The organism is Neobacillus sp. K501 (genome assembly GCF_053749995.1).
In genome coordinates this window covers 172,419-230,089 of sequence record NZ_JBSLYA010000004.1, presented here as the reverse complement: position 1 = coordinate 230,089, position 57,671 = coordinate 172,419, and the positions used below count along the sequence as shown (strand labels likewise).

General features: G+C 41.3%; 40 protein-coding genes (2 of these 40 cut by a window edge). 35 read left to right on the top strand and 5 right to left on the bottom strand.

The features are described 5' to 3' along the window. The 7 genes from ACWM35_RS11760 to ACWM35_RS11730 all read left to right on the top strand — a co-directional run. Positions 1-466, top strand: partial view of a zinc-dependent alcohol dehydrogenase gene (locus tag ACWM35_RS11760; protein ID WP_454818566.1) — the 3' end only. Its footprint begins 590 nt before the window's first position; 466 of the gene's 1,056 nt are visible here — the last part of the coding sequence; its start codon lies beyond the left edge, outside the window; it ends in the stop codon at positions 464-466. 60 nt (positions 467-526) lie between these two features. After that, on the top strand, positions 527-1,321 hold the full coding sequence (locus ACWM35_RS11755) for a sugar phosphate isomerase/epimerase family protein (RefSeq protein ID WP_454818564.1): 795 nt from the start codon (positions 527-529) through the stop codon (positions 1,319-1,321). Positions 1,322-1,337: 16 nt separating this feature from the next. Further along, a complete protein-coding gene (locus ACWM35_RS11750; protein WP_454818562.1) occupies positions 1,338-2,372 on the top strand; it encodes a Gfo/Idh/MocA family protein in 1,035 nt (344 codons plus the stop codon). Next, the gene (locus ACWM35_RS11745) at positions 2,369-4,591 is read left to right on the top strand and encodes a glycoside hydrolase family 65 protein (RefSeq protein WP_454818560.1); all 2,223 of its coding nucleotides are present in this window, start codon (positions 2,369-2,371) and stop codon (positions 4,589-4,591) included. The genes ACWM35_RS11750 and ACWM35_RS11745 overlap by 4 nt, the downstream gene beginning before the upstream one ends. A 14-nt stretch (positions 4,592-4,605) precedes the next feature. Next, a complete protein-coding gene (gene pgmB, locus ACWM35_RS11740; RefSeq protein ID WP_454818558.1) occupies positions 4,606-5,268 on the top strand; it encodes a beta-phosphoglucomutase in 663 nt (220 codons plus the stop codon). A 66-nt stretch (positions 5,269-5,334) separates the two neighbouring features. Beyond that, on the top strand, positions 5,335-7,014 hold the full coding sequence (locus ACWM35_RS11735; RefSeq protein ID WP_454818556.1) for an alpha-amylase family glycosyl hydrolase: 1,680 nt from the start codon (positions 5,335-5,337) through the stop codon (positions 7,012-7,014). Positions 7,015-7,019: 5 nt separating this feature from the next. Further along, entirely contained in the window at positions 7,020-8,153 is a 1,134-nt protein-coding gene (locus ACWM35_RS11730; RefSeq protein ID WP_454818554.1) for a glycerate kinase family protein, read from the top strand. A gap of 145 nt (positions 8,154-8,298) precedes the next feature. Here ACWM35_RS11730 and ACWM35_RS11725 read toward each other — a convergent pair whose 3' ends face one another. Both ACWM35_RS11725 and ACWM35_RS11720 read right to left on the bottom strand, forming a co-directional pair. Then, the gene (locus tag ACWM35_RS11725; RefSeq protein WP_454818552.1) at positions 8,299-9,132 is read right to left on the bottom strand and encodes an alpha/beta fold hydrolase; all 834 of its coding nucleotides are present in this window, start codon (positions 9,130-9,132) and stop codon (positions 8,299-8,301) included. Between the two features lie 301 nt (positions 9,133-9,433). Beyond that, the gene (locus ACWM35_RS11720; RefSeq protein ID WP_454818551.1) at positions 9,434-13,531 is read right to left on the bottom strand and encodes a phosphodiester glycosidase family protein; all 4,098 of its coding nucleotides are present in this window, start codon (positions 13,529-13,531) and stop codon (positions 9,434-9,436) included. A gap of 420 nt (positions 13,532-13,951) precedes the next feature. Between ACWM35_RS11720 and ACWM35_RS11715 the strand changes: the two genes are divergently transcribed. From ACWM35_RS11715 to ACWM35_RS11705, 3 genes are all read left to right on the top strand, one after another. Further along, a complete protein-coding gene (locus tag ACWM35_RS11715; protein ID WP_454818549.1) occupies positions 13,952-15,385 on the top strand; it encodes an alkaline phosphatase PhoX in 1,434 nt (477 codons plus the stop codon). 116 nt (positions 15,386-15,501) lie between these two features. After that, positions 15,502-16,380: an endonuclease/exonuclease/phosphatase family protein gene (locus ACWM35_RS11710; RefSeq protein ID WP_454818547.1), complete on the top strand. Its 879-nt coding sequence runs from the start codon at positions 15,502-15,504 to the stop codon at positions 16,378-16,380. Between the two features lie 109 nt (positions 16,381-16,489). Next, positions 16,490-16,816: a hypothetical protein gene (locus ACWM35_RS11705; RefSeq protein ID WP_454818545.1), complete on the top strand. Its 327-nt coding sequence runs from the start codon at positions 16,490-16,492 to the stop codon at positions 16,814-16,816. Between the two features lie 57 nt (positions 16,817-16,873). Here the strand turns inward: ACWM35_RS11705 and ACWM35_RS11700 are convergent, their stop codons facing one another. Both ACWM35_RS11700 and ACWM35_RS11695 read right to left on the bottom strand, forming a co-directional pair. Further along, complete coding sequence (locus ACWM35_RS11700; protein WP_454818543.1) at positions 16,874-17,092, bottom strand: spore germination protein; 219 nt, start codon at positions 17,090-17,092, stop codon at positions 16,874-16,876. Between the two features lie 115 nt (positions 17,093-17,207). Further along, positions 17,208-18,920: a bifunctional diguanylate cyclase/phosphodiesterase gene (locus tag ACWM35_RS11695; protein ID WP_454818541.1), complete on the bottom strand. Its 1,713-nt coding sequence runs from the start codon at positions 18,918-18,920 to the stop codon at positions 17,208-17,210. 453 nt (positions 18,921-19,373) lie between these two features. On the opposite strand from ACWM35_RS11695, the gene ACWM35_RS11690 reads away from it, so the two are divergent. Continuing rightward, positions 19,374-25,847, top strand: coding sequence for a cadherin domain-containing protein (locus ACWM35_RS11690; protein ID WP_454818539.1), 6,474 nt, complete (start codon positions 19,374-19,376; stop codon positions 25,845-25,847). A gap of 116 nt (positions 25,848-25,963) precedes the next feature. Here the strand turns inward: ACWM35_RS11690 and ACWM35_RS11685 are convergent, their stop codons facing one another. Continuing rightward, entirely contained in the window at positions 25,964-27,094 is a 1,131-nt protein-coding gene (locus ACWM35_RS11685; RefSeq protein WP_454818537.1) for a GntR family transcriptional regulator, read from the bottom strand. Positions 27,095-27,487: 393 nt separating this feature from the next. Here ACWM35_RS11685 and ACWM35_RS11680 point away from each other — a divergent pair, with 393 nt between their 5' ends. From ACWM35_RS11680 to ACWM35_RS11565, 24 genes are all read left to right on the top strand, one after another. Continuing rightward, a complete protein-coding gene (locus tag ACWM35_RS11680; protein ID WP_454818535.1) occupies positions 27,488-28,876 on the top strand; it encodes an extracellular solute-binding protein in 1,389 nt (462 codons plus the stop codon). Between the two features lie 90 nt (positions 28,877-28,966). Then, positions 28,967-29,902 (top strand): carbohydrate ABC transporter permease, encoded by a 936-nt coding sequence (locus ACWM35_RS11675; protein ID WP_454818533.1) that lies wholly within the window; start codon positions 28,967-28,969, stop codon positions 29,900-29,902. A 32-nt stretch (positions 29,903-29,934) separates the two neighbouring features. Further along, a complete protein-coding gene (locus ACWM35_RS11670) occupies positions 29,935-30,759 on the top strand; it encodes a carbohydrate ABC transporter permease (RefSeq protein WP_454818941.1) in 825 nt (274 codons plus the stop codon). A 31-nt stretch (positions 30,760-30,790) separates the two neighbouring features. Then, positions 30,791-33,919, top strand: a complete 3,129-nt coding sequence (locus tag ACWM35_RS11665; protein ID WP_454818531.1) for an alpha-mannosidase — start codon at positions 30,791-30,793, stop codon at positions 33,917-33,919. A gap of 53 nt (positions 33,920-33,972) precedes the next feature. Next, positions 33,973-34,698 (top strand): glucosamine-6-phosphate deaminase, encoded by a 726-nt coding sequence (locus ACWM35_RS11660; RefSeq protein ID WP_454818529.1) that lies wholly within the window; start codon positions 33,973-33,975, stop codon positions 34,696-34,698. 286 nt (positions 34,699-34,984) lie between these two features. Next, the gene (locus ACWM35_RS11655) at positions 34,985-36,007 is read left to right on the top strand and encodes a LacI family DNA-binding transcriptional regulator (protein ID WP_454818527.1); all 1,023 of its coding nucleotides are present in this window, start codon (positions 34,985-34,987) and stop codon (positions 36,005-36,007) included. 94 nt (positions 36,008-36,101) lie between these two features. Further along, positions 36,102-37,520 (top strand): extracellular solute-binding protein, encoded by a 1,419-nt coding sequence (locus tag ACWM35_RS11650; RefSeq protein ID WP_454818525.1) that lies wholly within the window; start codon positions 36,102-36,104, stop codon positions 37,518-37,520. 79 nt (positions 37,521-37,599) lie between these two features. Continuing rightward, positions 37,600-38,475 (top strand): ABC transporter permease subunit, encoded by an 876-nt coding sequence (locus ACWM35_RS11645; protein WP_454818523.1) that lies wholly within the window; start codon positions 37,600-37,602, stop codon positions 38,473-38,475. Between the two features lie 3 nt (positions 38,476-38,478). Then, entirely contained in the window at positions 38,479-39,336 is an 858-nt protein-coding gene (locus ACWM35_RS11640) for a carbohydrate ABC transporter permease (protein WP_454818521.1), read from the top strand. 21 nt (positions 39,337-39,357) lie between these two features. Further along, a complete protein-coding gene (locus ACWM35_RS11635) occupies positions 39,358-40,644 on the top strand; it encodes a CehA/McbA family metallohydrolase (protein WP_454818519.1) in 1,287 nt (428 codons plus the stop codon). 26 nt (positions 40,645-40,670) lie between these two features. Further along, positions 40,671-41,642, top strand: a complete 972-nt coding sequence (locus ACWM35_RS11630) for an aldo/keto reductase (protein ID WP_454818518.1) — start codon at positions 40,671-40,673, stop codon at positions 41,640-41,642. Beyond that, positions 41,643-42,407: a sugar phosphate isomerase/epimerase family protein gene (locus ACWM35_RS11625; protein ID WP_454818516.1), complete on the top strand. Its 765-nt coding sequence runs from the start codon at positions 41,643-41,645 to the stop codon at positions 42,405-42,407. Between the two features lie 28 nt (positions 42,408-42,435). Beyond that, positions 42,436-44,544 (top strand): DUF5054 domain-containing protein, encoded by a 2,109-nt coding sequence (locus tag ACWM35_RS11620; protein ID WP_454818514.1) that lies wholly within the window; start codon positions 42,436-42,438, stop codon positions 44,542-44,544. Positions 44,545-44,577: 33 nt separating this feature from the next. Then, a complete protein-coding gene (locus ACWM35_RS11615) occupies positions 44,578-45,459 on the top strand; it encodes an ROK family protein (RefSeq protein WP_454818512.1) in 882 nt (293 codons plus the stop codon). Between the two features lie 69 nt (positions 45,460-45,528). Continuing rightward, the gene (iolG, locus tag ACWM35_RS11610) at positions 45,529-46,548 is read left to right on the top strand and encodes an inositol 2-dehydrogenase (protein WP_454818510.1); all 1,020 of its coding nucleotides are present in this window, start codon (positions 45,529-45,531) and stop codon (positions 46,546-46,548) included. A gap of 33 nt (positions 46,549-46,581) precedes the next feature. Beyond that, complete coding sequence (gene iolC / locus ACWM35_RS11605) at positions 46,582-47,583, top strand: 5-dehydro-2-deoxygluconokinase (protein WP_454818508.1); 1,002 nt, start codon at positions 46,582-46,584, stop codon at positions 47,581-47,583. A gap of 31 nt (positions 47,584-47,614) precedes the next feature. Beyond that, a complete protein-coding gene (locus ACWM35_RS11600; RefSeq protein WP_454818506.1) occupies positions 47,615-49,078 on the top strand; it encodes a CoA-acylating methylmalonate-semialdehyde dehydrogenase in 1,464 nt (487 codons plus the stop codon). A gap of 392 nt (positions 49,079-49,470) precedes the next feature. After that, the gene (gene iolD / locus ACWM35_RS11595; RefSeq protein WP_454818504.1) at positions 49,471-51,390 is read left to right on the top strand and encodes a 3D-(3,5/4)-trihydroxycyclohexane-1,2-dione acylhydrolase (decyclizing); all 1,920 of its coding nucleotides are present in this window, start codon (positions 49,471-49,473) and stop codon (positions 51,388-51,390) included. A gap of 12 nt (positions 51,391-51,402) precedes the next feature. Further along, positions 51,403-52,299 carry a myo-inosose-2 dehydratase gene (gene iolE, locus ACWM35_RS11590; RefSeq protein WP_454818502.1) on the top strand — a complete coding sequence of 299 codons (897 nt, stop codon included), beginning with the start codon at positions 51,403-51,405 and terminating at the stop codon, positions 52,297-52,299. 16 nt (positions 52,300-52,315) lie between these two features. Further along, positions 52,316-53,137: a 5-deoxy-glucuronate isomerase gene (locus ACWM35_RS11585; protein ID WP_454818500.1), complete on the top strand. Its 822-nt coding sequence runs from the start codon at positions 52,316-52,318 to the stop codon at positions 53,135-53,137. Between the two features lie 99 nt (positions 53,138-53,236). Beyond that, complete coding sequence (gene manA, locus ACWM35_RS11580; RefSeq protein WP_454818498.1) at positions 53,237-54,199, top strand: mannose-6-phosphate isomerase, class I; 963 nt, start codon at positions 53,237-53,239, stop codon at positions 54,197-54,199. A gap of 157 nt (positions 54,200-54,356) precedes the next feature. Next, a complete protein-coding gene (locus ACWM35_RS11575; RefSeq protein WP_454818496.1) occupies positions 54,357-56,048 on the top strand; it encodes a methyl-accepting chemotaxis protein in 1,692 nt (563 codons plus the stop codon). A 169-nt stretch (positions 56,049-56,217) separates the two neighbouring features. Beyond that, complete coding sequence (locus ACWM35_RS11570) at positions 56,218-57,117, top strand: EAL domain-containing protein (RefSeq protein WP_454818494.1); 900 nt, start codon at positions 56,218-56,220, stop codon at positions 57,115-57,117. A gap of 18 nt (positions 57,118-57,135) precedes the next feature. Then, positions 57,136-57,671, top strand: partial view of a GGDEF domain-containing protein gene (locus ACWM35_RS11565; protein WP_454818492.1) — the 5' portion only. 403 nt of this gene lie beyond the right edge of the window; the window shows 536 of its 939 coding nt (coding positions 1-536); it begins with the start codon at positions 57,136-57,138; its stop codon lies beyond the right edge, outside the window.

Genomic DNA, 57,671 nt, shown 5'->3' with positions numbered 1-57,671 from the left:
TGCTCTTGGAAATGGAGCTGATTTCTGTTTGGATCCAATCTCTACGGATGTAGGTTTTGAAGTGAAAAAGCTTACGAACAAGCTAGGTGCAGATTCGATTATTGAAACAAGCGGTAATGTCGCTGCCCTTCAATCCGCCTTAAAAGGAATCGCTTATGGTGGAATCATTTCTTATGTGGCGTTCACAAAGCCATTCCCAGAAGGTTTGAATTTAGGTCGTGAAGCCCATTTTAATAATGCAAAAATCGTCTTTTCACGTGCTGCGAGCGAGCCGAACCCTGATTACCCTCGCTGGAACCGTAAGCGGATTGAAGATACTTGCTGGGAATTACTAATGAACGGATATTTGAATTGTGTTGACCTTATTGATCCGGTTGTTCGTTTTGAGGATAGTGCGGAAGCCTATATGGAATATGTGGATAAGCACCCTGAGCTTAGCATTAAGATAGGGATCGAATATAAATAATCATCCATTCTCGCCGTCCTGTTTGGGCGGCTTCTTAATAAAATTAAGGAGGAATCGGTCATGAAAATTGGTACACAGAACCAGGCATTTTTTCCAGAGGATATTAAGGGGAAATTCCGTTACCTCAAGGAAATGGGCTTTGACGGCTTTGAAATTGATGGAAAACTGTTGGTTGACCATTTAGATGAGGTGAAGGAAGCGATTGCTGAAACAGGCATTCCCGTTACAACAGCTTGCGGTGGATATAACGGCTGGATTGGAGATTTTATTGAAGAGCGCCGAGAAAACGGCTTAGCGGAAATCAAACAAATCCTTGAAGCACTGCAGCAAGTAGGCGGTAAGGGAATTGTTGTACCGGCAGCCTGGGGGATGTTTACGTATCGCCTTCCTCCGATGCAATCTCCACGAAGTCAAGCGGGTGACCGCAAAACTGTAACCGAATCACTTCTGTATTTGGATAAGGTCGCCGAGGAAACAGGGACAACCATTTTCCTTGAGCCGTTGAACCGTTATCAGGATCATATGATTAATACTTTGGCTGACGCCCGCCTTTATATTGAAGAAAATCAATTGAAAAACGTAAAAATCATCGCTGATTTTTATCATATGAACATTGAAGAAGATGGAATCTCGGAAGCGTTACATGAAAATCGTGACTTTGTTGGCCATATCCATTTAGCCGATAACCAACGTTATCAGCCAGGCAGCGGTTCGATTGACTTTAAGAAACATTTTGACCAGTTACAACAAGATGGGTATGACGGATTCCTGACGATTGAATGCCGAATCCGCGGAAATGATCCTGAAGCCGAGTACAAGCAAGCTTTAGCACATCTAAGGGAATCGTTACGTTAAAGGGAGGCCGACGTTAGTGAAAAAGAAAGTTGCCATTATAGGAGCTGGGCAAGTAGCAGAAAAAGTTCATGTTTCCTATTATCAATCACGAGAAGAACTGGAAGTGGTTGCGGTGGTCAGTCCTAATCCTGGGCGGGTAAAAAGCTTTGCAGAGCGCAACGGGATCCCTCATTACTTTACAAGTGCGGAAGAAATGTATACCGCCATTAGGCCGGATATCGTCAGTGTCTGTACCCCAAACCGTTTCCATTGTGAGAATGTTCTCCTTGCACTTGCCTATGGCTGTGATGTGCTATGTGAAAAACCACCAGCCATTTCTGCAGAGGAAGCGAAGGAAATGAGAGATGCAGCCGAGGCGAATGGCTGTCTGCTTGCCTATAATTTTCACCATCGGTTTGCCGATGATGTCATAATTCTTCGTGAAAAAGTGAAGCAAGGCGAGCTTGGAGAAGTTTATGTAACGAAGGTTAAGGCGTTGCGCCGCTGCGGCATTCCCGGCTGGGGCAGTTTTACCGACAAGGAAGTACAGGGCGGCGGGCCACTAATTGATCTCGGATCACATATGTTGGATGCTGCCCTTTATGTATTGGGATTCCCGAAAATTGAGCGAGTAACAGCAAAAATGTATCAAAAGATTGGTACGAAAAAATCAAAAGGCTCACTTGGAGAATGGGACCCGAAAAGGTATGAGGTTGAGGATAGTTTATTTGGTTTTATTGAGCTTGAAGGCGGAGGTTTGCTGCAGCTTGAAACCTCGTTTGCTTTAAATATAAAAGATACATCGATTATGAATGTGGAATTCTGCGGCGACGAAGCTGGGGCAACTCTTTTTCCAGCTCAGGTCTATAAGGATGAAGGCGGCGAGTTGGTCTATCAATTGGAGAGGGAAACGGCTGATCCTGACCGCCAGCACAAAAGTATGCAAGCATTTATCGATCGATGCTTAGGAGAAGACGTTATGGTGGCGGACGCTAAGCAAGGTTACGTCATTCAACAACTGATCGAAGCATTGTATCAATCTGCTGAAAAAGGTGAAAGTGTAACCCTATGAAGAAAAAACTAGGAATATATGAACATGGTTTCGATTTACATTATTTGAATAAGTATGCGAGCTTGTTAGCTTTAGGGAATGGCTATTTAGGAATGCGCGGCACCCAGGAGGAAGACTACACGGGGCAAACGCGCGGAATGTATGTCGCTGGTGTCTACAATAAAGCAACAGCGAATGAACCATCCGAGATCGTCAATTTACCGGACATTAGCGGAATGCAGATTGAAATTAACGGCAATCCGTTTTCTTTGCTCGATGGTGAGATAGTTTCGTATGAACGAGCATTGCTGTTTGAAACCAGTGAATTGAGACGGGAGCTGGTCTGGAGGAATAAAGAGGGCGCCCGCTATCAGTTTCTCTTTCAACGCTTTGTAAGTAAGGATAATTTGCATATGGCAGCTTCCAAGGTCACGGTCACGAGTCTGGACCATCCTGCCAAGATCAAAATCGTTACCGGGATCGATGCACAACAGACCAACTTCGGGAGACAGCATTTAATCGAAGAAAGTGTCCGGGTATATAACGAAGAAACAATTCAAGGTGTTTATACCACAACAGAATCTGGGGTGACCGTGGCGATTGCTGCAGGTTTTCATGTACCAAGAAAAAGTATGAGGACGTTTTCGGCGAAAAACCGCCAGTTAATGGCCGCTGTTTCCTGTGAGATGGCTCCGAATGAACCGTTTGAGCTTGAAAAAATTACAATGGTTTATACCTCTCATGAGTGTGATGAACCGGAATCTGCCAGTTTGAAGGTTGTTCAAACTCAGACAGCGATTGGGTATGATGCTTTATTGGAACAATCGAATGTGAAATGGCAGGAGTTTTGGCAGCAGAAGCGCGTGACGATTACATCTAGTGACGAGTTCGATCAAACCGCGATGGATTTCGCGCTCTACCACATCGAAATTATGACGCCGGCACATGATGATCGTTTTAGTATTGGTGCCAAAGGTCTAACAGGTGAGGGCTATAAAGGGCATGTATTTTGGGATACGGAAATCTTCCTAGCACCTTTCCATCTTTACACGAATCCGGATACGGCGAAAAAGTTATTGATGTACCGTTATCAGCATTTACAGGAAGCAAAGGAAAAGGCGGCTCAGAATGGTTTTGAGGGAGCCTTGTTTCCGTGGGAAAGTGCTTTTACCGGAAAAGAAGAGACACCGGAGTTCGCGGCCATCAATATTCGGACTGGAACACGTCAAAAGGTTGCTTCTGCCTTAGCGGAGCACCATATCGTAGCAGACATCGCTTTTGCGGTTGTTCAATATTACGAAAACACCAAAGATGAAGATTTTATGAAAAATGAAGGTCTTGCTCTGCTTAAAGAAACAGCACGTTTTTGGATCAGCCGAGCCGTGGAAGAGGGCGGCAAGCTTTCGATTCAGGATGTAATTGGACCGGACGAGTATACGGAGCACATTGATAATAATGCATATACGAATTACATGGCCTTTTACAATGTAGAACAAGCTCTTTATTTTATGGAACAGTATAGGGATGAGGATCCGGCCTTGGTTGAGAAGGGGTGCGAATTCCTCCAGCGTTTACATTTGCCAATGCCGAATGATGAACTGATTATTCCGCAGGATGATACGTTTTTAACGAAGCCGGAAATCGATTTGACCCCTTATAAACAAAAGCAGGGAAGCCAGGCAATTTTACTCGATTATTCACGCCAGGAAGTCAATGAGATGCAGATCCTCAAACAAGCAGATGTTGTAATGCTGCTATACCTCATCCCGGATTTGTTTTCTAGTGAGGTAGTAAGTAAAAACTTATTCTATTACGAAGATCATACGATTCATGATTCATCATTAAGTAAGGCGATTCACTCGATTGTAGCTGCTCGTTGTAATGAAAAAGATGCAGCATACCGTTTCTTTCAGGAAGCTTGCTTGATTGATTTGGGGCCGAATCCACACTCTTCGGACGAAGGGATCCATGCTGCTTCTTTAGGAGCGATTTGGCTGGCTGCAATCTTTGGTTTTGCCAATATGACGATTGGTGAAGACAGGCTGGCGGTCAATCCAAAGCTGCCGGCTAACTGGTCAGAGCTGAAATTCCCATTAAGTTATCAAGGCAGGAAACTAGAAATTCGGCTGACACATGAACGATGTGAGATTCATAAACTCACAGGTTTAGATATAGAGATTGAAATAAATGGACATGTATTCGAATTAAGGGATCATCTAGAAGTTCAGCTTGCAAAATAAATGGGGTGAATATGATGGAGAATAACCGAATTGAGGCAGTTGTGTTTGATTTAGATGGTGTAATCACAGATACAGCGCATTTTCATTTCCTAGCCTGGAAACAACTGGCGGGAGAGCTGGATATCGTGATTGATGAAGTATTTAATGAACGGTTAAAAGGGGTCAGCCGCATGGATTCCCTTGAATTAATTTTACAAGAAGGAAATCGGCAAAACGATTTTACTTTGGCAGAAAAAGAAGAAATGGCGGCAAAGAAGAACGCTCATTACTGCGAATTTTTAAAGGAATTATCACCGGAGGATGTCTTACCAGGAATTCCAGCGTTAATCACGGCGATAAAAGAGGAAGGGATTCCAATTGGTCTTGCTTCTGTTTCAAAAAATGCAGGAACGGTTTTAAAAGCATTGCAGCTAGAAGATGCATTTGATTATTGTGCCGATGCAGCGAAAATCAGCAAATCAAAGCCTGATCCTGAAATCTTTTTGACGGCATGCCTGGGGCTTGGGGCAAATCCAGCGCGTTCGATCGGAGTTGAAGATGCTCAAGCTGGGGTAGAGGCGATTAAAGCTAGCGGAATGTTCGCATTAGGTGTTGGTGAATCGCTAAGAAATACCGATTATAAGGTAGCTTCAACGGACGTCCTAACGTGGGAAAAAATAAAAGCTTTATATTACTAGATTCAAAGGTTGTAGACAAATCTCACTATCATGAAATGTCTACAGCTTTTTTTAGGAGATGATAGAATGTCAATTTTAGTAAAAATAGAAGCAAAGCTAAAGCGTATTTATAAAGCAGACTATCAGGAAAGCTTTTTAGAGCAATTCCGAACATTGATTGAACAATGGGAGAAGCAACAATGGGTTGGAATAAATGCCCCCTCTGAAAAGAATATTTATTTAATTACGTATGGAGACAGTATCTATGAACAAGGAATACCGACGTTAGAAACTTTACATCAATTTCTAAAAGAGGAAGTACAGGATACGATTACCGATGTGCATTTGCTGCCGATGTTCCCATACACCTCAGATGATGGTTTTTCTGTAGTCGATTATAATGAAATTAATCCTGAATTAGGGAAATGGGAACACATCACGAAGATGTCCGAGGATTACAGATTGATGTATGATTTTGTTGCGAATCATATCTCGAAGTCAAGTGAGTGGTTTCAGGGGTATCTTAACGGTGTGGAAAAATATCAGGGATATTTCATTCCTAAGGATTCATCGTTTAACACGGAGAATGTGGTTCGCCCACGAACATCGCCGCTTTTCCATGAGTATGAGGGAAAAGATGGGGTGAAAACGGCTTGGACAACATTCAGTGAAGACCAGGTGGATTTGAACTTTGGCCATTTTCCTGTTCTACTAGAGACAACGGAGATTCTGCTTACTTATGCGCAGAAAGGTGCTTCAAGCATTCGTTTGGATGCAATCGGTTTTATCTGGAAGGAGTCAGGTACTTCGTCCATTCATTTGCCGGAAGCGCATACGATCATTCAGCTGTGGCGTGATGTGTTAAATTATTTTAAACCGAATACGCAGATTATTACCGAAACCAATGTACCTCATCAGGAAAACATCAGCTATTTTGGGGATGGTACCAATGAAGCGCACATGGTGTATCAGTTTTCCCTGCCGCCGTTAGTCCTTCATACGATGACAACCCATGATGCTTCGAAATTGACTTCATGGGCGAAGACGATAGGTAAGGTTTCAGATGAGGCAACCTATTTTAATTTCTTGGCCAGCCATGATGGAATTGGCATGCGACCAACAGAAGGAATTTTAACAGAGGAAGAGAAACAAAGACTGGTAGATAAAGTAGTTGAAAACGGCGGGCGGATTTCGTATAAAACCAATACTGACGGCAGCCAGTCTGTCTATGAGATGAATATTAATTACTCTGATGCGTTGATCAATAAAGGCGAGGATGATACCGAGGAGTTAGCTGTGAAAAAAATGCTGGCTGCTCATTCGATTCTTTTGTCCGTTATCGGAGTACCGGCAATTTACTATCACAGCTTGCTGGGGTCTGGAAATGATTATCAAGGGCTTGAGGAATCTGGAATCAATCGCCGTATCAACCGGGAAAAGCTTGAGATTGGAAAGATTACGAAAGAGCTGGAAGAAAATTCACGCCGCAAAGGGATTTTCCAAGGCTTGCGGAAAATGATTAAGATTCGTCAGGAGCAAAGCGCCTTTTCGCCGTATGCACCGCAATCGGTGGTAGAATTAGGATCGAGCGTATTTGCGTTGAAGCGTCTGAATGAAACGACTGGCGATGAAGTGTTCTTTATCGTCAATGTGGATGCTAAACCGGTGACGGCGGATATCAGTATCAAGGGTCACGACCTGTTAACAGGCAAAGAGGTTGATTCCGTGGTAACGCTTGAGCCGTACCAATTCTTATGGGTAAGGTGAGGAACATGAATTTTTTAATTGCATCGGATTCCTTTAAGGGGTCGCTTTCCTCGATTGAGGTTGGGGAGTGTGTCAAAAAAGGGATATTACGATCGATTCCGGATGCAGGGGTCGTCATCTCCCCAATGGCTGATGGCGGTGAGGGTACGATTGATGCCCTCCTCCACGGCGGTGATGGTCGGGAAATTGAGGTTGAAGTTCATGGTCCGCTTATGGATAGGGTCTTAGCCAGCTATGCTGTTTTTAAGGATGATGTTGTTTTTATCGAATGTGCTAGAAGCAGCGGTTTGCCCTTAGTGCCAGTGGAATTACGAAATCCAATGGTTACCAATACGTATGGATTTGGTGAGCAGATTAAGGATGCGATTGGGAAAGGGTACCGTCATTTCATCCTTTCACTGGGAGGAAGTGCAACCAATGATGGAGGCATCGGAATGTTGCAGGCATTAGGCTGGGAGTTTTTTGATGAAAATGGAGCTCTAATTGGTTGTGAAGGGAATCCGTTATTAAGGGTTGCATCTATTTCGGATGATCATGTAATACCGGAATTAGCTGTATGTACCTTTGTCGCAGCCAGTGATGTCACCAATCCATTTTATGGACCTAACGGGGCAGCTCATATTTTTGCCAAACAAAAAGGGGCAAGTAAGAGTCAGATTCTTGAACTGGATGCCGCGTTGAAGCGGTTTGCAACTATGATTGAGGAAGTCTATGGCGTCGATGTTCAAGAAATGGCAGGAGCGGGAGCAGCGGGAGGATTAGGTGGTGCGATTGTAGGGCCACTAAAAGGATCTATTCGTTCGGGAGTAGAGCTGGTCATGGAGTTAACAGGCATCGATGAAAAAGTAAAGACTGCCGATGTTGTGATAACCGGAGAGGGAAGCTTGGATAATCAGTCTGCCATGGGAAAAGTACCTTTTGGAATCGCCAAGTTAGCCAAACAATATGGCAAACCTGTAATTGGCATTGCCGGCAGAATTGATACAGACCTTGAAGAAGTAAATAAATACTTTAATGGTGTCTTTTCGATACAAACAGAATGTCGTACCTTGGAAGAAGCGATGAAACCAGAGGTATCTGCATTGCAGGTAGAGGTTAATGCAGAGCAAATTGCTCGAGTGATTGCATTTCGGAGATAAAGTGGCGGCCAAGTAATTTGAAAAATGCCAATCGACTAATGGAAGTGGTCACGAGAATGCCCTTGTGACCACAATGAAAGTTTATAGAAAATGGTGCGCTTGAAATAAAAATTTAAGCGTTTTGTTTTGTTTAGTTTGGAAATTTTTAATTGGAACTATCTTCGTTAACAGAATTGCTCCTAATTAACCAGTCATTGATCAATCCTTGTACTATTTTACGTTTTTCTATATGAAGCATATGACCTGCTTGGTCTAGAATCGCAAACGTAGCATTAGGAAATTTATCAAGAAGAAAATAGTGATCTTTATATCCACAGATTGAATCCTGTTTCCCTAAGATGATAAGTGCAGTTTGCGTAAGTGTTTCAACATCCTTAAAAGGTTCCTCGGAAAGGAAATACCCTTTTTCTCTCCAATTTGACAGTAGAAAATGTCTATTGGCTGATAAGCGCCCTGGTTGAATTTCGTTTAAAAAGTATGCAAATTTCTCTTTATCTTGATAAATCATCAATGTTTCAAATGCCATTCTAATATCAGCATCCAGTTCCTTTAATAAATCTTCATCTTTTGTAAAAACAATTTTATTAGGAAGATTTCTTTCTTTTAAATGAAGGGCAGTAGCCAGCAAACAAATACTTCTTACGTTTTTTCGTTTATGGTGTAAGACACCTTGTGCCATATACCCCCCAAACGAAAAACCAATCAGAGAAAATTCTTGGTCGGGAATGGTTTTATCAATAAAATCTAAAATATTTATAAGTATGTCATCGGAAGAATTGAAATCTTCATCAATCCCACTTTGGCCATGTGCTGGTAAATCTATATATATTCTCTGGAAACCATGATTTTTACTAAAAATCGGTTCTATCCATGCTTTCATCGATCTATGGTCAGTACCCATTGAATGCATGATTATGATTGGAAAACCGCTTCCTACGGTTTCATAATAAATACTACCTTTCGCAACTAAGCATTCCATTCAAATCTTTCTCCTTATTCATGTTTCTTTTATTCAGCCACTTCCAATCTTTATAATTCTCTATTAAGTTGTAAATACCTTTTCTGCATGCTTCATAACCTTGTTCTTACGATTTCGCATTGTCTATCTTATATATCTGCTCGTTTCTAGGTGGCTGTCACCACCCAAAGTTTGTTGGTTAAGCAACTTTCGATAATTTTGACCTCGATGCAATACTTTGGAAGATATGATACAAATAAAAGAATGCCAAGCACAGACCAGCTAGCGTCGTGGTGCTCAGCATTCTTTTTATTCTTTGCCCCTATTCGTATTCGTCGAAGTAGTCTTGGTTTATGACGGTAAATTGATCGATGGTTTCACCTTCAGATGTGATGGTCGTAAAAGTAATTTGGTCTTTGTCAACTTTTGCATGCATGGAAACGGCGATGTTGTCCATGTTGACGAAGTCGAATTTTTCATCTGCTACTGCGTCATAGTGTTTTTTACCGGTTGTACCTGCGACGACATAAACGGTTCCATTCGGATCTTCTTTGCCGTCTTTTAGTTTCTTTGTTCTGCCATAGGAATGATCATGGCCTGAGAAGACGATGTCAATTCCTAATTCATCCACGACTGGCGGCAGTTTTTCCTTCATGATTTCATTACCGCCAAACGGATTTGTATAATATGGAGGCTTGTGTGTCACAAGAATTTTCCAAGGCTTGTCGGAATTTTTCACGTCCTCTTTCAGCCACTCGAGCTGCTGGTTCAGAACCTCGGCATCGCTTGTAAAGCCTAATACACTAATATGAATATTATTGTAATCCACTGAATACGTCCCGCCTTTGTCCACATCAGGCCCATTTTCAGGTGAGTTAAAAATGGACTTAGCTAATTGGCCGTTGGCATCTCCCATATATTCATGGTTTCCTAGAGTTGCGACCAGGTCAGTCGAACGAATCTTGCTGTAATGACTCATGATTCCTAAAACGTCATCCCATTGCTTAAATTTCGCTGATTCATCAATCAGGTCACCGACATGAATCATAAAGTCTAAATCTTTTTGATTTAAATCACTAAGGATTTGATCAAAGAGACTTAAATCCGCAGGGGATTGGGTGTCACCTAAAACCGCAAATTCGAAGCTTTGCTTTCTTTGTAATGTGCTGAATTCTTGCAGTTCTGACCAGTTTTCACCATCGCCGACACGATAGACATAGGTTGTACCCTGTTGTAATTTTGTTAAGGTAACCTCGTTTACGCGAACCATTCCGTTTTTCTTAATATCCTGTTCACCGGAAAATACTTGGTCACTAAAGGTCCCCCGGGCGGTTTCAAATGAACGGTACTTATCGTAATCCTTCTTTCTTGCAAATTGAATGACAGTTTTGTCGTGTGCGAGCGGGCTCGACATCCAAGTGAATCCTTTTTCTTGATAAGGGTCACCGGTTGGCGTGCTAATCACATTTTTGATTTCTGTCTCAGCTGCAAGGGCTGGATAGGTTTGCGTGTTCAGGTTAAACGAATATTTGCCATCCTTAATGGCATATAAGGCGATTTTCTTGACTTCATTCGTAATCGAATCAACACGGAGCGTTCCAGTTTCATCGGTTTTTCCTAGTAAAACCGGCTCCTTGCTGCCATCAATCATCGCGAAAACTTCTGCACCACTAACATTTTCATTATTTTTCACGGTGATCAAAGCGGGCTTCCCAATTAATATCGGTTCTGCCGCGATATCAAAAGCACCTTTGACTTCAACGCTCGCTGGTTCCATTGAAAAAGTAGAAACAAAATTCGCTTCTTTTGGTGCGGCATAGTTTAAGCTTGCCTCTGCAATTTCGTAAGTCACTTTGCTGCCTTCCTTCGTTGAAGCAGGAATACGGACGTGAATCGTTGTTGCGTCGACTGCCGCTGCCGCTTCACCGCTATTGACAAGATTCAAAGTAAGCAGCCCTGTTTTAACATCATAGCTGGAAGTACTGGTGTTAAATCCATTTGAAAAAATAACATCTTCCACCGGATAGTTTTTATCGAGCTGGACCTTAATTGATGTTCCAGTGATTTCAGCTGGATTTGCCACTTTAACAACAAGGTTGAACACATCACCAAGCAAGGCTTGTTCTTGGGCTTTTGTGATTTCTACCTTGGCTGAGCCGGTGTTGACAGTAAAATACGCTGTCTTTATCGCTTGGTTTCCAAATTTATCAGGAATCAAAAGTGTGACTTGATGTGTCCCATCGGCAAATTTCAGATCGCTTAATGATACAGAACCATCCATATCATAGGAATAATGGCCTTCCGCTTTGGAAAAATCCTTTCCGTCTATGAAAATTCTAATTTTTTCCCAATCAATTCCTGTTTTAAAAGGATCGTCTTCATATTCATTTACGTTTGCTCTTATATTCACCGCATTTGTTGTGAATGCTTGACCTTCTACGTTAAGCGACTGAATCACAGGAGGATGTAAATCATCGACTTTTTCCCCGTAAACGGCTCGGATATTATCGATATATATGGACCCTTTGGTCATTGGTCCGGTGATTCCTGATTTTGTTGACATTAATCGGACAGCTTGAGTTCCGTGAATTTTGAACGGACCGGTAAACGAGCTAGGAATCTCTGCTTCGATATATTTCCAGCCAGTCCAATCAATCCCCGGATTTTCCCCTGTAAGATTGATGGTTTGATTTTTTCCGTTACCATCGACAATCATCATTCGCAGCCAGTAGCCTTGAGCTTCCGGCGTCCCATAGACCCACATTCCGATGCTTGACGGGTTATCGTCAATGGCTTTGTTTATACCAGGACCTGCATAAACACCAAGAGTTGTTCCAGTTTGGGCATTGGTAAAATCAAAATCCAGTTTTAAAGATTGATTGTCAAATCGAACGGGTGCTGGATATTCACTAAGGCTTAGCGTTCCTTTTTCTCCGCGGCCTGCCGTTGATGTTCTCCAGGTTCCGAGGTCTTTTTCAAAATCGAACAAGACTTCAGGCAGTTTTCCAACCGAAACTTTTATTTGTGCTGAGAGTGCGGAGTCTTTCAAGCGCGCGGTGATTGTTCCGGAAACGGTTTTATCTCCTGTGTTCAGGACGCCGTTTTCATCAATGGTTCCCATACCATCAGGGATTTCAAACTCGATATCTTGTAAATTCCAATCTACCACTCTCTTTTGGAATTTTGTCACTAAGCCGAGGTTGATCTCACTATTCTTCGCACCGGTTAATTCCGATGAAGTGAAACTCATCTCATCCGGCTTGGCGATTTCCATGATACTTTTGCCAATCTCTGTACCTTGATATTTTAGTAAAATATGAAATTGACCCGTTTTTCCATTAGAAGTAAACTTGCCAGTTTCGTCGATGGTGCCGAAGGATGGGTCTGCTAATTCCCACGTTAGACCAGAGTCTGGCATAGGTGCTGATGCCATTGACTTGTCTCTTCCTTTGGCAGTAAATTGAATCGTAGAGCCAGGGGTAAAGGATAGATCATACGGTTCAATATGGGCAGAATGGAAAATATGATCGGATGGCTCTTTTGTCACAACCTGCCAGGAGTTCGCGACACTTCGTTCGGAACGGTCAGAAGGTTGGTTGTCGACCTCAAGCGTGTCGCCGCCTAGTTGACGAGTTGTGAATGTTGAAGAACCGCCGCCATCAAGGTTTAACGCATCGACGGCCCCTAAATCGATCATTAATTGGGCCAAATCAGGCATTGAGATTCCAGTTGAATACGGTTCTTGTCTTCCGTCAATCACCACAAAAAATACGTCGCCGTCCGCTTTGATCCCAACGGCGGTTCGTGGCTCCCTATCTGCACCTGTTTGCGGAGTTTGATAGATTTGACCATTTTTTACAAGAATGGCATTTCCGCCTAAAGCTTCCTGCAATTGATCCTTCATCGCATCATATTCAGCGGCGGAACCAATCACGGCTTGTCCTGACTTTGTCATCGCAAAGAATTTCCAATTGCCATTCTCGGCCTTAATAGCTTGCCCGTCCTTGTAAACAATCCCATGCGGTTCACCTGTCGCCATATTATAAAAATCCGCGTTAACTGCAGCGACAATTGTATGGTTATCTCCATTTGCGGCTTCGGCCTGTTTTCGAACCGGCTGGAGACTATAGGCTTCGCCGTCATTCGGTGTACCTGCTTCAATCGAAACACTAGGATTATGTACATCCACGTCGACTACAAAACTCTCAATCTTTTTTCCGTCTTTTCCTTCAAAACTGTAATGCTTTTCTCTTACACCAGGTGCAAGCTCAGCTTGATACTGGTTGATCGCTGTTTGAACAAGGGGCGAGGTTAATTCGAAGTTCCCTAATGCCGAAGTAAGACTTGGTGAAACCACACTACTTGCCAATGTGAAAGTTAAGGTAATCGGTAAAATCCTCTTTTTCCAAAAATTCCTCATAATGCGCCTCCCTTTACTTAGGTTTGATTTAATATTTTATATAACCTATTAAAATATTAAACTTTTATTTCGATTAGGATAAAAAAATTTACAAAATCTATATTGGGAAAAAAACTCCCTTTGATTTACGTCACCACCTAACATCGCCAATGATTGAGAAATTCTACTAAAAAACGACGTTAAATTCATAATATCGGAAAATTGTTAATTTAATATTTAATTAATGTTAAGAATGGTGCCTGTCACGTCTCGAGTTTTGTCGAACTTTTTTATTTATTTTTTGGCACTCGATCTTTCTATCATTTACATTTCCTCAATAAATGTTTACTGATAATTTACAAGATTTAAACTACTCCTTAATACTCCCCATTTACTATAGAACTAGTTTTAAAACTTGATTGATGGGGAGAGAAGGACATTATGAAGAATGATAATTCTAAAAACGGCTTGAACAGAAGAGATTTTTTAAAAGCGGGAGGAATGAGTACGCTTGCTCTTACACTTGGATCCACTGGAGTATTTGCTCTTGGTTCAAAAGCATTTGCGGATACTACCAATAATCCAACTAGCGGATTTGGCGGGTATGGCCCTTTAGTTCCGGACCCAAATGGTATTCTTGATCTTCCAGAAGGTTTCCATTACAAAATTATTTCCGTAGAAGGCAATCTGATGACTGATGGGCGAAAAATCCCTGGTGCTTTTGATGGAATGGCAGCTTTTGAAGGTCCAAACAATATGACCATTCTTGTTCGAAATCATGAATTGGGGACGGGCGCAGCATTTGGAAGCAATCCTTATGATGCGGCTGCTCAAGGTGGTACAACAGCTCTAGTTGTAGGTCCAAATCGAGAAGTTATCAAAGAATATGTAACCTCATCAGGTACAATTCGAAATTGTGCTGGTGGAGCGACACCATGGGGTACATGGCTAACTTGTGAGGAAACACGTTCTGCGACACACGGATATGTATTCGAAGTAGATCCACAGCAGCCGGAAAACGAATTGTCCAAAACTCCAATCAAGGAAATGGGGCGTTTTTCACACGAGGCTTGTGCAATCGACCCAGCTACAGGATATGTATACTTAACTGAGGATGCAAGCCCAAGCTTTCTTTACCGCTTTATCCCAAATGACACTAGCCAACAGCCAGGTGCCCTGCAAAAAGGCGGTAAGCTTTATGCAGCTGCGATTGAAGCAGTAACAGATCCGTCAGCAAGTACCTTTAAAACAGGACAAAAATTCCAAATCGTTTGGAAAGAACTTGATCCACACCTTTGCGTCGAGGACGCTAAGGCAAAAAAGTGCATTCAATTCAGTAGATTAGAGGGAGCGTTCTTCCAATCAGGTGTCTTCTGGTTTGATGACACATCTGCCGGAGACAAAAAACTTGGACGTATTTACCGTTATATCCCAGCAACCAATACATTGGAGCTTTTCTATGAGGGAACCGATGTACGCGAAATGGAATATCCAGATAATATCTGCATGACTCCATGGGGCGACCTTTGGTATGCAGAAGACGGTTCAGGTGACGATCGACTTATGGGGATTACTCCAGAAGGCAAAATCTATCCATTTGCCCACAACCGTCAAAGTGGGTCTGAATTGGCGGGTCCAACGTTCTCGCCGGATGGAAACACGCTTTTTGTTAATATTCAAAGCCCGGGCCAAACCTTTGCAATCTGGGGACCGTTCCAACGCAGAAATTCTGCGCGTGCAAGGGAAATGTCTTATGCTACTCCTTCGAAACAGTTTGCACCAAAGGTTTCTGACGAGCTGGTTAAGTTTGCCGAAAGCCAGGGTATGTCCGTTCTTGAAGCGGCAGCATTTGAGCGTCACGGATTAAAAATCTGAGATTAATAGAATTTTTACCTAAAAAAGATGTAAGCCCACTTGTGGGGCTTACGTCTTTTATAAGATGATAGCTTCTATTTCAATGTAAAAATCAATATTTAGGGAGGAATGAGTAAGTGATTATCAGCAGAATGAAAAATATGAAATTGGTACTGTGCCTGATGTCTATTGCACTTTTTATGGTGTCGCTATTTGGGTTGCAGACAAAGGCGGGGGCGAAAGAAATGGAGTTTGGACGAGGACTGCCGGTTAATGTGAAGGTCATGTCTTATAACATTCATCACGCAGAAGGCGTTGACGGTGTATTAGATATAGAACGAATTGCAAGGATTATTGAGGAGGAAGAGGCAGATATCATTGGGCTGCAGGAAGTGGACAACCACTGGTCGGAGCGCAGTGATTTTCAAGATCAGGCAAAGTGGCTGGCTGAGAGGCTGGGAATGTTTTATGTTTATGCAGCCAACTTAGACAGAGATCCATTAAATGAAGGTGAGCCGCGCCGTCAGTATGGGACTGCAATCTTAAGTAAATACCCAATTTTGCATTCTGAAAATCATCCCCTCACAAAAATCGGAAATACGGAACAGCGAGGCCTGCTTGAAGCGGCCATCAATGTAAAAGGAAATCATCTTCATTTTTATAATACTCACCTCGCTTTAACCACTGCAGAGAGAGAAATACAGATGAAGGAAATCATTGCGATTACGGGTGAATCAAAAGGACCAAAAGTGATTATGGGAGATTTAAACGCAGTCCCAGAAAGCATTGAAATGCAGCCGATGTATGCTCAATATCTTGATGTGTTTGCGGATCAGCCTGAAGCGTACACCTATCCTGCTGTAAATCCTACAAAACGTATCGATTATATTTTTACATCAGCAGATGTTAAAACAGTGGAAACCGAGGTTCTCCAAACATTAGCGTCCGACCACCTGCCATTAACCGCAGAACTTGTATTAGAGAGAATGGATCCATTTAATAATGGTGGAAAGTAAGATAGAAGTTCCCGGTAGAGGTAACAAAATGCCCGCTGAGCTGTAATTGCTTGGCGGGTTTTTGTGGTGCCAGTCACCACCAGGATTTTGTCATTCGGATTTTACCGGGGTGCCACAGGTATGGGAGCTTGAGCGCGGTCCATGGGATTTTGAAGATTTGACCATGAATAAGGACAAAAACAAATTAGTGTTCGCGATGAATGAAGGGGGAAACTCCAAAGGGTTTCTAGTAAATTTGGAGCGAAGTACCCTTTTTACGTGGGACACACCTATGGGGGTTATCACCAATCTCAGATTTTCTCCCGATCATCAAAAGCTGGCCTATGTGTTAAATTGCCCCACCAACCCTTCTGATATTTGGGAGCTTGACCTTAAAACGCGTGTAGCTAGTCACAAGACCTCTCCTGTAATTACATCAACTAGTACAAAACCATAACAAGGGTGCCCCCAAAATATAGGTGGCACCCTCATTTTTTACAACACCTAAAATGGCTTAGTTATCTCTCAAAATCGGCTGGTCAATCACGTCGGTATCGAGTTGATTGACGGAGCTGACCCCGGTGAAGGTCACATTTTGTAATCCAGTATTGGAAGAGCCTGAACCATGCAAATTTTTGGAGGCGCTTTTAGGGGAGATGAATAACGAATCGCCAAATTGGACCACTCCGCCACTAATGGTTTCAATTTTTACTGGCACTGGGAAGTTTGACATTTCGGAACATCCTTTACCATTTAATATTCTAATTTATGCGGCTTTTCTAGTTTATGTTCAAGAACCACTCTAAAAAAACATGCAACCCCAAAATAAGGGATTGCATGTTACTAGGCTAAGAATATAAAGAGTCTTTTATAAATAACTTTATAAAATCCTCCGGGGGAACGGGCCTGCTGAAAAAGTAACCTTGAATTTGATCGCAGCCGTTCTGACGGAGGAAGACAAATTCTTTATCCGTTTCTACCCCTTCCGCGACAACATTCATTTTTAATTCGTGTGCTAAATTCAACGTATATTTAATAATAGGCGCATCATTTTCTAAAAAATTCCGAATCAAACTTTGATCGATTTTTATGGTATCAAGCTTAAACTTTTTGAGATAAAGAACAGAAGAATAGCCTGTTCCAAAATCATCAAGAGAGATTTTTATTCCTAACTTTTTAAAGGTTGAAATCGCTGATAGAAATGTTTCTTCATTCTGAATAAGGGTGCTTTCTGTAATTTCCAACTCTAACAAACTAGGATTTACCCCTGATTCATTCAATATCTTTAAGAATGTCTCTACCCAATCACATTTGAAAAAACAATTAGGTGAAATATTTATCGAAATGGGTACAATGGGTACATTCTGTTCTTCCCAGCTTCGTATTTGCTCACAAACTCTACGGACGGTCCAATTGGTCAGCTTAATGATTAAGCCATTCTCTTCTGCCAAAGGGATAAATTGCCCTGGAGAAATCATGCCATCTTTGCCGTGCTGCCAGCGGATTAAGGCCTCTGCACCTGTAATCTTCCCTGTCTTCGCGTCGACTTTTGGCTGATAATGCAGCAAAAATTCATTTTTAGTGAAAGCCTTTCTTAAATCTTTATCGAGCGTATAAAATTTAAAAAGCTCTCGGTCCATGGAAGGAGAATAGATTTGGTAACTGTTCTTTCCTGTTTCCTTTACACGATGTAAGGCGATGTCTGCGTGACTAATTAATGTCTGTGGATCGTTGTTTTCGTCATTGGAAATGCCGATGCCGATGCTGGTTGAAATATACAATTCATATTCCTGAATAAAAAACGGTTCTTCTAACGAAGCAAGCATTTTTTTTGCAACAGAGATGGGATATTCTAGGTTTTCGATATCACGAATGAATATCGAGAACTCATCTCCATCCATTCTAGCAATTAGATCGTCAACATTTACACATTGCTTCAATCTATAGGTGATTTCTAGTAATAATTTATCCCCAACTTCATGTCCAAAGGTATCATTAATACGTTTAAACCCATCCAGATCTAAATACATTACAGCAAACTTATTATGGGTCTTGAATGTTTTAGAAGTATTAATGAATTTGTCCAGCTCTTTTTCAAACATTCGTCGGTTCGGGAGTTCGGTTAAGAGGTCGTGGTAGGCTAAATAGGTCATCTTTTCTTCAGAGTTTTTGAGGGTGGTAATGTCGATTCCAACTCCCTCGAGCCGAATAAGATTCCCTTTATCATCAAGAATCGGGTTGGTCTCATCTTGAATCCAACGAATTTCACCATTCTTGTGCAAAATCCGATAGATGATTTTTGATTTTTCACCTTTTATAAGTTTAGGATATTTTCCTCTAAAAACCTCTCGATCCTCTTCTGCAATTAAATCTTCCCAGCTGATTTCATTTTCTACAAATTGATAAGAAGAGTAACCAGTGATGGATTCTACACCTTTTGAACAAAATAGCACTTCATATGAGTTCCAATCCGCTGACCATAAATAGATATCAAGATTGTTTGAAAGATCATTAGCTGATTCTATGATTTCTGCGATATTCTTTCTCTTTTTATTTTCCATTTTTAAAGCCCCTATTCGCATGGCGATACCCGCCATGGCTGAATAATCCATGATTCAATAGGAACATATTTCCTCCTATCCCAATAAACCGAAAGTTCTAGTGTTGTTTTAGTAAATATAGCATATTTTTCGTTGGAAAGGGGTGGATTGTTGGAGGAATAATTTTCAAACCCTATTGGATGTTTTTATATGCACTTTCATATTTATCAAAATATATTCGAGGGGATTTCTAGAGAATTTTGTGAAAACTTGTATAGAATTCAGAAAATTCTTGTCAAAAAATGATAGTTAGTAAATAATTAAAAATGTATTTGTCAATGAACTTTATCACTAATTTTACAATTTTATTGATATTTCGATCGGTTTATAAAAATGTAATTTTTATGGTATTTGCTGGATTGAATACAAGTATGTTTTATCACTATTGGTTCAATGAAGGGATTGGATGGACTTTTGAAAGTTAAAAAATTGAAAATACTTGTTGCTTTTGTCCTAGTTTTACAGTTAGTCATATTTTCACCTATGAATGCTCCCAAGATTACTTATGCAGAGAGCAATACATTGAGAGAAGCCTTGATCCATGAATATACCCAGAATACGTGGGCGTATAGTTCTCTAGCTAAAAGTCCGAATGGTGATCTCTACCTTTCGCATATGAAAAATTATAATGAGATTAGTGTTAAGAAGTTAGGAAATGGTAGTTGGAATGAAATCACAAAGGTAACCACGAGTGCAACTGGGGATACAGGGTTTTACGGAGGAGCGGATATTGCTGTTAGTGGTGATAATCTTGTTCATATTGCATTTGCGTATACAAAAGGTGATGGTCTTACTAGCGTAAGAGGAGTAAAATACGGTGTTTATCAAAATAGCAGCTGGTCTTTTCAAACGATAGAGGGACTTACTGATCCATACGGTTGGAAAAACACCAGGAATCAAAAAATTGCCATCGATACCAATGGTAAGGCACATATCGTCTATGAATATAGTGATGCTAATGATCCAAGGAAGTATGAAATTCGTTATGCGACAAATCAATCAGGCACTTGGAGTATTAAGACTCTGGCTAGTGGGGCAAGTGCTATTGATGAAGTGCATGAGCCGCAAATTGAAGTCGATCAAAATAATAGAATTCATATCACCTTTGTGAAAGAAGATAACCAAAATGATTATTATGGAAATCTATACTATATCCATAAAAAAACTAGTGATACTGAGTTTTCTCCTGCTGAAAAAATAGTTGATGCGATCGCAGATCAGAAAGACTATTACTATACTCCATTTATTGTAGATTCATTAGGGAAAGTACATTTTTCCTTTTATGAAGGCAACATTTGGGCAGAAGATTATATGAATGAAACCTTTATCACCTATTATCAAACCAATCAAATGGGAGATTGGAATCGAGAAGTAGTATACAGTGATAAGGGGAAATTCTCATATCCTGTAAAGGTTCAAATAGCTAACTCTAAACCTGTTATCTCAATGTATTCAGAATCGAAGGATTGGCCTCCGTCTGAATTAGGCTTTTTTGCATTAATGAAGGATAAAGGAGTATGGATGAAAGGGACTAAGGTAGTTTCGCCGAGCTTAATTGATCGTACTCCGAGTGAACTTACATATGCGATTGATTCAGTTGGTAATCATGTCTTAGTCATGTTGGATAACGGCTTAAGAAAAATCTCTTATTTAACGGGTTCAAATGAAGACTTTGGTTTAATCACGATGCCGCCGATTTCAAGTAATGCAGATTTGAATGATTTGGTAGTTAGTGCTGGTGGAAGCATGAATCCAGGATTTTCGTCTGGGGTTACTAACTATACTACAAATGTAGGAAATGCAGTCCAATCGATTCAAGTAATGCCATCGGTTGCAGACTCGAATTCAACCTTAAAGATCAATGGTGTAGATGCAAACAGCGGAGTAATGAGCCACCCGATTAGCTTACATGTTGGCGAGAATGTGATTCAGGTAGTAGTGACCGCCCAAGATGGCACACCTAAAACCTATACGTTAACGGTATATAGGGCTCCTTCCAATAATGCTAATTTAGCAAATTTAACGGTAAATGCTGGGTCATTGACTCCCGTTTTTAACCCGTCGGTTAAGAATTATAACGTCCGTGTTCCATTGGGTACGGAACAAATTCAATTTACTCCGACGGTTGCAGATATGAATGCAACAGTGGTCGTGAGTGGTAATTCTCTAGCAAGTGGACAGCAATCGTCTCCAGTTCGACTTAATCCAGGAGTAAACCAAATTCCTGTCATAGTCACTGCTCAGGACGGAACCAGTGCAACGTATACCGTCGCTGTGACGAGAAATCAACCACCAGCTACGACAGACATAACATATACAGTAGATGAAAATGTACAAACTGGTACTTCGGTAGGGTTAGTGCAAGTGAATGATCCCGATCGTGATGCCCTTAACTATACAATTCTTTCAGGAAATACAAACGGTGCCTTCGCTGTGAATCCTACAACTGGTGAAATTAAAGTAGAAAATGGAAGTCTTTTAGACTATGAATCTACCAAATCGTTTTCACTAGCAGTCCAAGTAACGGATGGAATCGATCAGGCAACAGCGAATGTAACAATAAATGTTCGTGATATCAATGATAATCATCCTATTGCACATGGATTTACAAATGCGATTAATGAAAATTCGGCCAATGGAACATTAGTTGGGCAGGTAACTGCGACCGATGTTGATGCCGGTAGCCAGTTTACTTACAATATTACAGCAGGAAATTCAGAAGGTGCGTTTGCGATCGACACTACCAGTGGTGAAATCACAGTAGCCAATTCTAGCAAACTCGACTATGAAATGATAAAACGTTTTCCATTAACGGTACAAGTCAATGATGGTTTGAACACGGCAGATACCTCTGTCATTATCGACCTAAGGAATGAGAATGATAATATCCCAATCTTGAACGATGCGGTTTTTCGAGTGGATGAAAATGCTGCAATTGGAACTGTGGTGGGTGTCATAAGTGGAATGGATGCCGATGGAGACCTACTTCAATATCAAATTATTGGTGGAAACGAAGCAGGTGCTTTCACGATTCATCCAGTAACGGGAGAGATTGTGGTAACGAACAGTAGTTTATTAGATTTTGAGACAATAACAACTTATTCTTTATTGGTGCAGGCTAGTGATGAAATCGGACCAGTTACTCTATCGCCATATGCATTAATCACTTCGTTGTTTGCTAATAGTCCCATAGATTCGGATATTGCAACAATCACAATTAACCTAAATGACCTCAACGATAACCGACCGGTTTCACAAGGATTCTCAGCAACGATGGATGAGAATTCAGCGAACGGTACGACTGTTGGCACTGTTACAGCAACAGATGCTGATGCGGGAAGCCAATTTACCTATAGCATTACAGCAGGTAATTCAGAAGGGGCTTTTGCCATTGATGCTACAAGTGGTGAAGTAACTGTAACAGACTCAAGTAAACTAGATTATGAAACAATTAAAAACTTTACGTTAACGGTACAGGTCAGTGATGGTTCAAATACCGAAGATACAACCGTGTCTGTCGAATTATCGAATCTGAATGACAACCCACCATTAATGGATGATGATGTGTTCAATATCGAGGAAAATGCGACGAATGGAACATTAGTAGGTTCTGTAACTGGAAGCGATGCTGATGGAGATTCTTTATCGTACGGTATTATTTCAGGTAATGAACAGGGTGCTTTCAAGCTGGATTCTACTAGTGGGGAAATCAGTGTAGCCGATGGCAGCAAGCTTGATTTTGAGAAGAAGTCATCCTATGAGTTGAAGGTGCAAGTGAGTGATCGTACAGAAACAGATATTGCAACGATTACGATTCACCTCATTGATCAAAATGACAATCACCCGGTTCCACAAGGATTCACAGCGAATGTTGACGAAAATCTAGTAAACGGAACCGTGATTGGAACCGTAACAGCTACGGATGCGGATGCAGGAAGTCATTTTACTTATAGCCTAACCGCTGGTAACGAACAAGGTGCTTTTGCCATTGATGCAGCAAGTGGAGAAGTAACTGTAGCAGATTCAAGTAAACTAGATTATGAAACGATTAAAAGTTTTACGTTAACGGTGCAAGTGAGTGATGGAACCCATACAGCCACGACAACCGTGAAGATTCATCTCAACAATGTAAATGACAACCTACCAGTTGCAGAATCTGCGACATTGGCCTTAGAAGAGAATTCAGTTAACGGAACGAAGGTGGGGACGGTTATAGCAAGTGATGCCGATGGCGAACCATTAAGCTACCATATCGTTTCAGGAAATGAAGCAGGTGCGTTTGCGATGGATATGGCTACTGGCAAAATTATGGTAGCAGACTCCAGTAAGTTAGATTATGAAAACAATCAAACTTATACATTAACCGTACGGGTAGGCGATGGAAAAAATACGGCAGATGCCAACATCATGGTGAACATAAAAAACGTGAATGACAATACACCAATTGCAGAATCTGCAACCTTTAACATTCAAGAAAATGCGGCAAATGATACGGTTGTCGGCAAGGTAGTGGCAAACGATGCAGACGGAGATCCTTTACGTTATCAGATTTTATCGGGAAATGAAACAGGTGCGTTTACCATCGATGAAGCAACTGGAAAAATTGCGGTAGCCGATGGCAGCAAATTAGATTATGAAGAGATGAAGAGCTTTACACTAACGGTGCAAGTCAGCGATGGTGTGAAAATGACAGATACTTCCGTAATCATTCAAGTAAGCAACGTGAATGACAACACACCAGTTGCAGAATCTGCCAAGTTTACCATTAATGAAAATCTCGAAACGGGAACTGAAGTAGGCTCTGTTTCCGCGAGCGATGCTGATGGAAATCCGTTAGGCTTCAGTATTGTTTCCGGAAATGAAACAGGTGCGTTTACGATTGATGCTACAACTGGAAAAATTACGGTAGCAGACGGTAGTCAATTAGATTATGAAAAGATTAAGAGCTTTCCTCTTACGATTCATGTGAGTGATCAAGCAAACACAACCGATACACAAGTGACGATCGATTTAAATAATCTAAATGACAATACACCGACAGCCGAGACTGGAACGTTTACCATTGATGAAAATAGTGAAAATGGAATGGCAGTTGGAAAAATTAAGGCAAGTGATGCCGATGGAGATTCCCTAAGTTATCGAATCCTTTCCGGCAAAGAAACGGGAGCCTTTAAAATCGATGCAGCTACAGGTAAGCTGACCGTTGCGGAAAAAGGAAAACTAGATTATGAAGCGATTCAAAGCTTTACTTTAACCGTTCAAGTAAGTGATGGAAGTAAAACGACAGATTCCATCGTGACGATTAACGTAAATAACCTGAATGATAACAAACCGGTGGTAAAGGATGCGGTATTTACCATTGATGAAAATACTTCTACTGGAACGGAAGTAGGGACAGTGATTGCAACTGATACCGATGGTGATGCACTTAGTTATCAGGTCGTATCAGGAAATGAAACAGGTGCATTTACGATTGATACGACTACCGGGAAAATTACAGTAGCGGACGGCAGTCAATTGGATTTTGAAAAGGTCAAGAACTTTAAGCTTACGGTCCAAGCAAGTGACCCAGCACATTCCGTGCATTCACAGGTGAAGATTGACTTAAAGAATGTAAATGATAATACACCAGTAGCTGAGGACGCTACATTTAGTGTCGATGAAAAAGCTGCAAATGGAACAGTGATCGGAACGGTAACCGCAAGTGATGCTGATGAAGATGAGATTCAATATTCAATCACAAGTGGAAATGAAAGTGGAGTTTTTGCCGTCAATAAAAAGACGGGAGAAATTACACTAGCAACTGCAGCGCTATTAGATGCAGCAACAAAAGCGTTGCATAACCTTTCGATTGAAGCAAGCGATGGAGAAAAAACGGCTGCATTAACCGTTAATGTCCAAGTCTTGTCCAGTGACGTAACCCTTAGTCAATTATCGAATAGCAAAGGAAAATTAAATCCTGAATTTAAACCAGGAACTACTCAATATAGGATCAATGTGGGGGAAAGTACGGAGTCAATCAAATTCACCCCGAACGTAACCAATTCGAACGCAACTTTGAAAATAAACGGGAAGCATCTGAAGAGTGGAAATGAAAGTGAAGCCGTTTCATTGGATGTTGGGGAAAATATCATTGCGATTGAAGTCACTGCTCAAAATGGACAAAAAGCAACGTATACGATTTTAGTAATGCGTCAAAAAATGTCTGTTACCACGGCCCCTGTCAAGTCTGGGACAACCGTAACAATTACAGACCAACAAGTGAACTTGCTTGATCAGGCAGGAACACTTGTGGTGGAACTAAAGAAAAATCTTGAAGATGTAGAATCCATTCAATTTTCTGCGCAGCAGCTAAAAACTTTAATAGAGCGACAAGCAAAGGTTAAGGTGAAAAAGGATGATGTTGAATTGCTCATCCCAGCAGCTAATTTTACAGCTGGGGAAGACTTGGTGATAAGTCTAGAGCAAGTCGATAGAAATCCGGTGAAGCTTCCGTCAACAGATTTAGCAGCAGGTGCCATCTATGATTTCACGATAAAACTGGGCGGCAAAATCATCAGTCAATTTGACTATGACATTGAATTAGCGTTTCCAGTTGATCATCTAAATGTAGCTCATCCTGAGGAACTGAAGGTTTTCTATTGGAATCCAGACAAAAAGGAATGGGAATTAGTAGGCGGAACGTACGAAAACGGTAAGATTAAAGCGATGACCAACCACTTTAGTACGTATGGTGTCTTCCATCCGAATCAATTGGCGGACTCTCAAGCTAATTTACCGGAAACCGCAACTAATACGTACAACTGGATTTTTACAGGCATCCTAGTTTTACTATTCGGTGGAGCGATGATCCTAGGGCAACGATTACGATTTTTAGATAAAAACTAAAGATTGCTTTCTAGAAGGAAGAAGCTAATAAGTTACTTGAGATGGTTTAACAACAAAAAATTAACAAAATATGTAAAAACCCTTGTCTACTATTGTAGGCAGGGGTTTTGTATGTTTCATTTCGATTTTATTTTATAAGCAGCCGTTGACTGACGAACGATTAACTCTGTTGGGATGAAGATCTTCTTTCGTTTCTGCCCTTTTTTTTCGATAGATGAAACAAGTAAGTTTGCGGCTTCTTCACCTATTGTATATCCTTGCTGCTTTACGCATGTTGGAGGTGTCTTGAAAAAATGAGATAAGGAACTATCGTCAAACATTGTCAGCGATAAATCCTCAGGAATTTGAAGGCCGAGTTCCATGATGGCTTCTAACACTTCGATCCCAGATGTGATCGCGAAAATGGCCGACATGTCAGGATTGTTTCGAATAAAGGCTTGAATCTTCTTTTTCGTGTTTTCTCTTATTTCTTTGTTTCCACCGGATTTTTGTAGATTTAGTAAATAAAGATGATGATCAATCGGAACTTCCTTATCTGTTAAAGCTTTTTCATAACCAATGATTCGATCTTCGATACTTGTCGTTCCTTGATAGGAGGTAGAAATCATCCCGATACGAGAGTGGCCGAGTCCAATAAGATGGCAAATCGCTTCATAGGATCCCTGATGATTATCAGATGAAACACTATTTACTTCTATCCCTCTAAAGTACCGGTCGATAAGTACGACTGGAAAGTCCTTTAGTGTTAATCTTAAAACTTCTTCATTGTACGTTTCACCTTCAACGGGATAAATAATGATGCCTGCAACACCTAATTGACGAACTTCTTTGATGATTTGTTCCTCTGCTTTTTGAGAATCGTGGGTTTGGCAAATAATCATTTTATAACCGTGTTTCGCTAGTGTTGTTTCAATTCCAGCATAAGTGTCTGATGCGAGTTCACTGCTTAAGTGAGGGGTTACAACGGCAATTAATTTTTGGTCCAGATTCGTTTTTGAAGCAGGGATATTATATAAGGTGGGTTCGCCATTAGAATTGGCGGCAATAAAGGAGCCTTTACCTTGAATGCGATAAATGAGTCCTTCTTCCACAAGATCGTCTAACGCTTTTTTTATCGTGATTCTACTAACATTAAATTGTTCTGCCAATTCATTCTCGGATGGTATTTTACTATCCGGTTTCCAGATACCTTGTTGGATATGATCTACTATATAAGTTTGGATTTGTTTATAAAGTGGAATGCGCATACAGGAATGGCCCCTTGTCGATAAGATGTATATTACAAATATACAACTTTAGCTTATTTTTGTAAATGATAGAAAATTTAAATAATTTGTGTTTACAACCTCTTAACAGTCATGATAATATTCAAAATATAAAAACAAACATACAACATATACAACTTAATAAAACTTGTTTGCTTGTATGTTTGTTTCCTCCTAATACCTTTCATCAAGATCTTCATTCTCTTTTTTTTTGCACCTCTAGGAAAGCGATTACAAACTCGGAATCTCATTAAAAAAAAACGGATTGGCATAAAACTAGTAAATGAAATGCCAAAAAGGGGGAGTTGTAAAGTTAACCTCGATTTTGCCTGACTAGTAACTTTCAACGTAAATTCGTGAAAAGGGGAGAGTAGTATGTTGAAACAATCATTGGTTAAAAGGATGTTTACAGGGGTTATGACATCGATGCTTGTCTTCACGGCTGCAGCTTGTAGCAACGATACAGCCTCGAATGAGAAAAAATCAAATGATAAAAATACGATAGAAGTGGCGTACAGAGACTTTGGATCCGCAAATGTCGGACTCAAAGAATGGTTAGATGGAGTGAAGGCAGAGCTAGAGGAACAAAATCCTGATGCAAAGGTTAAATTTCTTCCGATTCAAGCTTCCGAGGGCGATTTTTTCGCAAAACTGGCTTTAATGGTGAAATCAGGTGAAACCGCTCCAGATGTTGTCACAGAGGATACATTTATGATAAATTCCGATGCCTTAGCTAAAAATATCGAACCACTCGATTCCTACATTGATGGCTGGGATGATTGGAACAACTTTAATGAGACGGTTAAACAAGGGGTAAAAGCTGCTGATGGCAAGATCTATGGTGTTCCATACAGCACAGATACACGCGGGCTTTGGTACAATACCAATCTATTTGAAAAAGCAGGTCTGCCAGTCCCTTGGGAACCTAAAAGCTGGGAAGATGTTTTAGATGCAGCCAAAACTTTAAAAGAAAAAGTGCCGGATGTCGTACCGTTCTGGGCTAACTCTGGTAAAGCAACGGGTGAAGCTACATCGATGCAAACTTTTGAAATGCTTCTCTATGGAACGGAAGATGAGTTATATGATTTTGATAGTGAAAAATGGATTGTCAAAAGCAAAGGTTTCTTAGACTCATTGAAATTCATCGATGAAATTTATTCGAATAAACTTGGACCGGAATTGTCTCAAGTATTAACAGGAAAAGCAGGAGATATCGTTCAAACAGAATTAATGCCGAAAGAAAAAGTAGGGATTGTTTTAAATGGGAACTGGGTTCCTGGAGTATGGCGAGAGGATGGTCCGACGCCTTGGGCAGAAGGAACAGAAATTTATCAACTGACAGCAATGCCGACTCAAAAAGGACAGGATCCAGGCTATACTTCGATGTCAGGTGGCTGGGCACTTTCGATTCCGGCTAAATCTGATAATAAAGATCTCGCCTTTGAATTTATTAAGCTAGCAACAAACGAGAAACATAACAAAACGTATGTTTTAAAACAAGGTGATTTAACACCGCGTATCGATGTTGCCAAGGATGAAGAAGTCAACAATGCACCTGGCAGTGTATCAGAAAAGGCAGCGCAATTCATTGATTATACACACTTTAGACCAGGTGTTGATAAGTATCCTGCGGTTTCTACAAAAATTCAAGCAATGGTAGAGGCGGTTGTCACTGGAAGCTTAACACCTGAAAAGGCGATGGAACAATACGCAAATGAAGTTACCCGTATTGTTGGTAAAGATAATGTCGTTGAAAAGGAATAATATTCCCTTGAGATGGATTAGTAAATGATGCGTGATTGCCTCTTCTCAAGGAGGCAATCACATTTACTATTAGAGGAGAAGGAGTATGCTATGAATGTTGAAGCGCCAAAATCAGATCAGGAGTTTGGAAAGTTGAGCTTTTGGGGATTAGGGAAAAAGCGAAACAATACCTCTTTAAGGTCTTTTCTGTTCCTGCTTCCTACTTTGCTATTGCTATCTATTTTCGTTGTGGGACCCATTTTGTTAACCTTCTATTTTGCCTTTACAAATATGTCACTAACAGGGGCTGCTGCTCAAAATATTGAGTTTGTTGGCTTTCAAAACTTCGTTTTCATGTTTGAGGATCCTAATTTCCGCTTAAGTGTTTTAAAAACAATTGTATTCTTAATTTTCTCTGCTGTGGTTGGACAGCAAGTGCTTGGATTTATCATTGCCCTCTTAATGAGAGAGCGGAACCGTACGTTTAGGCGTGTCATCGGAATTATCGTTCTTGCGGGCTGGGTAACACCAGAAATCGTTGTAGCTTTTGCGTTTTTTGCCTTTTTAAATGATCAAGGTACTTTAAATGCTCTAATTGGATTTATCGGATTGGAACCCATTACATGGTTGTATACCTTCCCGATGGTCAGTGTGATTATCGCAAATGTTTGGCACGGTACCGCCTTTTCGATGCTGGTGTTTCAATCAGCCCTTGATAATGTTCCGAAATCAGTGGAGGAGGCAGCAGTTATTGACGGTGCTTCAGGATGGCAGCGTTTATGGAGAATAACCCTTCCGATGATTAAAGGTCAAATTGTGACCAATATGATTCTTGTAACTTTGCAAACTTTAGGAGTGTTTACCTTAATTTATGCCCTCACAGGCGGCGGTCCTGGGATGGATACTCAAACACTGCCTATTTATATGTATAATCAAGCCTTTATTAACTACCAGCTAGGTTATGGAACAGCCATTTCACTTGTAATGCTTTTGATTGGTGTTGTTGCCAGCATGCTGTATATACGCGCCTTGAAAGTAAAAATTTAGAGGAGGGAAAAAGGATGCAGCAGAAATGGAAAATGAGTCGATATCGATCAGAGAAAATCGTCCCTTATGTTGTTCTTAGTATCATCGGTATTCTATTTTTATTGCCTTTGCTTTGGGTTGTTTTAGCCTCCTTTGACCCTCATGCCAAGGTCTCATTGCAAATACCGGAAAAGGCCACATTTGAAAATTTTTCGGCCATTTTATCGGATCAGGCCAACCAGCGTGCCTTTTTAATCGGTTTGTTATTGTCCCTTGGTCAGGCAACACTTGCTGTCGTAGTAGCTTCCTTGGCAGCTTATCCATTATCTAGGTATCAATTAAAATATAAAAAACCATTTTTATATACGATTTTATTTATGACGGCCTTACCGATTACGGCGGTGATGGTTCCTGTTTATCAGCTATTTATTATCTTCAATCTCCAGGATTCATTATTTGGGACGATGTTGTTTTTATCCGCTTCTGCTCTGCCATATGCGATCTGGATGATGAAAAATTATATGGATGCTGTACCTTTGGAATTAGAAGAATCAGCGTGGGTTGATGGGGCCTCGGTCTTTAAAGGGGTGCGGGCTATTGTCGCACCACTGATGCTTCCGGGTCTTTGCACAGTTGGTATTTTCACGTTTACTGGCAGCTGGGGAAATTTCTTTGTTCCTTATATTTTAATTCAAACACCTGAAAAGCTCCCTGCCTCTGTTACGATTTATCAGTTTTTTGGGTCTTATGGAATGGTAGAGTATGGAAAGCTTGCTGCTTTTTCACTGATTTATACGATTCCGCCGGTTATTCTTTATATCCTCAGTCAAAGGTTTATGTCAGAAGGTTTTAGTCTTGGTGGGGCATCGAAAGGTTGATACCCATCATTCATAACAGGGAGGGTTTTTTATGTTTTGGACAGAAGAGAAGCTTGAGGCTCGAATCAAGGAGTTAGATCAATACCGTTATCGTGAGGCAATACAAATTTCTTCCTTCCGCTTTTTAATTGATGAACCGGGTGAGATTGGAACGCGGCCTCCAAAGGCGGCAGAGTGGAATACGATTCAAACGGGGGATTATTGGAAGGGACGCGATGTTTATGCTTGGCTGCAAACAGAGGTCCATGTACCGGAAGAGTGGAATAATCAAGAAATTGTCGGTCGGTTTGATTTTGGGAAAACCGGCGATGGCAACAATTCTGGATTTGAATCATTGCTTTATGTTGGTGACACACCGTACCAAGGAGTGGATTCCAATCATATTGAGGTGTTTTTTCCAAAAGAAACAGCTGGAACTAAGCTCTCATTAACCTTCCGACTATGGTCTGGACTTGAAGGCGGAGGAATTCCGACACCCCAGGAACATAAAATTAAATTAGCTGAACTCACGGTGTTGGATAAAATGGCGGATGATTTGTTTTTTACCGGAAAGGCCATTCTAGGTACCGTGGAGATTTTTGAACAGAATCGCCCTGAACGGCAAATGCTATTAAGTAGCTTGGATCGTGCCTTTCGTCTAGTAGACTGGTCCAAGCCAGGTTCTGACCCATTCTATCAATCAATCTCTCAAGCGCAAGATTTTTTACAAACGGAATTAAAACAGATGGAGAAACATCATCCGGTGACCGTTCGCTGTATTGGACATACGCATATCGATGTTGCCTGGCTATGGCGCTTGAAGCATACACGTGAAAAAGCGGCACGTTCCTTTTCTACTGTACTGCGGTTAATGGAAAAGTATCCAGACTACATATTCCTGCAAACCCAACCTCAATTATATGACTATATTAAAACGGATTATCCGGAAATTTATGAACAAATTAAAAAGCGTGTGGCGGAAGGCCGCTGGGAAGCAGATGGAGGGATGTGGCTCGAGGCCGATTGTAACGTGACCTCTGGTGAGTCGCTTGTTCGCCAGCTATTGCTGGGAACGAAATTCCTCCGTGAAGAGTTTGGAGTGGAGTGTAAATATTTATGGCTTCCGGATGTATTTGGCTATAGCTGGGCCCTGCCGCAAATTCTTAAAAAGTCAGGTATTGATACGTTTATGACAACGAAAATCAGCTGGAACCAATTTAATCGTATGCCACATGATACGTTTAAATGGAGAGGTGTGGATGGAACAGAAGTGCTGACCCATTTTATTACTACTCCTGAGCCTAATCGAGATTGGTGGTTCTATACCTACAACGGACAAATCCGGCCTGATACGGTTCAGGGGATTTGGGATAACTACCAAGATAAGGCTATTAATCAGGAGCTGCTCCTTTCGTATGGCTATGGAGATGGCGGTGGCGGTGTGAATCGTGAAATGCTGGAGATGCGCCGTCGGTTAAATGATTTACCGGGACTACCGAAAGTGGAAACCGGTAGAGCGGATGAATTTTTCAAAAGGCTTCATCAGCGGGTAATTGAGACGGATCAATATGTACACACATGGGATGGGGAATTGTATCTTGAGTACCATCGAGGGACATATACAAGCCAAGCTTATAACAAGCGGATGAATCGCCGTCTGGAGCTTTTGTATCGTGAAACCGAATGGCTCAATGTGATGGCTAGTGTGCTTGAAAGGCAATGGAATCAATATCCACAGAATGAATTGAATCAAGGCTGGAAAATTATTTTGCGCAATCAATTTCATGATATTATCCCAGGTTCGTCTATTCGAGAAGTCTATGAAGATAGTAGGCTGGAATATCAGGAGGCAGAGAAACTGGGGCAAGATTCTTGGAGTCTCGCGGCTAAGACCATCGTACAGGAGTACTCAGAGAACACCTTTACTGTGTTCAATTCTGCCCCTTGGAAACGAACAGACCTAATCGAGATTCCCGTTAAAGAAGGGCAAGGGATTTGGGAGAATGCAAAGGGAGAAGAACTACAAGCAGTTAAGCTGGGACAAAACTGGTTAATAGAAGTTAAAGATATCCCAGCAATGGGCTTTAGTACAATTCTGTTTAAAGCCACTTCATCTACTCAAGCTAAGATAGCTAACTTTGATCTGCAGCCATCAGGAATCACCACACCATTTTATAAGCTTCAATGGAATGAAGCAGGTCAGCTTGTATCCATTTACGATCGGAAGGCAAAGCGGGAGGTTTTGGCTGAGGGACAAAAGGGGAATGTTTTACAAGTTTTTGAGGATAAACCAATGCGTTTCGATGCTTGGGATATTGATCTATACTATCAACAAAAAATGCGTGAGATTACCGATATACAATCAGTAAATGTGGTAGAGGTTACATCTTTACGGGCGATTATCCGTTTCGAATGGAAGTACATGGATTCTTCAATCCAACAGGAACTGATTGTCTATTCGGATAGTCGAAGAATTGATTTTAATACATCAGCGGATTGGCATGAACAGAACCAATTGTTAAAAGCAGCCTTTCCGGTAGCGGTGCGGTCAACGGAAGCAACCTATGATATCCAGTATGGAAACGTAAAGAGACCAACGCATTGGAATACGAGCTGGGATTACGCGCGATTTGAGACGGTTGCGCATCAATGGGCAGACTTGTCTGAAAGAGGATATGGTGTCAGCCTGTTGAACAACTGTAAATATGGTTACGATATTAAAGATCATGTGATCAGGTTATCGTTAATTAAATGTTCCGTTTATCCAGATTACCTGCAGGACCAAGGACACCATGAGTTTACTTATTCTTTACTTCCGCATGAAGATGATTGGGTAAAGGGCAATACGGTTCAAGAGGGATGGAAGCTAAATAATCCTCTTACCTTTGCTAATGGAGCTGCTCATCAATCGGAGTTTTCCCTTTTCAACACAAATGTTGATCATGTCTTGATTGATGCGGTAAAAAAGGCAGAAGATGATTATAATATCGTTTTACGTGTCCATGAATTCACAGGAAGCCGTGGGAATATTGAGATCAATAGCGGGCTCAAAGTTACTTCATGGCAGGAAGCTAATTTGTTGGAACAAGGTTTTGGAGAAGTAATTAAGGATGATAAGATTACTTGTGAAATAAAACCATATGAAATCAAAAGCTTCTTGATAAAACTAGCACAGGATTAATGTATTAGGGTTTCTACCAACAGCTAATAAAACACGCGGAGGAATTTTGCAGCATGGAAATGAATGTATTGAACAATTATGAAGAAATGTCAAAAGCCACAGCAGAATTCATCATCGATTATGTGGATAAGAAACCAGACAGCTTGATGTGCCTAGCAGGTGGTGATACACCTTTAAGAACCTTTGACTATTTAGTAGAAGCTGAAAAAAACGGTCGGGTGAATTTTAGTCAATGTAAATTTGTGAGTTTGGATGAATGGGTTGGTCTTGGGAAAAGCGTGAAGGGTAGCTGCCAAGAAACACTTTATCATAAATTTTATGACCAGATTTCTATTTCTCCTGAACAAATATGTTTCTTTAATGGTCTGGCAGAGGATTTTGAGGCAGAGTGCAAACGGATGGATCACTTTATTTTTACTAATGGTAATATCGATCTCATCTTATTAGGGATTGGATTAAATGGACATCTTGGCTTTAATGAGCCAAACGTGAACCCGAAGTTATACAGCCATGTCGTTGAACTGGATTCGATAACAAAAGAGGTTTCGTCGAAGTATTTTGAGGAAGAAGTAGAGGTAAAGCAAGGCATTTCCCTTGGTTTGCAGCACATTATGGAATCAGAAACCGTTGTATTAATGGCGAATGGAGCAAAAAAAGCCGAGATTATAAAGGAGACCGTGGAAGGTGAAAAAACGATAAAAGTTCCTTCTAGTCTCTTGCAGGATCTTTCGAATGTGAACATTTTCCTTGATAAAGAAGCCGCAAGCCTCCTAGTTTAATCAAACTATGAAAACAGCCAACTCTATTGAGATGGCTGTTTTCATTTAAAGGGATGGGCCGATAGCACCATTTATTAGAATATTTCAAAAAATTATATTTTAAATATTGTATTCTATTTAACTTCTATTTTATAATGAAAACGTATTCATTGTTAAACCGGTTTTGTTATATTTAGGAAATAAAGTTGGTATTTCAACGAATTATTAGATAATGTGTAAAAAAAGTGTAAATTTTTTTAATTTACTGTTAAACCGGTTTAATGAAATAGAGAGTAAGGTGATAATGATGGTAACAATTGCTGATGTTGCAAAACGAGCAGGGGTTTCAAAAGGGACCGTTTCAAGCGTGTTTAGTAAAAAAAGACCGATAAGTGCCGAGGTAACAGAACGGGTGTTAAATGTAGCAAAGGAATTAAACTATGTTCCTAATCATGCAGCAAGAAGTCTAGCAACTAAGAAAAATATGATTATTGGGCTGAAAATGCCGACATTGGATACCGAACTAAGCAGTTTCGATTTAAAGGTTATTAATGGGGTAGTCAAAAAGTGTACAGAAAGTGGATATCGAGTCCTTTTAGATAGAGTTTATGAAAGTGAGGACACGACTATTTTTTCTAGGGATCCAGTCGATGGAGTCATCTTATTGAATCCTAAAGATGAAGACCCAAGAATTGCTCAGTATAAACAATTAAACCTACCGTATGTTCTGATTGGCAGACCTGATAAAGAGGATGATGAAACAAAATTTGTGGATAACAACAATATTGAGATTGTGAAAGAGGCAGGAGAGTTTCTAATCGGAAATGGTCATCATGATATTCTTTTTCTCAATGCTTCCTACGGCATGACGGTAGCGGAAGATCGAAAAGAAGGATTAAAACGAGCATTTGAAAATTTTGGTTTGCCTTTTAACGAAGAAAACGTCATTTATAACGACCAGGAAAAATATAAAAATGCTTCTGATTATGGCTATTATAGTTTGCTAGAAACGATTAACGAAAAAAAATATACAGCGATCATTGCTGATACGGATCGTGTTGCACTTGGAGTCCTCCGGGCCGCAAGAGAACTAGGAATGGATATACCAAATGACCTTTCGCTGATGGCATTAAGTAATAGTGAAACGCTCGCCTTAGAGACAACTCCGAAACTGACGAGTATTGAATTGTTTCCGGAAAAACTCGGGGAGGAAGCGGCCGAAGTGTTAATCAATGTATTGAAGGAACAATTGGCTCCAAGACAAAAAATGATTCCTGCTAAACTCGTTATTCGAGATTCATGCAAAAACATCATGATGAGTAAAAGTTAACTTCTAGAAAATTGAGAGGGGTGATACACGAAAAATCCTATAAAGGCTTCAAAAATCATTAATAGAAGTTTTCTTACAAAGGGGAGAGTAGTCAATGAACTTTAAAAAAGTGTTCAAGCTTTTAGTACCAGTTTTAATGATTTTAAGCTTACTTCTTAGCGCTTGTAGTTCAAAAGAAACTTCATCGGATACCAAGGATAAAAGCGGTTCGAAGAATGAGGAAAAAACACTTCGTATTCTTACCAACGTGGTTGGCGGAAAAACTCCTGAAGAAAATGAACTGTTTATTAAAGAGATTGAAAGATTAACAGGAATTAAGGTAGAAATGGTAAAGCCGCCAGCTGATTATGACCAAAAATTAATGACAAGCATGTCCTCTGGTGAGAAATTTGACTTAATCCTTCTGACAAAGCCATTGATGGATGTATTAGTCGATCAAGGTGTTTTAACAGAATTAAACGATAAAATTGAGAAATCAAAGGTACTATCCGATTCTTCTGTCATTCCGAAAGAAGAATGGGAGTTAATCGAGTATGAAGACGGGAAAATTTACGGTGTGTTTAATAAGTTTGAGGGTGGAACACTTCCAACTGTCAGACAAGACTGGATGGAAAAACTAAAACTTGAAGAACCGAAAACACTTGATGATTTCTACAATGTTTTCAAAGCATTTAAGGAACAGGATCCAGATGGAAACGGCAAGGATGATACATATGGTCTATCAACAGCAGGTCTGTATGACATCCAAGGTTTCCTAAGTGCCGCTGGGGTGAAATATCGATATGTGATCGATAAAAATGGCAAACGTACGATTCCGATTGCAACAGAAAAAGCGGTTCCTGTTCTAGAATGGTTTGCGAAGCTTTATAAAGATGGTTTATTAGATCCCAACTTTGCGACAAATGATACTGGGAAAATGCGTGAAATGTTCTTAACCGACCGAGTTGGTATGGTGACGTATTGGGATGCATGGGTTGGCTTATTCAACAATATTAAAAAAGTAGAAGATCCGAATACCACTTTTGTAGCTAAAGGAATTAAAGGCGCTGAAGGTCCGGATGGAAAAGTAATGCTGCGCCGTGGTGACCAAAGTGTTTGGGCAATGCCTGTTAATGCAGAGAATCCTGAAACAGCGATGGAATTCCTTGAGTTCTGGCATTCAGAAGAAGGTAACGTGTTAGCCACACTTGGTATTAAAGATCATGATTACACAGAAACGAATGGTAAATATGAGTTAACCGCTACCGGTAATGAACACAGTATGGACCATGGGGCTCCATTCCCGAACAACACGAAGTGGGAAAATCCATTTGGTATGCTTCCGGGGGTAGAAGAGGCTCAGAAGGTAGTACTTGGTAACTCTTCATTAGAAACTTCAACGGCTGACTGGCCGACTGCTGAAAAGATTGTCCAAAACTATGCCTTTAAAGCGATGACTGGCGAAATGGATGCGAAAGAAGCAGTGAAGGAAATGCATCAAGAATTGTTAGATGCCGGATTAATCGATAAATAGAATTGACATGTGAAAAAGGGGTGAGCGTAATCTGTCCACTCCTTTTTTTCTAAAATTCCAAACTTAGGTGATGATATGAATGAGTACATATAAACGATACGCATGGCTTTATATAATGATGATCCCCATTTTCCTTTATTTTCTTCTATTTTCCTATTATCCCTTAGTACGGGGAGTTCTGATTAGTTTCCAAGAATTTAGAATTATCGGCGATCGACCTTTTGTTGGTTTTGAAAACTATATCACTGTCCTGAATGATCCTGTCTTTTGGCGTGTATTAGTCAATACACTCGTGATTGGCGGAGGGATCCTCATCATCGGATTTGCCTTCCCGATTATCGTCGCAATTTCCCTAAATGAAATCATTCGCGTCAGCTTTAAAAAATTCACCCAAATGGTTATCTATGTTCCGCATTTGTTTTCATGGGTAGTAGTGGGAGGAATCTGGATTTACCTTCTTTCACCGGATGGAGGGCTTGTGAATGAGATCATAAAAGCCTTCGGAGGGAAACCAACCCATTTTTTCACTCAGGATGAGTATGCCAGGCCATTAATGATCCTTTCTGCTATTTGGAAGGATATGGGGTACACCTGTATTCTCTATCTTGCAGCGATCGTCGGCATTAGTCCGACTTTATATGAAGCAGCCAAAATAGATGGAGCTTCGCGCTGGCATGAAATAAAAAATATTATGATTCCGCAATTATTTCCAACGATGAAAGTCGTGTTCCTGTTAAACCTGTTAGGTGCTTTAAGAATTTTTGACCAAATTATCGTGATGGGGAATCCATCGATCTCCCGAAAAGTAGATGTATTGATGACGTACACCTATGAAAAAGGGATCCTCGAATTTAAAATGGGCGTCGCAACCGCAGCGTCGATGCTAGTGATCATCGCAACTTTACTACTTACCCTTGTTGCAAGGAAAGTGCTTCGATATGACGAGGAGGCATAACAAATGAAAAATTGGAGTTTGAAACGTAAATTCTTTTATGGTCTTAATACTTTGTTTTTATTAGCATTAGTCCTTACGATGATTGTTCCGTTACTTAACACATTGGTCGTTTCCCTTTCTTCGAATATCGAGTCGATGAAGCCGGGGATTAAACTTTGGCCGACCGAAATCAACTTTGAAGGATATGAAACGATCTGGAGAAAGCTCGAGCTGTGGCGCCCTTTTTATAACAATGTGATTGTCACCGTTTTCGGGACTGTCTTTCATGTATTGCTTTCAGCCATGGCGGGGTATGTATTAGTACAAAAAGAACTGCCCGGCAAAAAGCTAATGACCACCTTAATCATGCTCACAATGATGATTCCAGGAGAGGCAATCATGATTCCTCTTTATGTGGTGAATAAAGATCTAGGGTTATTAAATACGCTGACAGGTCTCGTCATTAATGGGTTAGTTTCCGGATTTAGTGTATTGCTGATGCGTAATTACTTTTTAGGAGTTTCCTATGAATTGGCGGAGTCAGCAAGAATGGATGGAGCAGGTGATTTAAGAATTTTTACAAGAATTTATTTACCATTAGCGAAGCCTGGTCTTGCGACTGTCACCTTATTTGAATTTGTTAGCAGATGGAATCACTTTACTTCGGCCTTACTTTATATCAACGATGATAAAAAATATACGTTACAGCTGGCTTTACGTTCGTTAATTATTTCATCCGACGCCACTTCGAGCAGTGATTTTATTACAGCGAATGTCCGGATGGCAGGGATCATCATCGCTTTGATTCCTTTACTTGTTATCTACCCATTTGTTCAAAAATATTTTGTAAAAGGGATTATGCTCGGTTCGGGTAAAGAATAGAAAGGTCTAGGAGGTAAGAGGATGGCTATAATCCAAGATTGTTCAAAAACAGAAAGTATTTCAAGATTTATCTCGCATGATGAAGAGAATCTCTATATCGAGGTTCCATTTACGGTTCCAACTGGGACCGAACAAATCAAAGTAAAAATGGAAGTTATTCAAGAAGGCGTGGCTTCCAGCATCATTGACCTTGGTGTAAAGGATCCCAATCGTGTCCGTGGTTGGAGCGGCGGTGCCCGTACCGAGTTCTTTATCCACTTAGCCAAAGCGACTCCTGGTTATTTACATGGACCGATTGAAGCGGGAGAGTGGGCGGTTCTTCTAGGGGCTTACAAGGTCGCGAAGAAGGGCTGTACCGTCAATTTGACGATGGAATATACACTGGAGAAACTCCGATGGTTAAAGGGAGATCTTCATACACATAGTGTTCATAGTGATGGCAAGTTCACGTTAAGGGAAAAAGCAGAAATTGCCGTACGAGATGGGCTTGATTTTGTTGCGTTAACCGACCACAATGCATTCAGCCAAAACGAAGCCTATCCGCGTGATGTTGACACTTTGTTTATCCCAGGGATGGAGTTAACCACCAACTGGGGACATCTCAATTTTTTTGGGGTAAATGATCCAGTCCGTGATTTTAGAGTCAGTAATATGGAAGATTTACATGCACGATTAAGGGAAGCTCGCGAAAAGGGTGCCTATATTTCCTTAAATCATCCGTACTGCCGAAATACCGGATGGAGATTGGATTGGAATTTTGATTATGATTGGGTGGAAGTTTGGAATGGGCCTTGGCGCGAGGATAACCAGGATGCGCTCGACTGGTGGCAGGAACAGCTTGTCTCTGGCAGGCGGTTGGTAGCGGTCGGCGGCAGCGATGCCCATCGTCCGGATCCTTATGTTGTTCATGGTATGCCGACAACGTGGGTATATAGTAAGAGTTTAACAAGTTCCGAGATTTTAAAATCAATTGATAAAGGTCATGTGGTTCTAAGCTATTCATCACAAGGACCATTTATTGGGCTAACCTGCGGATCCAGTATGGTTGGGGATGTTTGTACTGATACGGATTTGCCGGTACAGGTGAACGTGAAAGATGTTCAGTATAGTGATGTAGTTAAAATCATCTCTAATTTGGGAGTCGAGCAGGAAGTAATGGTAGAAGAAGGTGAGGACACGGTCGATTGGTCCTTGGAAGTTGGGGGACGTTCCTTTTACCGCGTGGAAGTCTGGCGCTATTTCCCCCAAGTGAAATCAAGACTACTAGCTTCATTGAGCAATCCGATTTATTTTTCTAATAAACTATAACTCTCGGGAAAAGAGGAGGGATCACGATGAATTATATGACGCTTCATGGTGTGGTTGACAATAAATCGATCGAAAAAAGAGTCTCCCGTTTGATTTTAGGAACAGCCAACTTTTTTCAACTAGCTAGTATAGAACAGGCCTTTACGATTATGGATCGTTATGTCGCTGAGGGCGGTAATATGTTTGATACCGCCCATCAATATATTAGAAGTGAAGAAATATTGGGAGAATGGGTGGAATCGAGGGGAATCCGCAAGCATATCCACATTCTAACAAAAGGTGCCCATCCCGATGATCCCGAGACGGGTTCTCGTTTAAGCCCAGAATTTATCAATAAGGATATCAAAGAAAGTTTGGAAAGATTAAGAACAGACTATATCGATTTCTATGCACTGCATCGCGATGACACAAGTGTTGAAGTGGGAACGATAATCGAAGTATTGAACGAGCATATTGCATCAGGCAGAATCCATGCTATTGGCGTTTCGAATTGGTCTCATACACGGATTCAGGAAGCCAATGATTATGCAGCGAAGCATGGTCTAATTGGATTTACGTTTAACAGTCCGAACTTAAGCCTTGCGCAATGCAATCGGCCAAGATGGCCCGGTTGTGTGTCGGTGAATGAGGAAATCTCCAACTGGCATAAGGGAATGCAAATGCCACTATTATCATGGAGTTCACAGGCGGGCGGTTTCTTTAGCGGCCGATTCTCACCGGAAAGTCGTGAAAATGAAGAAATGGTAGAAGTCTATTATAGTGAGGAAAACTGGGAGCGTTATCACCAGGCGCAAAAACTTGCCGAGGACAAAGGAGCAAGTGCCACTGAAATTGCTTTGGCCTATGTACTAAACCAGCCTTATCCAACAGCCGCAATTATTGGTCCGGAAAAAGTAGAGGAGATCCTGTCTTCTATAAAGGGTTCCAAGATTGTGTTGACCTCAGAAGAACTGGACAATCTCAACTTACGTGAATCGAAAATAGGGGGAGCGAAATAAATGAAGCATAAATTTGCTGCTCAATTATATACGTTACGTAATGAAATCGCTAAGGACTTCCCTGGTGTGTTACGTGAGTTAAAGAAAATGGGTTATGCCGCTGTGCAAATCGATGGTCTCTATGATTATCCAGCCGAAGAAATCGCCGAAGTGTTAAACGAGACAGGGTTAAGAACAGCTGGTATGCATATCAGCCTCGACCGTATGAATAATGATTTAGAAACGGTCCTTCATGAGGCAGACTTGTTTGAGACAACTGACTTTTTCTGTCATTATCTCGAAGAAGAAATGCAGAATGAGGAAGGGTATCGCAAAGCCAAGCATGATCTTTTTGAAGTGGCGAAAAAGGTAACTCCACGAGGATATCGAGTCGGATATCACCATCACGACTTTGAATTTAAGACACAAATTGACGGGAAGTATGCACTTGATTTTATTTTAGAAAAAGAAAATGGGCTGACTCTTTATCCGGAAGTGGATACGTATTGGGTGAAAATGGCGGGGATTGATCCCCTAACTTATATGAAGAAATTTTCGAATCGGATTCCAATCCTTCATTTAAAAGATATGACAAAGGATGATCGAAAGTATTTTGCCGAAGTAGGAAATGGATCGATTGATTTTGAACCGATTTTAGCATGGGGCGAACAAAATGGGGTGGAATACTACGCGGTGGAACAGGATTTCTGTCCGGGTAATCCTTTTGACAGCCTAGAACTAAGTTTAACCAATTTGATGAAACTGGCGGAAAAAGTAAAGGTATAGAGACATACATAAGGTGGGGAGCAGCAACATGAAGGATATTGAAGTGGTGCATGTCATCTTCAAAACACATTTGGATATCGGTTTTACCGATTTAGCAGAGAATGTGACAGAGCAATATATTAAGTCCTACATTCCAAAAGCAATTGAGCTGGCGACGAGTTTAGATAAAGATGATACATCCGTAGGTTTTGTATGGACGACAGGTTCCTGGTTAATTCAGGAGTATTTAAAACAAGCAAATGATGAACAAAAGCGCTCGATGGAAGCTGCGATTCAAAAGGGTTATATCACTTGGCATGGGCTGCCTTTTACCACGCATACGGAATTGATGGATGCTGAGTTATTCAATTATGGGTTGTCGATCGCAAAACGCTTAGATAAGAAATATGGTAAACAAACGATTTCGGCGAAAATGACCGATGTTCCAGGGCATACAAAAGCGATGATTCCTTACTTGGCGAAAAACGGAATTGAATATTTGCATCTTGGTGTTAATCCGGCTTCAAAAGTGCCATCTGTGCCATCTATTTTTGTATGGAAGGGTAAGGACGATACAGAAATTATCGTTAACTATGCGGATAACTACGGGGACGTTCTCAAACTGGATGGAATAAATGAGGTTATGGTTTTTGCTCATACAGGAGATAATTGTGGACCACCATCCGTTGGGGATATTAAAACTGAGTTCCTTGGTTTACAGGAAAGGTTTCCGAATGCAGTTGTCAAGGCGTCTACGATGGATGCTTTTGCGGAAAAAATCCAGGACATTAAGCACACTCTGCCAGTTGTTTATGAGGAAATTGGCGATTCATGGATACATGGTGCCGCGACCGATCCTAAAAAGGTAGCCCAATACCGTGAATTACTTAGACTCAGAAACAAGTGGGTCAGCGAGGGCGAGTTAGAGGTAAATGGCGAAGAGTATACACAGTTTTCTGACTGGCTGCTGTTAATCCCAGAACATACATGGGGATTGGATGAAAAAAAATATCTAAATGATTATAAAAATTATTCTAAGCAAGATTTTCAAAGGGCGAGACAGAAAAATGCCATCGAGCCTGATTCTGTACCGGATAAATATAGCTATATAGGTTCCTTTGCGATGGATGAGTATGACCGATTATCAAGGGAAGTTTTTTCAGAGGCTCCTGACACTAGAGGCTATCAATTATTTGAGGCCTCCTGGAAGGAACAGCGTAGTTATATTCAAAAGGCCATCAATTCTTTATCAGCTGAAAGACAAAAAGAGGCCTTGGAAGCATTCCGATTATTAGAACCTCAAAAACAGGAACCAGAGAAAGAACAACTGCGAACAAACACCGCGTATCCTCTCGGAAGGTTTACCGTTGTTTTTGCAGAGGATGGCTCCATCAAGAGTTTACTAGATAGTAAGGGAAAAGAGTGGGCAAATAAACAAAAACGAATCGGCGTGCTTGAGTATGAGTCCTTTGGAGTGGAGAATTATGCTCGCTGGTTTGATGAATATGTGGAGAATATTGGCCAAACCTATCGGTGGTCGGAAGCAGATCAAGGGAAACCGGGGATGGAATTGGTGATACCAAGACCGAAACATGAAATTTTCCGCCCTGCGATCCAATCCTTAAGCAAAATGGAAACGGTGACAAGTGAACATGTCCTTGTTCATCTTCAGCTGCCAATGGAGGCAGTCGAACCATTCGGTGCTCCAAAGGAGGTCATCATCGAATACAAGTTTTCTAAGAATACAGAGCAAATCGATATTGATCTTCAATGGTTTGAAAAGGAAGCAAATCGTTTACCAGAGGCGATGTGGTTTTCCTTTGCCTTACAGATTGACAATCCGAACATTTGGAAGATGGATAAGATGGGGGAACAGATTTCACCGCTTGAAGTTGCGAAAAATGGAAATCGGAACCTTCATGCATTGGGTTCGGGCCTTTACTATCAAGGGGCAGATGGAGAAGCGGTTTTGGAGTCAAAGGATTCTCCTTTAGTCTCCCCTGGTGAAAAAAGATTGCTACAGTTTGACAATACCATTGCTTCCCTTGAAGGTGGATTTCATTTTAACCTTTATAACAATATTTGGGGCACAAACTTCCCAATGTGGTATGAGGAAGATGGGAAGAGTAGATTTACCTTAAGATTGAAATCAAATTAATAGTGATTCCTGTTTGTTAGGGGAGGTAGGAATATGTTTGGTGCAATTGAAGCAGGCGGGACTAAGTTTGTTTGTGCTGTTGGGGATGAAAATGGGAAAATTGTTGACCGAATTCAGATTCCAACAAATAATCCAGAGGAGACGATCCCAAGGGTAATCCAGTTTTTTAAGCCATACACTTTGCAGGCAATTGGGATTGGTTCGTTTGGGCCGATTGATGTAAATCAGGACAGTCCAACCTATGGTTCTATCACGACCACACCAAAATTAAGGTGGAACAACTACCCTTTTGTCGAAAAACTAAAGGAAGAATTTTCGGTACCGATTGGTTTTACAACGGATGTCAATGCCGCCGCATTAGGGGAACTAACCTTTGGTGCGGCCAAGGGGCTAGATAGCTGCTTATATATAACAGTTGGTACGGGAATAGGAGCAGGGGCAGTTGTACAAGGAAAAGTTCTTCATGGATGGTCACATCCTGAAATGGGTCATATCCTTGTGAGACGTCAACCGAACGACCTTTTTAAAGGAAAATGCCCATATCATGACGATTGTTTGGAAGGTCTTGCATCCGGTCCTGCGATTGAGGAGCGCTGGGGAGAAAAGGCGGCCGCTCTTGCTGACGAAAGCAAGGTTTGGGAGTTGGAGGGATATTATCTAGCCCAGGCAGTTATGCAATATGTGTTAATCCTATCTCCTAAAAAAATCATCCTTGGTGGCGGAGTAATGAACCAGAAACAAGTATTCTCTTATCTTTATCGATACTTACAAGAATTGCTCAATGAGTATGTCGAACTTCCAGAGCTATCCGATTATATTGTAAGTCCTGGACTCGGAAATGATGCGGGGATTACCGGCGCTCTTATCCTGGCACAGCAGGCACTTCAAGAGGACGGCAGCATAGATCATCACTAGAAAAGGAGAGCATCGCCCTCCTTTTCGTCTTATAGAGAATGAATTTTATTTCTAGGGAGGTTGTTTCATATGGAACTGATGATAGGGGTAATTGGTGCGGGGCGGATTGGAAAGATACATATTGACAACTTAAGGAGAATTCCAAATGTCCGGGTAAAAAGTGTATCAGATGTTAGCATCGGCCATCTCGAGTCCTGGGCGAAAGAGAAACAAATTGACGTCTTGACAACAAACTACCTCGACATCCTAAACGATCCAGCCATTGATGCTGTCTTTATCTGTTCTCCGACGAATACACATGCCACCATGATTAAAGAAGCAGCTGCATCAGGCAAACATATTTTTTGTGAAAAACCAGTTAGTTTTTCCGTTGAAGAAACGGAAGAGGCACTGAAAGCTGTGGAAAAAGCAGGTATCCAACTCCAAGTTGGTTTCAATCGCCGATTCGATCCAAACTTCCGTAAAATCCGTCAGCTCGTTCAAGTGGGAGAAGTGGGTACCCCTCATATTTTACGGATTACATCACGCGATCCCGAACCGCCGGGAATGGATTACATAAAGTCTTCTGGCGGGCTATTTATGGACATGACGATCCACGACTTTGATATGGCTCGGTACATCATGGGCAGCGAAGTGGTGGAAGTGTATGCCAATGGTGCGGTGCTCGTTGATCCGGCCATTGCCGAAGCAGGTGATATTGATACCGCGATTATTACTTTGAAGTTTGCCAACGGGGCACTCGGGGTAATCGATAACAGCCGGCGTGCCGTCTATGGATATGATCAGCGCTTAGAAATCTTTGGCGACCAAGGTGCAGCACAGGCTGATAATAACCGATCCAATACCGTCGAAGTTTCCTCCGCCAAACATATTACAAAAGAAAAACCGTTGTACTTCTTCCTAGAGCGCTATACACAAGCGTATATCGAGGAAGTAGATGCATTTATAGCTGCCATACGGGAAAATCAACCCGTTCTATGTGGAGGCCTTGATGGACTGCAGGCGGAGCGAATCGCTGAGGCTGCCAAAAAGTCGCTTGAAACCGGTAGGCCAGTACAATTGGATTCTATTAGTGGGGCTGTTGTTTAATGTGCTACTCAAAAGAAAGGATGGTAGGAGAAATTGAACCCACTTACATTTAATCAAAATCGCCCTTTCGATTTAATTGCGATTGGACGGCTCTGCATTGACTTGAATGCCAATGAAACCAATCGTCCGATGGAGGAGACGCGGACGTTTACCAAATATGTCGGTGGATCACCAGCTAATATTGCCATTGGGTCCGCGCGGCTTGGTCAGAAAACAGGCTTTATCGGTAAGGTTTCTGACGATCAAATGGGTCGTTTTATTACCGATTATTTGGAGAAAAATGGGATTGATACAGCTGGTGTTAAGATTGACCGTACGGGTGCAGTGACAGGACTGGCTTTTACCGAAATTAAGAGCCCGGAAGAGTGCAGTATTTTGATGTATCGGGACAATGTTGCCGATTTAAAGCTTCATCCTTCTGAGGTCGATGAGGCCTATATCAAACAGTCAAAGGCTCTATTGATTTCTGGGACTGCGCTTGCCCAGAGTCCGTCTAGAGAGGCGGTGTTTGTGGCGCTGGAGTATGCCGTCAAGCATGATATAACGGTATTCTTCGATCTTGATTATCGTCCGTATACATGGGCTGATGAAGCAGAAACAGCCGTTTATTATAATCTAGCTGCTGAAAAATGTGATGTTATTATTGGCACTCGGGAAGAGTTTGACATGATGGAAAAATTATTAAATATGAATGAATCCGATGATCAGCTAACTGCATCAAGCTGGTTTTCACACCGTGCTGAGCTTGTTGTCATTAAACATGGTGGTGCAGGATCAATTGCTTACACGAAGGACGGAGCCTCGCATCGAAGCGGAATTTATCGGACAAAGGTTTTGAAAACATTCGGCGCTGGTGACTCGTATGCTTCTGCTTTTATTTACGGACTTATGAATGGGAAAGATGTCTCAGAGGCGATGAGAATGGGAAGTGCCTCGGCATCGCTTGTTATATCCCGCCACAGCTGTTCGGATGCGATGCCAACGAAAGCAGAACTTCTTCATCAAATGGAAACAGCTCAATATGAATTTGTATAAACCATCTTTTAATAGAAAGGGAGTCTGTTAGATGTCAGTCACGACGGTAAAAACAGTCAAAAACTACATTGGCGGAGAATGGGTCGAGTCAACATCCGAAAATACAGAGGTAGTTTATAATCCGGCAACGGGAGAAGAGTTGGCAATCGTACCTCTTTCCACAAAAGAAGAGGTAGATCAAGCTGTCCAAGCGGGACATGAAGCCTTTCAAGCATGGTCCCAAGTGTCCGTCCCGAAACGTGGACGAATTCTTTTTAAATACCAGCAGCTCCTCGTCGAGCATTGGGATGAGCTTGCTAGATTAGTAACGATTGAGAATGGAAAAAGTTTTGCGGAAGCACATGGTGAAGTCCTTCGCGGGATTGAGTGTGTTGAGTTTGCTGCAGGAATTCCCAATTTAATGATGGGCAAACAGCTTCCTGATATTGCCGCAGGCCTTGAATCAGGGATGTACCGTTATCCACTAGGGGTTGTCGGCGGGATTACTCCGTTTAACTTCCCGATGATGGTGCCATGCTGGATGTTCCCGTTGGCGATTGCTTGTGGAAATACATTCGTGTTAAAACCATCGGAGCGAACTCCTCTTTTAGCAGCAAGGCTGGCCGAATTATTTGAAGAAGCAGGTCTCCCAAAAGGCGTCCTGAATATCGTTAATGGTGCGCATGATGTGGTTAATGGTTTATTGGAGCACAAGCTGGTGAAGGCGATCAGCTTCGTTGGTTCCCAGCCGGTAGCAGAATATGTCTATAAGACTGGTACGGCAAATTTAAAACGTGTTCAAGCGCTCGCTGGGGCAAAAAATCACTCGATTGTGTTAAAGGACGCGAACCTTGAGATTGCTGCCTCGCAAATTACGAGTGCTGCCTTTGGTTCAGCCGGAGAAAGATGCATGGCCGCAGCCGTTGTCGCCGTGGAAGAATCGATTGCCGATGCCTTGATTGAAAAATTGGTGCAGGCCGCCGATGAGATTGTGATTGGAAATGGCTTGGATGAAGGGGTATTTTTAGGGCCAGTGATTCGTGAAAATGCCAAACAGCGGACGCTTGGTTATATTGAATCCGGAGTGGCGCAGGGTGCGACATTGCTTCGAGATGGACGTAAGGACGAAGCGGTGAACGGCGACGGCTACTTTGTTGGTCCAACGATTTTTGATCATGTAACACAGGAAATGAAAATCTGGCAGGATGAAATTTTTGCACCGGTGCTGTCGATTGTCCGTGTCAAAGACCTAACCGAGGCGATTGAGTTGGCAAATGCCTCCGCTTTTGCGAATGGTGCCTGTATTTATACCGATAGTGCCTCGGCTGTCCGCCAATTCCGTGAAACGATTGATGCAGGTATGCTTGGCGTCAATATTGGTGTACCAGCACCGATGGCGTTCTTCCCATTCTCTGGGTATAAGGATTCCTTCTATGGTGATCTACACGCCAATGGAACCGATGGGGTGGAATTTTACACAAGAAAGAAAATGCTAACAGCTCGTTATGTAAAATAATTGATTTTCCTATAAGGGAGGTGGTGGGACGGATAAATGTCCGTGCCATGTCCCTTTTTTTTAAGGCTCTGTTATAACTGAATGTTGATTAAACAGTGTTTGAAAATAAGCGGAATAATTACCTTTATATTTGGAAAAACCGCTATTTCCTTCAAAATAAGGGAAGTTTTTTCGCCTATTTGATTAAAATCCTTGGATTTTTCCTTATTTAGAGCTAATAAGGGAAATATCTCCGCTTAAATCGGCTTCTTGGGCTGCCTTTAGATTCATTAACGGTAAATTCTTCTCTTAATTATTCTCAGTCAGACCATGAATATCAACAATGAATATAACAGAGCCTCTTTTTAAAAAAACTCTAAAAATAATCATTATAGGAGAGGGGTTTTCCATTCGTGAAAACGATTCGTATGACGACAGCGCAGGCATTGGTAAAATTTTTAAATGCCCAGTATCTAGAATTTGATGGTAAACAGCAAAGGTTTGTAAAAGGGATCTTTACGATTTTTGGCCATGGGAATGTGCTTGGACTTGGTCAGGCGCTTGAGGAAGATCCAGGTGAATTAGAGGTTTACCAGGGACGTAATGAACAGGGGATGGCGAACGCCGCAATGGCCTTTGCCAAACAAAAACATCGGAAACAGATTATGGCCTGCACAGCCTCAGTTGGACCTGGATCAGCCAACATGATTACTTCTGCGGCGACGGCTACTGCCAATAATATTCCTGTTCTGTTACTCCCAGGGGATGTGTTTGCGTCGCGTCAGCCTGATCCTGTCCTCCAGCAAATTGAACAGACACATGATTTATCGATTTCTACGAATGATGCCTTTCGCGCAGTGAGTAAATATTGGGACCGAATCAACCGCCCAGAACAGTTGATGTCAGCCCTTCTCAATGCGATGCGCGTTTTGACAAACCCTGCCGATACGGGTGCGGTAACCATTGCCCTTCCACAGGATGTTCAGGGTGAAGCCTACGATTTCCCGGAAGCATTTTTTGCTAAACGAGTGCATCGCATCGAGCGTCGTCAGCCATCGAAAGAAAGCGTCTGTGAAGCTGTAGAACTCATCAAGTCGAAAAAGAAACCGTTCATGATTTTAGGTGGCGGGGTCCGTTATTCAGAAGCCGCGGAAACGTTCCTTCAATTTGCGAAGAAATTTAACATTCCTTTTGGTGAAACCCAGGCTGGAAAAAGTGGAGTCGAAAGCTTTCTTCCGCTTAATCTAGGAGGACTAGGCGTCACCGGAAATGCCGCTGCGAATACCATTGCTAAGGATGCAGACTTAATTATTGCCGTAGGTACCAGATTCACCGATTTCACAACAGCCTCCAAACAATTATTTGCCCATGCAGACGTGTTAACCATCAATATTTCTGAGTTTCATGCCGCGAAGCTCGACGCTGTCAAAGTGGTAGCGGATGCAAAGGCTGGACTGGAAGCAATTGAGGAGATGCTTGGTGAGTATCGAACTGCTTATGAAAACGAAATAGCTGAGGCGAAGGAAGCATGGGAAGAAGAGTTAACTCGCCTCACATCACTTACCGTTGATGAAGGGTTTATACCGGAAGTTGCAGGACATTTGGATGAAACGCTACCTGAATATAAAGAAGTTTTCAGTTCGGACCTAACCCAAACAACGGTCATTGGCAAAGTGAATGAACTAATTGATGAGGACGCCATTATAGTCGGGGCATCTGGTAGTTTGCCTGGCGATCTCCAACGGATGTGGGTTTCTAAAGCAAGAAATACCTATCACATGGAATACGGTTATTCCTGTATGGGCTATGAGATTGCCGGAGCGTTCGGGGCAAAGCTAGCCGAGCCTGACAAAGAAGTGTACGCGATGACTGGGGACGGAAGTTATTTGATGCTTCATACGGAAATGGTGACAAGCCTTCAGGAAGGGAAAAAAATCAATGTCATCTTATTTGATAACGCAGGATTTGGTTGTATTAACAATCTGCAAATGGAAAATGGTATGGACAGCTTTGCCACAGAATTCCGCAAGCGGAATCCGTTAACTGGAAAATTAGACGGTCCAATCATGGCGATTGATTATGCGAAGGTGGCAGAGGGATATGGGGTAAAGACGTACTCAGTACAAACATTGGAAGAATTAGAAGCAGCAATCATGGATTCCAAAAAGCAAGCGATTAGTACGCTGATTGATATCAAGGTGCTTCCTAAAACGATGACCCGTGGATATGATGCCTGGTGGAATGTCGGTGTGGCAGAAGTTTCGAATAAGGAAGACATCCAAGCGTCTTTTAAAAGAAATAAAACCAATCTAGAAAAAGCCCGCGCTTACTAAGGGGGAATAAGGATGTTTGAGAAAAATCAGGTAGAGTTGGCGATAGCCCCAATCGGCTGGACAAACGATGATATGCCAGAGCTTGGCGGTGATGTAACGTTTGAGCAATGTATTAGTGAAATGGCGCTTGCTGGGTTTTCAGGTAGTGAGGTAGGCAATAAATATCCCCGCGATCCAGCGAATTTACATAAAGCACTATCCTTACGTGGTCTAAAAATCGCGAGTGCCTGGTTTAGTGCCTTTTTAACGACAAAGCCATTTGAGGAAACGCTCCAATCCTTCGTAGCCCATCGTGACTTTTTACATGAAATGGGCGCAAAGGTGATTGCTGTATCGGAACAAGGAAAAAGTATTCAAGGGAAACTGGAAACACCGCTGTTTATTGGGAAACCGGTATTTTCAGAGGAGGAATGGTCGCTTTTAGTTGATGGTTTACATCTCCTGGGTGATTTAGCTGCGGAAAAAGGCATGAAAATTGTCTATCACCATCACATGGGGACGGGTATTCAGACGACAGAAGAAATAGAGAGGTTGATGGCAGAAACGAATCCAGAGAAAGTGTCCCTTTTATACGATACAGGTCATCTTGTTTTTTCCGGTGAAGATCACCTATATCTTTTAAAAAAATATCTAGATCGCATTCACCATGTTCATTTAAAGGATGTGCGGATCGATGTGGCACATAAGGTACGTGAAGGAAGGCTTAGCTTTCTGGAAGCGGTTAAAGAAGGTGTGTTTACAGTCCCTGGAGATGGAGTTATTGACTTCAAACCTGTATTTGATGCATTGAGTGTAGGGGGTTACAAAGGTTGGTTTGTCGTTGAGGCGGAACAAGACCCAGCGGTGGCAAACCCATTGGAGTATGCCTTAAAAGCACGAGCCTATATACGAGAGATTAGCGGGTTGTAAAGGAGGAAAGAACGGGATGTATGAGAAGCTGGGTGAATTAAAGCAGGGATACACAAAGATTGCCGATATGGAAAGTAAGCATCCTGACATGCTCCAGGATATCGGAATTTATACTTTGGCAGTGGGAGATACGAAAATCCTAATGGACGGAAGAAAGGAGTGTGCCATTCTTCTTTTGGAAGGGACCTTGCACCTAGAGTGGAACGGAATCTCCCACGAAATTAAGCGTGATAGTGTTTTTGAAGAAAACCCATGGTGTCTCCATATTCCAAAAGAGGTAGAAGTAAAAATTACTGCGCTTTCGCATAGTGAGGTGCTTGTCCAAAAAACTACGAATGACACAGAGTTTGAAGCAAAATTATACACCCAAAATGATTGTGAAAGTACCGTCGCAGGTGAAGGGGTTTGGGATGGTACGGCAGAAAGAGTGATCCGGACAATCTTTGATTATAATAATGCCCCATATTCGAATTTGGTCATCGGTGAAGTGATATCCTATCCAGGCAGATGGTCCAGCTATCCACCACATTATCATGATCAGCCTGAGGTCTATTACTATCGCTTTGACAAGCCACAAGGGTTTGGTTGTGCGATGGTGGGGCCGGATGCGTATCGTGTTGAGCATAATAGCTATATCACGATTCCAGGTGATCTTGATCATCCGCAAGCAACGGCACCTGGTTATGCGATGTACTTCTGCTGGATGATTCGCCATCTGGAAAACAATCCTTGGACGGAGCGGATCATGGAAGAGGAGCATAAATGGCTGCTAGAGCCTGATGCGAAAATTTGGCCGGAAAAGTTAAAATTAATGGGTAACAGAAGAGAGAAGTGTTAGTACCTCTCTCTTTCTTCTAACTTTTGATTCTTTTTAAAAAATAGAGTATTGTTGTGATGAGATAATCTTACATAATTGATATAAGGTTTTTAGAGAATCATGTTGGAGGTAATCATTTTGCAACCATTGTTTTTAAAGCCAGTTTTTAAAGAGAGAATTTGGGGCGGAACCGCCTTAAAAGATGAATTTGGATATAGTATTCCAACAGATCAAACCGGAGAGTGTTGGGCGATTTCTGCTCACCCAAATGGTCCTTCTGTGATTGAAAACGGACCTTATGCGGGAATGGCATTGGACGAGTTATGGCGTAAACAACCGGAGCTGTTTGGTAATCCGGAGGAGGAAGTTTTTCCGCTGTTAACGAAAATCCTAGATGCCAATATGGATTTATCCGTTCAGGTTCATCCAGAGGATTCCTATGCCAAGGTTCATGAAAATGGCGAGTTAGGGAAAACAGAATGCTGGTATATCCTCGATTGTAAAGAAGGCGCTGATATGATTTTCGGTCATAATGCGCGCTCGAAAGAAGAATTAATCGAACAAATTAATGAAGGAAAATGGAATGACTTGCTGCGCAGAGTGAAGATCAAGCCAGGCGATTTCTTCTATGTCCCAAGCGGCACGATCCATGCCTTATGTGAAGGCACACTTGTATTGGAAACACAGCAAAGCTCAGACACTACTTACCGCGTTTATGATTATGACCGCCGGGATGCAGAGGGGAATCTCCGTGAGCTTCATCTGGAAAAAGCGATTGATGTGACGACTGTGCCACATCAGGATACAGGTGTCACCCCTAAGGTTGAAACACAAGAAAATGTCACGATCACTACGTTTGTGGAATCGGAATTTTTCTCCGTGTATAAATGGGATATTAACGGGAATTCCCGTTTTTCCTTCCACGACAAGTACCTACTATTGAGTGTCATAAATGGCGAAGGTACGCTTGCACATATTGGCGAGAATTACTCGCTGAAAAAAGGAACACATCTCATTATTCCTGTTGGTTTAGGCGAATTTGAAATCCACGGGAATTGTGAACTGATTGTATCTCATAAGTAATACGGAAAAGCGTAAGTGGACGACCACTTACGCTTTTTCGTGCCTGTCACCTATCGAAGGCTATCAATTGTTAAAATAATGTAAATGTAGTTCCGCCATAAACTTAATAGAAATATTCCCGATAATAATCGTAATAATAGTCTTTGGGGGAATGGTCTTGAAAATAAGTAAGAAGCTAGTGTTGCTTGTTACCATATTAATATTGGGAATAATCTTTACAGGTATTTTATCATCGGATCAACAAAGGAAAACGAAAACGACTTTTATTGAGATGCAAGAGGATGAAGCGGTCCAATTATTGTTGAAATCTCTGCAATATCGATTTACTGGAGTATCAAATGATGAAAGAGCCTTTCTTTTAACAGGCGATATGGAATTAGTTCAAGGGATTGAAAAGAAAGAAAAAGAGATAGAAAGCTATTTTACAGATCTTGATAAAATGAAATATCTTGATGATCAAGATAGAAGTGAGATTAAAAAAATAAAGGAAAACCTAGAAGCATATTTTATTACGAATGAAAAAATGGTTAATGAATATACGGCTGGAAATAAAGAGAATGCTTTAACCATCCATATGGAGGAGCAAAGAAGTATTCGTAAAGAGTTAGTCGATCCAAGTATTGACGCTTTCGTTCAAAAGATATCGACTGAAATTAAAGAAGATAAGTCATTATTTGCAAAGACGGAAAAAATTGAATCAACCATTCTATATGGAGTCCTTACTTTGTTTATTGTAATTGGTGTATTTGTCGCAGTATCAGTCATTCGTTCTATTGTTAAACCTCTAAAAACGATGACGACTAGATTAGCTGAAATTGCGGAAGGAGAGGGAGACCTCACGCAAGTGATTCAATTAAATACAAAAGATGAGCTCGGAGAGATGGCCGCTTCTTTCAACGCGATGATCAGGAATTTAAGAGAATTAGTGAAACAAGTAGGGATGAATGCGGAGCAAGTGGCAGCTGCCGCTGAACAGTTAACAGTCAGTTCGGAGGAAACAACGAAATCAACTGGATTAATTGCCTCATCGATTCAAGAGGTGGCATTAGGTTCGAAAAGGCAAGTTGATAGTGTAAATGACACATCAATAACTGTCACACAGCTTTCCAATACCGTGAAAAATATTTCAGGGAATTCTGAGCAAGCAACGAATACGGCAAAAACAGCATCGGAAAAGGCGATAGTAGGTAATCAAGCGATTGAAACCATTGTTGTTCAAATGAACGGGATTAGTGAAACTGTGAACCAGCTTTCACAAGAAGTGAAAAGGTTAGGAGAACGCTCTAATCAAATTAGTGAAATTGTCGATACCATTACGGGAATTGCCGATCAAACCAATCTATTAGCCCTAAATGCAGCGATTGAAGCTGCCAGAGCTGGTGAGCATGGCAGAGGCTTTGCTGTTGTATCGGAAGAAGTTCGTAAACTAGCAGAACAATCTGCAGCGGCAGCGAAACAAATTTCTCAGTTGATTTATTCCATTCAAGCAGATACTGAGCAAACAGTTCGGTCAATGGATGATACGATGCTGAAGGTTTCAGACGGAATTACACTCGTTCATGATGCGGGAACATCCTTTGATCACATTCAAAAGGCGATTTTGGAGGTTACGATTCAGATTGAGGAAGTATCAGGTTCTGTCAACGAAATAAGTGATGGAACGAATGAAATAGTCGTGGCGGTTAACACCTTCAAAAGTATCTCTGAATTAACGGACAGAGGAACTCAGGAAATGGCAGCGGCTACGGAACAGCAGGTTGCTGCTATGGGACAAATTACGAGTTCATCAGCCCTATTATCCCAGATGGCAGAAGAATTGCAAAAATTAATTGGTAAATTTAAAGTATAAGAGTTTAGTAAGCAGTGGATCTACGTGATTCCACTGCTTTTTTGCGGTAACCCAGAGGCCGGCATCGAGTTTTGTCGAAATTAACTAAATCTCACTCAAAATTTAACATTGTCTTTACATTGGATGATTAAAATGGATATATCATCCTAAATTAAAGTAGGTGCAGCCCTTGTACACCCAGGTAAATAGCCAGTCTGCATTGGAGACAAATCGATTATTTATATATTTAAAGTATTTAAACGATAGAGGCAGGAAAGAGATTTTATTTTATAAACGTTTAAAGGAATTGCAGAAAATAATCAAAAATAATGCGCTAGACACCTATTTTCAACCAATTCTTGATTTGCAAATGGGGGAAACGATTGGGTATGAAGCATTGAATCGTCCAGGTTGTTCAAACTTGTTTACAAACACAGAACATTTTTATGATTTTGTCGGTCAATCCAATCAAGTATTCATGTTTGAATGTTTTTGTAGAAATCTTTCCCTAAAACGATTTATGGATCGATATAAAGAGAATGTGAAGCAGAAACCTTCCTTGCTTTTTATCAATATTCACCCCCATGTTTTACTCGATCCCAATTATCATAGCGGAGAAACACTTCAACTCCTGTCTGAACTGGGGATTGCACCGAATCAAATCGTGTTTGAATTGACCGAGAAAAGTGCAGTAACGGACTATACTCTGTTTGAAAAGGTTCTCGCTAATTATCGTTCACAAGGCTTTCGCATTGCGATTGACGATGTTGGTTCAGGCTATAACAGTTTAAAAACATTAATTTATTTAAAGCCTGAATTTATTAAATTAGATAAATCACTGATTCAGAATATTCATCACAACTTAGAGCAGCAGCAATTGGTGAAGTTAATTGTAGAATATGCCAAGCAATCTTCTACGGAGATTATTGCAGAAGGAATTGAAAGCGTGGAGGATTTGGATTATATACGTAAACAAGGAGTCCATTTTGCGCAAGGATATGCTCTAGGTAAACCTCAGGAGGAAATAAATCCAGGGAGGATACCGGTAAATTCTATTGGAAATGAGAATGAAATCATTACTAGTCAATAGATAGAAGGTGAAGTTGTGGTGGCCTATATTGGTGATATCGTTGAGTTAGTCCCCTGTATTTCCCAATCAACTGTAAGTAAAGTGGTAGATACGATCTTTAGTGAGAATACTAGAATCCAGGGAATCGTTGTCGTACAGAATGAGATACCCATATCTCTTGTAACAAGAACTCATTTTTATCAAAAGATGGGGAGCCAATATGGATATAATCTTTATATGGGGAGGTCGATTGAATTAATCTTCGATAAAGAGCCTCTCATTGTCGATTACTTTCAGTCTATTACCGATGTGAGTAAGTTAGCAATGGAAAGAATGGAAGAACATCGTTATGATGATGTCATCGTAACAAAGAATGGGAAGTATAATGGAATTGTTAGTATTCAAAGTTTACTAATGAAGCTAGTGGAGGTACAGGTGGAATTTGCAAGTTATTTAAATCCTCTCACACGTCTGCCGGGAAACCACACCATTCAAGCGAAACTACAAGAGATGCTGCAACAAGAAAGGTTTAGTATCTTATATTTTGATCTTGATCATTTTAAAGCATATAACGA

Bases quoted from the DNA above. Each gene is read 5' to 3' on its own strand.
- ACWM35_RS11755 (WP_454818564.1), top strand. From the start codon at position 527: ATGAAAATTGGTACACAGAACCAGGCATTTTTTCCAGAGGATATTAAG.
- ACWM35_RS11745 (WP_454818560.1), top strand. From the start codon at position 2,369: ATGAAGAAAAAACTAGGAATATATGAACATGGTTTCGATTTACATTAT.
- pgmB (WP_454818558.1), top strand. From the start codon at position 4,606: ATGGAGAATAACCGAATTGAGGCAGTTGTGTTTGATTTAGATGGTGTA.
- ACWM35_RS11735 (WP_454818556.1), top strand. From the start codon at position 5,335: ATGTCAATTTTAGTAAAAATAGAAGCAAAGCTAAAGCGTATTTATAAA.
- ACWM35_RS11730 (WP_454818554.1), top strand. From the start codon at position 7,020: ATGAATTTTTTAATTGCATCGGATTCCTTTAAGGGGTCGCTTTCCTCG.
- ACWM35_RS11725 (WP_454818552.1), bottom strand. From the start codon at position 9,132: ATGGAATGCTTAGTTGCGAAAGGTAGTATTTATTATGAAACCGTAGGA.
- ACWM35_RS11720 (WP_454818551.1), bottom strand. From the start codon at position 13,531: ATGAGGAATTTTTGGAAAAAGAGGATTTTACCGATTACCTTAACTTTC.
- ACWM35_RS11715 (WP_454818549.1), top strand. From the start codon at position 13,952: ATGAAGAATGATAATTCTAAAAACGGCTTGAACAGAAGAGATTTTTTA.
- ACWM35_RS11700 (WP_454818543.1), bottom strand. From the start codon at position 17,092: ATGTCAAACTTCCCAGTGCCAGTAAAAATTGAAACCATTAGTGGCGGA.
- ACWM35_RS11695 (WP_454818541.1), bottom strand. From the start codon at position 18,920: ATGGAAAATAAAAAGAGAAAGAATATCGCAGAAATCATAGAATCAGCT.
- ACWM35_RS11685 (WP_454818537.1), bottom strand. From the start codon at position 27,094: ATGCGCATTCCACTTTATAAACAAATCCAAACTTATATAGTAGATCAT.
- ACWM35_RS11680 (WP_454818535.1), top strand. From the start codon at position 27,488: ATGTTGAAACAATCATTGGTTAAAAGGATGTTTACAGGGGTTATGACA.
- ACWM35_RS11675 (WP_454818533.1), top strand. From the start codon at position 28,967: ATGAATGTTGAAGCGCCAAAATCAGATCAGGAGTTTGGAAAGTTGAGC.
- ACWM35_RS11670 (WP_454818941.1), top strand. From the start codon at position 29,935: ATGAGTCGATATCGATCAGAGAAAATCGTCCCTTATGTTGTTCTTAGT.
- ACWM35_RS11665 (WP_454818531.1), top strand. From the start codon at position 30,791: ATGTTTTGGACAGAAGAGAAGCTTGAGGCTCGAATCAAGGAGTTAGAT.
- ACWM35_RS11660 (WP_454818529.1), top strand. From the start codon at position 33,973: ATGGAAATGAATGTATTGAACAATTATGAAGAAATGTCAAAAGCCACA.
- ACWM35_RS11655 (WP_454818527.1), top strand. From the start codon at position 34,985: ATGGTAACAATTGCTGATGTTGCAAAACGAGCAGGGGTTTCAAAAGGG.
- ACWM35_RS11650 (WP_454818525.1), top strand. From the start codon at position 36,102: ATGAACTTTAAAAAAGTGTTCAAGCTTTTAGTACCAGTTTTAATGATT.
- ACWM35_RS11645 (WP_454818523.1), top strand. From the start codon at position 37,600: ATGAGTACATATAAACGATACGCATGGCTTTATATAATGATGATCCCC.
- ACWM35_RS11640 (WP_454818521.1), top strand. From the start codon at position 38,479: ATGAAAAATTGGAGTTTGAAACGTAAATTCTTTTATGGTCTTAATACT.
- ACWM35_RS11635 (WP_454818519.1), top strand. From the start codon at position 39,358: ATGGCTATAATCCAAGATTGTTCAAAAACAGAAAGTATTTCAAGATTT.
- ACWM35_RS11630 (WP_454818518.1), top strand. From the start codon at position 40,671: ATGAATTATATGACGCTTCATGGTGTGGTTGACAATAAATCGATCGAA.
- ACWM35_RS11625 (WP_454818516.1), top strand. From the start codon at position 41,643: ATGAAGCATAAATTTGCTGCTCAATTATATACGTTACGTAATGAAATC.
- ACWM35_RS11620 (WP_454818514.1), top strand. From the start codon at position 42,436: ATGAAGGATATTGAAGTGGTGCATGTCATCTTCAAAACACATTTGGAT.
- ACWM35_RS11615 (WP_454818512.1), top strand. From the start codon at position 44,578: ATGTTTGGTGCAATTGAAGCAGGCGGGACTAAGTTTGTTTGTGCTGTT.
- iolG (WP_454818510.1), top strand. From the start codon at position 45,529: ATGGAACTGATGATAGGGGTAATTGGTGCGGGGCGGATTGGAAAGATA.
- ACWM35_RS11600 (WP_454818506.1), top strand. From the start codon at position 47,615: ATGTCAGTCACGACGGTAAAAACAGTCAAAAACTACATTGGCGGAGAA.
- iolE (WP_454818502.1), top strand. From the start codon at position 51,403: ATGTTTGAGAAAAATCAGGTAGAGTTGGCGATAGCCCCAATCGGCTGG.
- ACWM35_RS11585 (WP_454818500.1), top strand. From the start codon at position 52,316: ATGTATGAGAAGCTGGGTGAATTAAAGCAGGGATACACAAAGATTGCC.
- manA (WP_454818498.1), top strand. From the start codon at position 53,237: ATGTTGGAGGTAATCATTTTGCAACCATTGTTTTTAAAGCCAGTTTTT.